Annotated in this window: 49 protein-coding genes and 1 pseudogene; 23 read left to right on the forward strand and 27 right to left on the reverse strand. The window is 62.7% G+C overall.

Features of this window, described 5'->3' with window-relative positions; translation table 11 throughout:
* Positions 1–104: 104 nt before the first annotated feature.
* The 3 genes from AC0L14_RS02090 to AC0L14_RS02100 all read right to left on the reverse strand — a co-directional run bounded on the left by AC0L14_RS02090 (position 105) and on the right by AC0L14_RS02100 (position 2,334).
* Entirely contained in the window at positions 105–851 is a 747-nt protein-coding gene (locus AC0L14_RS02090) for an enoyl-CoA hydratase-related protein (RefSeq protein WP_123146566.1), read from the reverse strand.
* A gap of 15 nt (positions 852–866) precedes the next feature.
* On the reverse strand, positions 867–1,505 hold the full coding sequence (locus tag AC0L14_RS02095) for an acyl-homoserine-lactone synthase (RefSeq protein ID WP_095493548.1): 639 nt from the start codon (positions 1,503–1,505) through the stop codon (positions 867–869).
* 97 nt (positions 1,506–1,602) lie between these two features.
* A complete protein-coding gene (locus AC0L14_RS02100) occupies positions 1,603–2,334 on the reverse strand; it encodes a helix-turn-helix transcriptional regulator (RefSeq protein WP_095493549.1) in 732 nt (243 codons plus the stop codon).
* 287 nt (positions 2,335–2,621) lie between these two features.
* Between AC0L14_RS02100 and AC0L14_RS02105 the strand changes: the two genes are divergently transcribed.
* Positions 2,622–3,440 (forward strand): transporter substrate-binding domain-containing protein, encoded by an 819-nt coding sequence (locus tag AC0L14_RS02105; protein ID WP_473484515.1) that lies wholly within the window; start codon positions 2,622–2,624, stop codon positions 3,438–3,440.
* Positions 3,441–3,480: 40 nt separating this feature from the next.
* Here AC0L14_RS02105 and AC0L14_RS02110 read toward each other — a convergent pair whose 3' ends face one another.
* Complete coding sequence (locus tag AC0L14_RS02110; protein WP_292399336.1) at positions 3,481–3,891, reverse strand: tellurite resistance TerB family protein; 411 nt, start codon at positions 3,889–3,891, stop codon at positions 3,481–3,483.
* A gap of 171 nt (positions 3,892–4,062) precedes the next feature.
* Here AC0L14_RS02110 and AC0L14_RS02115 point away from each other — a divergent pair, with 171 nt between their 5' ends.
* On the forward strand, positions 4,063–5,712 hold the full coding sequence (locus tag AC0L14_RS02115; RefSeq protein WP_473748531.1) for a lysine--tRNA ligase: 1,650 nt from the start codon (positions 4,063–4,065) through the stop codon (positions 5,710–5,712).
* Here AC0L14_RS02115 and AC0L14_RS02120 read toward each other — a convergent pair.
* The 7 genes from AC0L14_RS02120 to AC0L14_RS02150 form a co-directional block, all read right to left on the reverse strand.
* Positions 5,675–6,523 carry a thermonuclease family protein gene (locus AC0L14_RS02120; protein ID WP_473748532.1) on the reverse strand — a complete coding sequence of 283 codons (849 nt, stop codon included), beginning with the start codon at positions 6,521–6,523 and terminating at the stop codon, positions 5,675–5,677. The genes AC0L14_RS02115 and AC0L14_RS02120 overlap by 38 nt on opposite strands.
* A gap of 9 nt (positions 6,524–6,532) precedes the next feature.
* Positions 6,533–7,183 (reverse strand): S24 family peptidase, encoded by a 651-nt coding sequence (locus AC0L14_RS02125; protein WP_123146562.1) that lies wholly within the window; start codon positions 7,181–7,183, stop codon positions 6,533–6,535.
* Between the two features lie 81 nt (positions 7,184–7,264).
* A complete protein-coding gene (locus tag AC0L14_RS02130; protein WP_473748533.1) occupies positions 7,265–9,484 on the reverse strand; it encodes a 3-hydroxyacyl-CoA dehydrogenase NAD-binding domain-containing protein in 2,220 nt (739 codons plus the stop codon).
* Between the two features lie 14 nt (positions 9,485–9,498).
* Positions 9,499–10,707, reverse strand: coding sequence for an acetyl-CoA C-acetyltransferase (locus AC0L14_RS02135; RefSeq protein WP_258120557.1), 1,209 nt, complete (start codon positions 10,705–10,707; stop codon positions 9,499–9,501).
* A gap of 30 nt (positions 10,708–10,737) precedes the next feature.
* The gene (locus AC0L14_RS02140) at positions 10,738–11,907 is read right to left on the reverse strand and encodes an acyl-CoA dehydrogenase family protein (RefSeq protein ID WP_473483763.1); all 1,170 of its coding nucleotides are present in this window, start codon (positions 11,905–11,907) and stop codon (positions 10,738–10,740) included.
* Between the two features lie 56 nt (positions 11,908–11,963).
* Positions 11,964–13,760, reverse strand: a complete 1,797-nt coding sequence (locus AC0L14_RS02145) for an acyl-CoA dehydrogenase (RefSeq protein ID WP_473748534.1) — start codon at positions 13,758–13,760, stop codon at positions 11,964–11,966.
* A gap of 307 nt (positions 13,761–14,067) precedes the next feature.
* Positions 14,068–14,529, reverse strand: coding sequence for a MerR family transcriptional regulator (locus AC0L14_RS02150; RefSeq protein WP_473748692.1), 462 nt, complete (start codon positions 14,527–14,529; stop codon positions 14,068–14,070).
* 477 nt (positions 14,530–15,006) lie between these two features.
* On the opposite strand from AC0L14_RS02150, the gene AC0L14_RS02155 reads away from it, so the two are divergent.
* The 4 genes from AC0L14_RS02155 to AC0L14_RS02170 all read left to right on the forward strand — a co-directional run bounded on the left by AC0L14_RS02155 (position 15,007) and on the right by AC0L14_RS02170 (position 22,227).
* Positions 15,007–18,954 carry a peptidoglycan-binding protein gene (locus AC0L14_RS02155; protein WP_473748535.1) on the forward strand — a complete coding sequence of 1,316 codons (3,948 nt, stop codon included), beginning with the start codon at positions 15,007–15,009 and terminating at the stop codon, positions 18,952–18,954.
* Positions 18,955–19,146: 192 nt separating this feature from the next.
* A complete protein-coding gene (locus AC0L14_RS02160) occupies positions 19,147–20,070 on the forward strand; it encodes a sulfite exporter TauE/SafE family protein (RefSeq protein ID WP_123146557.1) in 924 nt (307 codons plus the stop codon).
* The gene (locus AC0L14_RS02165; protein ID WP_123146556.1) at positions 20,070–20,861 is read left to right on the forward strand and encodes a TIGR02186 family protein; all 792 of its coding nucleotides are present in this window, start codon (positions 20,070–20,072) and stop codon (positions 20,859–20,861) included. Before AC0L14_RS02160 ends, AC0L14_RS02165 begins: the two co-directional genes overlap by 1 nt.
* Positions 20,862–20,970: 109 nt before the next feature.
* The gene (locus AC0L14_RS02170) at positions 20,971–22,227 is read left to right on the forward strand and encodes an Hsp70 family protein (protein ID WP_473526057.1); all 1,257 of its coding nucleotides are present in this window, start codon (positions 20,971–20,973) and stop codon (positions 22,225–22,227) included.
* Between the two features lie 6 nt (positions 22,228–22,233).
* On the opposite strand, the gene AC0L14_RS02175 is transcribed toward AC0L14_RS02170, so the two are convergent.
* The gene (locus AC0L14_RS02175) at positions 22,234–23,136 is read right to left on the reverse strand and encodes a LysR substrate-binding domain-containing protein (protein WP_473483774.1); all 903 of its coding nucleotides are present in this window, start codon (positions 23,134–23,136) and stop codon (positions 22,234–22,236) included.
* A gap of 274 nt (positions 23,137–23,410) precedes the next feature.
* On the opposite strand from AC0L14_RS02175, the gene AC0L14_RS02180 reads away from it, so the two are divergent.
* The 3 genes from AC0L14_RS02180 to AC0L14_RS02190 are packed head-to-tail and all read left to right on the forward strand — an operon-like array spanning position 23,411 to position 28,022.
* The gene (locus AC0L14_RS02180; RefSeq protein WP_473748536.1) at positions 23,411–26,344 is read left to right on the forward strand and encodes a molybdopterin oxidoreductase family protein; all 2,934 of its coding nucleotides are present in this window, start codon (positions 23,411–23,413) and stop codon (positions 26,342–26,344) included.
* A complete protein-coding gene (locus AC0L14_RS02185) occupies positions 26,341–27,075 on the forward strand; it encodes a 4Fe-4S dicluster domain-containing protein (RefSeq protein ID WP_473526059.1) in 735 nt (244 codons plus the stop codon). The genes AC0L14_RS02180 and AC0L14_RS02185 overlap by 4 nt, the downstream gene beginning before the upstream one ends.
* 11 nt (positions 27,076–27,086) lie before the next feature.
* Positions 27,087–28,022 carry a dimethyl sulfoxide reductase anchor subunit family protein gene (locus AC0L14_RS02190; RefSeq protein WP_473526060.1) on the forward strand — a complete coding sequence of 312 codons (936 nt, stop codon included), beginning with the start codon at positions 27,087–27,089 and terminating at the stop codon, positions 28,020–28,022.
* 6 nt (positions 28,023–28,028) lie between these two features.
* On the opposite strand, the gene pdeM is transcribed toward AC0L14_RS02190, so the two are convergent.
* The 5 genes from pdeM to AC0L14_RS02215 form a co-directional block, all read right to left on the reverse strand.
* Entirely contained in the window at positions 28,029–28,742 is a 714-nt protein-coding gene (gene pdeM, locus AC0L14_RS02195) for a ligase-associated DNA damage response endonuclease PdeM (protein ID WP_473526061.1), read from the reverse strand.
* Position 28,743: 1 nt separating this feature from the next.
* Positions 28,744–31,275: a ligase-associated DNA damage response DEXH box helicase gene (locus AC0L14_RS02200; protein WP_473526062.1), complete on the reverse strand. Its 2,532-nt coding sequence runs from the start codon at positions 31,273–31,275 to the stop codon at positions 28,744–28,746.
* A 98-nt stretch (positions 31,276–31,373) separates the two neighbouring features.
* Positions 31,374–32,234 (reverse strand): C40 family peptidase, encoded by an 861-nt coding sequence (locus AC0L14_RS02205; RefSeq protein ID WP_473526063.1) that lies wholly within the window; start codon positions 32,232–32,234, stop codon positions 31,374–31,376.
* 30 nt (positions 32,235–32,264) lie between these two features.
* Positions 32,265–32,615 carry a MarR family winged helix-turn-helix transcriptional regulator gene (locus AC0L14_RS02210; RefSeq protein WP_095493569.1) on the reverse strand — a complete coding sequence of 117 codons (351 nt, stop codon included), beginning with the start codon at positions 32,613–32,615 and terminating at the stop codon, positions 32,265–32,267.
* 70 nt (positions 32,616–32,685) lie between these two features.
* Positions 32,686–34,050, reverse strand: coding sequence for a leucyl aminopeptidase family protein (locus AC0L14_RS02215; RefSeq protein ID WP_473526064.1), 1,365 nt, complete (start codon positions 34,048–34,050; stop codon positions 32,686–32,688).
* Between the two features lie 123 nt (positions 34,051–34,173).
* Between AC0L14_RS02215 and AC0L14_RS02220 the strand changes: the two genes are divergently transcribed.
* Positions 34,174–34,995, forward strand: coding sequence for a tetratricopeptide repeat protein (locus AC0L14_RS02220; RefSeq protein WP_123147396.1), 822 nt, complete (start codon positions 34,174–34,176; stop codon positions 34,993–34,995).
* 109 nt (positions 34,996–35,104) lie between these two features.
* Here AC0L14_RS02220 and AC0L14_RS02225 read toward each other — a convergent pair whose 3' ends face one another.
* The 9 genes from AC0L14_RS02225 to AC0L14_RS02265 form a co-directional block, all read right to left on the reverse strand.
* Positions 35,105–36,121 (reverse strand): type II secretion system F family protein, encoded by a 1,017-nt coding sequence (locus AC0L14_RS02225; protein WP_123146545.1) that lies wholly within the window; start codon positions 36,119–36,121, stop codon positions 35,105–35,107.
* Between the two features lie 12 nt (positions 36,122–36,133).
* On the reverse strand, positions 36,134–37,147 hold the full coding sequence (locus AC0L14_RS02230) for a type II secretion system F family protein (RefSeq protein WP_473483795.1): 1,014 nt from the start codon (positions 37,145–37,147) through the stop codon (positions 36,134–36,136).
* 29 nt (positions 37,148–37,176) lie between these two features.
* The gene (locus AC0L14_RS02235; RefSeq protein WP_123146543.1) at positions 37,177–38,682 is read right to left on the reverse strand and encodes a CpaF family protein; all 1,506 of its coding nucleotides are present in this window, start codon (positions 38,680–38,682) and stop codon (positions 37,177–37,179) included.
* A 29-nt stretch (positions 38,683–38,711) separates the two neighbouring features.
* The gene (locus AC0L14_RS02240) at positions 38,712–39,995 is read right to left on the reverse strand and encodes a CpaE/TadZ family protein (RefSeq protein ID WP_473483797.1); all 1,284 of its coding nucleotides are present in this window, start codon (positions 39,993–39,995) and stop codon (positions 38,712–38,714) included.
* A 26-nt stretch (positions 39,996–40,021) separates the two neighbouring features.
* Positions 40,022–40,756, reverse strand: a complete 735-nt coding sequence (locus AC0L14_RS02245) for a CpaD family pilus assembly protein (RefSeq protein WP_473483799.1) — start codon at positions 40,754–40,756, stop codon at positions 40,022–40,024.
* Positions 40,757–40,770: 14 nt separating this feature from the next.
* Positions 40,771–42,312, reverse strand: coding sequence for a type II and III secretion system protein family protein (locus AC0L14_RS02250; RefSeq protein WP_473526065.1), 1,542 nt, complete (start codon positions 42,310–42,312; stop codon positions 40,771–40,773).
* Entirely contained in the window at positions 42,309–43,121 is an 813-nt protein-coding gene (gene cpaB, locus AC0L14_RS02255) for a Flp pilus assembly protein CpaB (RefSeq protein ID WP_473526066.1), read from the reverse strand. Before cpaB ends, AC0L14_RS02250 begins: the two co-directional genes overlap by 4 nt.
* Before the next feature lie 241 nt (positions 43,122–43,362).
* A complete protein-coding gene (locus AC0L14_RS02260; protein WP_473748538.1) occupies positions 43,363–43,881 on the reverse strand; it encodes an A24 family peptidase in 519 nt (172 codons plus the stop codon).
* 153 nt (positions 43,882–44,034) lie between these two features.
* Complete coding sequence (locus AC0L14_RS02265; protein ID WP_473526068.1) at positions 44,035–44,205, reverse strand: Flp family type IVb pilin; 171 nt, start codon at positions 44,203–44,205, stop codon at positions 44,035–44,037.
* Between the two features lie 355 nt (positions 44,206–44,560).
* On the opposite strand from AC0L14_RS02265, the gene AC0L14_RS02270 reads away from it, so the two are divergent.
* The 13 genes and pseudogenes from AC0L14_RS02270 to AC0L14_RS02330 all read left to right on the forward strand — a co-directional run.
* Positions 44,561–44,983, forward strand: coding sequence for a pilus assembly protein N-terminal domain-containing protein (locus AC0L14_RS02270; RefSeq protein WP_192358289.1), 423 nt, complete (start codon positions 44,561–44,563; stop codon positions 44,981–44,983).
* A gap of 151 nt (positions 44,984–45,134) precedes the next feature.
* The gene (locus tag AC0L14_RS02275) at positions 45,135–45,695 is read left to right on the forward strand and encodes a TadE/TadG family type IV pilus assembly protein (RefSeq protein WP_473483809.1); all 561 of its coding nucleotides are present in this window, start codon (positions 45,135–45,137) and stop codon (positions 45,693–45,695) included.
* 36 nt (positions 45,696–45,731) lie between these two features.
* The gene (locus AC0L14_RS02280; RefSeq protein WP_473545221.1) at positions 45,732–46,352 is read left to right on the forward strand and encodes a TadE/TadG family type IV pilus assembly protein; all 621 of its coding nucleotides are present in this window, start codon (positions 45,732–45,734) and stop codon (positions 46,350–46,352) included.
* Between the two features lie 254 nt (positions 46,353–46,606).
* On the forward strand, positions 46,607–47,845 hold the full coding sequence (locus AC0L14_RS02285) for a phosphopentomutase (protein ID WP_473545219.1): 1,239 nt from the start codon (positions 46,607–46,609) through the stop codon (positions 47,843–47,845).
* Positions 47,838–48,746, forward strand: coding sequence for a bifunctional DNA-formamidopyrimidine glycosylase/DNA-(apurinic or apyrimidinic site) lyase (gene mutM / locus AC0L14_RS02290; protein WP_473545217.1), 909 nt, complete (start codon positions 47,838–47,840; stop codon positions 48,744–48,746). The genes AC0L14_RS02285 and mutM overlap by 8 nt, the downstream gene beginning before the upstream one ends.
* A 77-nt stretch (positions 48,747–48,823) precedes the next feature.
* Positions 48,824–49,597: an enoyl-CoA hydratase gene (locus AC0L14_RS02295; RefSeq protein ID WP_123146531.1), complete on the forward strand. Its 774-nt coding sequence runs from the start codon at positions 48,824–48,826 to the stop codon at positions 49,595–49,597.
* A gap of 181 nt (positions 49,598–49,778) precedes the next feature.
* Positions 49,779–50,045, forward strand: a complete 267-nt coding sequence (rpsT, locus tag AC0L14_RS02300; RefSeq protein ID WP_029356919.1) for a 30S ribosomal protein S20 — start codon at positions 49,779–49,781, stop codon at positions 50,043–50,045.
* Between the two features lie 915 nt (positions 50,046–50,960).
* Entirely contained in the window at positions 50,961–52,433 is a 1,473-nt protein-coding gene (gene dnaA / locus AC0L14_RS02305; protein ID WP_473483819.1) for a chromosomal replication initiator protein DnaA, read from the forward strand.
* A gap of 299 nt (positions 52,434–52,732) precedes the next feature.
* The gene (gene dnaN, locus AC0L14_RS02310; protein ID WP_123146529.1) at positions 52,733–53,851 is read left to right on the forward strand and encodes a DNA polymerase III subunit beta; all 1,119 of its coding nucleotides are present in this window, start codon (positions 52,733–52,735) and stop codon (positions 53,849–53,851) included.
* 25 nt (positions 53,852–53,876) lie between these two features.
* Positions 53,877–55,043 carry a DNA replication/repair protein RecF gene (gene recF, locus AC0L14_RS02315; RefSeq protein ID WP_473483822.1) on the forward strand — a complete coding sequence of 389 codons (1,167 nt, stop codon included), beginning with the start codon at positions 53,877–53,879 and terminating at the stop codon, positions 55,041–55,043.
* Between the two features lie 222 nt (positions 55,044–55,265).
* The gene (locus AC0L14_RS02320) at positions 55,266–56,021 is read left to right on the forward strand and encodes a molybdopterin-synthase adenylyltransferase MoeB (RefSeq protein ID WP_473526072.1); all 756 of its coding nucleotides are present in this window, start codon (positions 55,266–55,268) and stop codon (positions 56,019–56,021) included.
* A gap of 3 nt (positions 56,022–56,024) precedes the next feature.
* Positions 56,025–56,264 carry a hypothetical protein gene (locus AC0L14_RS02325; protein WP_473483826.1) on the forward strand — a complete coding sequence of 80 codons (240 nt, stop codon included), beginning with the start codon at positions 56,025–56,027 and terminating at the stop codon, positions 56,262–56,264.
* 101 nt (positions 56,265–56,365) lie between these two features.
* Positions 56,366–56,608: pseudogene (locus AC0L14_RS02330) on the forward strand (GNAT family N-acetyltransferase); the annotation flags it as partial.
* Between the two features lie 23 nt (positions 56,609–56,631).
* Here the strand turns inward: AC0L14_RS02330 and AC0L14_RS02335 are convergent.
* Positions 56,632–57,633 carry a 2-hydroxyacid dehydrogenase gene (locus AC0L14_RS02335; protein WP_123146526.1) on the reverse strand — a complete coding sequence of 334 codons (1,002 nt, stop codon included), beginning with the start codon at positions 57,631–57,633 and terminating at the stop codon, positions 56,632–56,634.
* Between the last annotated feature and the right edge of the window lie 38 nt (positions 57,634–57,671).

Genomic DNA, 57,671 nt, shown 5'->3' on the forward strand with positions numbered 1-57,671 from the left:
CCCCCCCCCCGCGCCCGCGGCCCCCCCCCCCCCCCCCGCGCCCCCCCCCCCCCCCCCCCCCCCCCACGATTCCAGATGTTCCTGTCATTCTGCCGAATGACTTCTCATGCCGCCAGCCGAGCAATCCGCTGCAGCCGCCGCAGCGTGGTATCGTCCTGCAAAGCCTGCTGAAACAGCGAAATCTCCTGGTCAATGCGATCGCAGAGCGCGCCCGTGTCGCCCTTGAGCAGGTCGCGCGTCTGCAGCAGTGCGGCGACCGGCTTCTTGGCGAGTTGCCTGGCTCTGCCAAGTGCGGCTTCCTCGACATCGCCCACCACGATCTCCGTGACCAGGCCAAGCAACCTGGCGTCCTCGGCACTGAGCGTGTCGCCCAGGCAGAAGAAGCGGAAAGCGCCGGCATAACCGAGTTTCTGCGGCGCCAGGATGCTGGTCGCCGCGTCCGGCACGAGGCCGAAATCGACGAACGGCACCCGGAACGTGCTTTCATCAGATGCGATCACCATGTCGCAATGGAACAGGATGGTGCAGCCGACGCCGACGGCGTCGCCATCGACACAGGCAAGGACCGGTTTCGGGAACGTCGCCAACGTGCGGAACATGTCGGTGACGGCGGCGATCAATCTTTGATGCTTGGTGGCGTCGAGGAATTCGGAAAAATCGCCGCCGAGGCAGAAGCAGCCGGCGAGGCCGCGCAGCACCACGACGCGCACATCATCGTCGATTGCGGCTTCGTGGAAGATCTTGGCCAGGCTTTCATAAGCTCGCCCGTCCAGCACCGGCCGGCCGTCTTCCGACGACACCGTGACAATCAGGGTATGATTCCGAAACTCTGTTTGCGGGTGGATGTTCATGGCTGTCTCCAATTCTCACGAGGCCTGCCTCATTCCGAGCCTGTCGGGATATCCCCTGGCCAGCACCGGCGCGAAATGACTGCGACGAGAACGCACCACCTCAAGCGTATGCTCGTTGAAGGTGAGCAGTGTGGCGACGACCTGCTGGTTGCCATAGGTGCGCTGGTAGCCAAGCGGCTTCGCCAGGAAGTGCAACTGCAGCGCCCGCAGGACCCACATCGGCTCGAACTCGATGATCACCTGGTTGACGTTCCGCTTCAGCCCCCATTCGACGAAGCCGGCAATGAGCTCGGTGCCGACCGTCGAGACGCCGCGCTTGCCGTCACGAAAGCCCGGCGCCACCGCGTAGCGGGTCAATTCCCAAACGTTCGGGCCGGACGGCGGCGTCCCTTCATAGAGGTCCGCCAGCACCTCGGTCAGAAGATGCGCCCGCGTTGTCGGCAACATCCGCTGATAACCGGCGAGTTCGCCATTGCGGACGACGAGTTGATGCACCGCCTCGTCATGGTCGAACTGATCGATCTCAAGGCCATCGGGGCGCTGCAGGTCGGTCCAGCCCATCTCCTCGACGAAAATCTTGTAGCGCAAACGATGAACGGCCTCCCAAAGGTCGGGACGTTCCATAAGTTCCTGTGTGGTAAGGGAAAAAAGCATCTGCCGTCTCCTAGGTTCAATAGGAAGATACGGCCGGGCTGTCCCGAGAAAATTACGCGATCACGTAGGCAAGAATTTCTAGGCCGGCACGGCCGAGCTAGCTAATATAGCCGCGCCTTATCGCTTCCGCGACCGCCTGCACCCGGTTGACGGCACCGAGTTTGCTTTTGGCGTTAAGAAGGTGTTTCTCTGACGTGTGTTCCGAAATGCCGAGAATCTGTGAAATCTCCCATTCGGACTTGCCGACGGCGGCCCATTGCATGCATTCGCGCTCACGCGGCGTCAGTTCGACGTGGTCGATGGTCTGGGCCGCCATCGTATGGAGTTGCATGGCACGGCCGATCGCATAGGTCGCGGCCAGCGACACCAGTCCGAAATCGGCGCCAGACAATTCGACGGCTTCGCCGCCGAGCGACACCATGACGATCTGGCCATCGAGCGTAACCAGCGGGAAGGCCAAACCGTCGCGCAGCTTGAATTCGCCGGCGTCGCCCATCACTTCGCCGCTGCTCTTGTCGATGCGGATGCTCTGGGACGCCTCCCGCCACTGGAACGGCGCCTGAAGCTGCTTCATGTGGCTGACGACGGGGTCGTGGTCGACATAGTTGCGCGCCACATAGCGCTCGAGCCATTCTCCCGGCCACTCGCAAAGCAGCACATGGTCCTTTTGCTGGCCTCTTGGCGTGCCCGGTTGCGGAACCGTTCCGGCCATCAGCGCCGTCAGGCCGAACTCCGAGGTTATGCCAAGCAGTTTTTCGCAGACCGCGGCCGCCGTGTTGGCGTGCTGCAGCTGATCTATGAATTCCAGTGTACGATCGAAGTGGCCCATCGCAACATCTACCCCATGTTGCCTTCCGCGTTAAGATCAACGGTCCAGTGCTACCTGCGCTTTGCCATCGACCCCGGATTACAAACCTGCTCCTCTCTGTTTGCAGCGCCTTGCAGCTACCCTCCAGCCGACGCCACACATGTTTGCAAGCTCGCTGAAGCATAACCCTAAATCGGCGTGATGAAATCAAAAACCGTTGTGCCTGTGTCATTTTCGTACCAAAAGCCACATTGGACAGGACAGGGCGGAGCTCGATCGTGGCAATTCGGTGGATACCCGTCGTCTTGATGCTGGCAATGACGGGGGCACAGTGGCTCACGGCAGCGCGTGCCGCGGAGCCGCAAGTGCCGGTGCTGTGGGATGCAAAGGAGCGGCTGCCGAAGCCTGACCTTTCCGCGCTGCCGCGTCTGAGATTCCTGACCACCACCGATTTCCCGCCGTTCAACTTCCTCGACGGGGCGGGCCGCCTGTCCGGCTTCCACGTCGATCTGGCGCGCGCCATCTGCGCCGAACTCGGCATCGCGGAAAAATGCCAGATCCAGGCACTGCCCTGGGCCGAGCTCGAAGGGGCGCTGCAGAAGGGCGAAGGCGAAGCGATCATTGCCGGCATCGCCGCCACGCCGGAGTCGCGGTCGAAATATGCCTTCTCGCGCTCCTACCTGCAGTTTCCGGCACGCTTCATCATGCCGAAGACAAAGGCGCTCGCGGAACCGATCTTCGACAGGCTGCGCGGCAGGCGCGTCGGCGTGGTGGCCGGCTCCGCGCATGAGCGCATGCTGCGCGATTATTTCAGCACCGTTCAGGTCGTACCCTTCGGCCGGCCGGAAGAACTCTATGATGATCTTAAGGCCGGCAAGGTCGACGCCGCCTTCGGCGACGGCATGCGCTTCGCCTTCTGGCTGGGCGGTTCGGATGCCGCAGCATGCTGCCGCTTCGCCGGCGGCCCCTATCTGGCGCCAGAATATCTGGGCTCGGGAATGGCCATCGCCACCAGGGCCAACGATCCGGCGCTGGCCGCGGCATTCAACTACGCGCTGCAGCAGATCTCAGTGAAGGGCATCTTCGCCGAATTTTATTTGCGCTATTTCCCGGTCAGTTTTTTCTGATCCGGTCCGGTCAGCTTCTTCTGACCCTTCAGGGCCCGGATCAAGTCAGCGTGCGAAGGCGGGCTTTGGCGGCGCGGGCGATGGCTGCGACGGTGAGCGTGTCGAGATCGAGCTGGCGACGGATAAGCTGCAGCACCCTCACCTCCTCCAAGCGCATTTCGAGGTCGACGGCCGCAACCTCGAAGGCTGCGGCATAGGCGGTATCAAGCAGGCGTTCGGGCAGTGCTTCAGCGACGCGCGCCAAAACGCCTTCCAGCCCGTCCTTTTCGTGCAGCATCTTTTGGCAGTCCTGGGCGACGCCGACCAGCCGGTCATGGTCGAAGTCCTCGAACACCGGCCATGAGCGGACGACGTCGCCGATCCGCGCCAGTTCGACATCGGTCATGTCGCGATCGGACGCGGAGGTGATGACCATCAGATAGATCAGGGCTTCATGCGGCGGCAACGACATTTAAAAACTCCTCAAACGGGCTCCGAAGTTAGGAACGCGGCACCGACGCTGCAAGGAAAAAGAGCCGCGATCGTTGACGCCTACGGCAGGCACGCCTAGAGACCGGTTGAAAAAACCTCTTCCGGCCCCCTATTTGCGGCGATGCCGGCGAACAATTTGGAAAACAGTGAAATGGCGGGATCAAACATCATCGATCTCAATCCCGAGGTGCTTGCGGCAGCGGCTGAAAGCAAGGCGTGGCCGTTCGAGGAAGCCAGGAAGATCGTCGAGCGCTACAAAGACACTGACTTTCCCGAGACCGTACTGTTTGAGACCGGCTACGGTCCGTCGGGGCTGCCGCATATCGGTACTTTCGGCGAGGTCGCACGCACCTCGATGGTGCGCCACGCCTTCCGCGTCCTTACCCGGGACACGGTCAAGACCAAGATCTTGTGCTTTTCCGACGACATGGACGGTATGCGCAAGATTCCGGACAACGTCCCCGATCGCGCCGCACTCGAGCCGCACCTGCACAAGCCGCTCTCGTCCGTCCCCAATCCTTTCGGCGGCGACTATGCGAGCTTCGCAGACCACAACAACGCAATGCTTTGCCGTTTCCTGGACACGTTCGGCTTCGACTACGAGTTCGCCAGCGCGACGGAATACTACAAGGCTGGCCGTTTCGACGACGTTCTGCTGCTCGCTGCCGAACGTTTCGATAAGATTATGGACGTGATGCTGCCGACGCTCGGAGAGGAGCGTCAGGCGACCTACAGTCCGTTCTTGCCGATTTCCCCCAAAAGTGGCCGCGTGCTTTACGTCCCCATGAAGCATGTCGACGCCAAGGCCGGCACTATCACCTTCGATGATGACGGCACCGAAACCACGCTGCCCATAACCGGCGGCATGGTGAAGCTGCAGTGGAAGCCGGATTTCGGCATGCGCTGGGCGGCGCTCGGCGTCGACTTCGAAATGTTCGGCAAAGACCACCAGACGAATGCGGTGATCTACGACCGTATCTGCAATATCCTGGGCGGGCGCGCGCCCGAGCATTTCGTCTATGAGCTGTTCCTGGACGAGAACGGCCAGAAGATTTCGAAGTCGAAGGGCAACGGACTGACCATAGACGAGTGGCTGACCTACGCGCCGACCGAAAGCCTCGAGCTCTACATGTACCAGCGGCCGCGGCAGGCCAAGAAGCTCTATTTCGACGTCATTCCGAAGGCGGTGGACGAGTATTACGCCTTTCTGTCCGCCTATCGCCGGCAGGAGTGGAAGGAGCGGCTGGGAAATCCCGTCTGGCACATGCATGACGGTAACCCGCCTGTCGTCGACCTGCCGGTGTCGTTCGCGCTGCTGCTTAATCTGGTCAGTGCCTCGAACGCCCAGAACAAGGACGTGCTGTGGGGGTTCATTTCGCGCCACACATCAGGCGTGACGCCGAAGACCCATCCCGAGCTCGACCGGCTGGCCGAGTATGCGATCCGCTATTTCGACGATTTCGTGAAGCCGGCCAAGGTGTACCGGGCCGCCGACGCGGTCGAGCGCGAGGCGCTGACGAAACTCTCTGACGCGCTCGCCGCTTTGCCGCCAGACGCCGATGGCGAGGTGATCCAGAATGCCGCCCTCAACGTTGCGCGAAAGATCGAACGCTATCAGGACCATTCGAAGCAGAGCCCGGAGGGCGGGCCGGGCGTCTCCGTCGCCTTCTTCCAGATGATCTACCAGGTTTTAATCGGACAGGAGCGCGGCCCGCGCTTCGGTTCCTTCGCCGCCCTTTACGGCATCGCAGAAACCCGCGCGCTCATTCAGAAGGCGCTGGCTGGTCAGCTGGCGGCGTAGCCGTCGTCTCGGTTGGCGACGTAGTCGTCGCAGACGGATCGAGAATCAGCTGCGTCGGCTGCGTTGCCGCGACAGGGGCTGGTGCTGGAGGCAGGCCAGAGAGACTGGGCGCCGGCCCGAAAATGCCCTTCCTCGCCGTACGCGCCTTCTCGCCGGCCTCGACGTAAGGGCCACCTTTGGCTGCGCGCGCCCAGCCGTTTTCGATCAACCACTGACCGACATCCTGGTTGCCAACGCGGCATTCGGCGGCGATCAGGTCGCGGCCGCCTTCGGGCGGCACCGCGCAAACCACCGCCCGGCCGCGCAGGAAAGCACGGAACGCTGTTCGCGCCCGGCTGCCGCACGTCCAGGACTTGCCGCCGTCGGCGCAAGTCTCGTCCTGCGTGACGATGTCGATACCCGAAACCGCGACCGAGTAGCCCTTGGCCTCGATCACACCGGCGGCAGTTGCAATCGGCTGGAACAGTTTTGTCCCGTTCCAGTCGTCGGGCATTTTCGATTTGGGCGGTCTGGCCAGCGCCAGATCACTCAGCGGCGCGCGCGGCTCGACCCGTTCAAGCTCTTCGGGTTGAAGCTGCGGCGGCGCGACGACCTCGGGATCGATGGCCCTGGAATGCGCCTCCGGCCTCGCCGCCTTGGGTCGCGGGATCGCTGATATAGCAGGCGCTTCGGATTGCGCCGCCATGCCGGCCTGCGCTCGAGCTGCGACACGGCTGTTTTCGTCATGCAGAACGGCGCGGCCGCCGGCGGCGATGGCGGCCCCCATCACCAGGATCGTCGACACCGCAGCGGCTGCATGAAGCGGGCGCACCGGCGGCCCTTACTGGCTTGCCCAGACAATCCGCGCCACCCATTCGACATCGCGCATGGGGATGTCGCGGTCCGGGTGATCGGGATTGAGCGAGACCAGCATGATCGACTTCGCCGTCTGACGGTCCAGCACCTTGGCCATCACCTCGCCGGCATTGGTCTTGACGACGACCCGGTCGCCCTTGCGGGTGGCAGCGCCCGGCTCGACAATCAGCACGTCGCCGTTGCGGTAGAGCGGCAGCATGGAATCGCCCTGGACCTGCAGCGCATAGGAGGTTCCGGTCGCCTGTGCCGGAAGCTCGATCAGGTCCCAGCCCTGCCCCGCCGGAAAGCCGGCATCATCGAAGAAACCGCCGGCGCCGGCCTGGGCGAAGCCGAGCAGCGGCACCGAAGACCGCCGTGCGGGCAGGGGTCCGGGGCCGGGCTTGCCCCGGCCTTCGACCAGTCCCGTGAATTCGTCGAGCGAGGCGCCCGTCGCCTCAATGATCTTGGCCAGCGATTCGGTCGACGGCCAGCGCGGCCGCCCGTCCGAGGACAGCCGCTTCGACTTGTTGAAGGCTGTCGAATCGAGGCCCGCACGCTTCGCCAGCCCCGAGGCCGAGAGCGAATAGCGCTCGGCGAGAGCATCGATTGCGGCCCATACGCGGTCATGCGAGAGCACTTTTGCTCTCCTTCAGAACAGGAAAAAATACCTTCTCTGTTCTAACCGGTGGCCGCGATCTTGTCCACCAAGAAGGCGGCGTCACGCCGCCTTCTTGGCCTCACTCCTGGCATAGGGATCGAAGCGTTCGTAGAAAGTCTCGCCCTTTTCCGCCATATCGAGCAGGAGCTTCGGCGCCTTGAACTCGGCGCCGTACTTCTTCTGCAGACCCTTGGCGATCTTGACGAATTTCTTTGCGCCGATGCCGTCGATGTAAGACAGCACACCGCCGGTAAAGGGCGCGAAGCCGAAGGCGAGGATCGAGCCGACATCGGCTTCGCGCGGATCGGTGACGATGCCCTCCTCCATCACCCGGGCCGCCTCCAATGCAATGGTGGCCAGGAGCCGCTGCTTCAGTTCCTCATAGTCGACCTTTTCAGGCGCCAACTGCGGATAAAGATCCTTCAGGCCCGGCCACAACTTCTTCTTGGCAGGCTTTTGCGGATAGTCGTAAAAACCCTTGCCGTTCTTGCGGCCAAAGCGGCCATGAGTATCGACCAGCGTGTTGATCAGCGCCATCTGCTTCGGGTCGACCGCGTTTTCGCCGAGATCGCGCATGGTCTGCTTCATGATCTTCTGCGCGAGGTCGATCGCTGTTTCGTCCGTGAGCGCCAAAGGACCGACCGGCATGCCGGCGGCCTTCGCCGCATTCTCGATCATCGGCGCCGGAATGCCCTCGATGAGCATCTTGTAGGCTTCCGACATGTAGCGCAGCACGCAGCGGTTGACGTAGAAGCCGCGCGTGTCGTTGACGACGATCGGCGTCTTCTTGATGGCGCGGACGAAGTCGATCGCTGTGGCCAGCGCCTTGTCGCCCGTCTTCTTGCCCAAAATGATCTCGACCAGCATCATCTTGTCGACCGGCGAGAAGAAATGGATGCCGATGAAATTCTTCGGCCGCGCCGAATTCTTCGCCAGCGACGTGATCGGGATGGTGGACGTATTCGACGCGAAGACCGCCGCCGGCTTCAGCATGGCCTCCGCCTTTTCGGTGGCGTCCTTCTTGACGCCCGAATCCTCGAACACCGCCTCGACCACCAGGTCGCAGCCTGCGAGGTCGGCATAGTCGGCCGTCGGCGTGATAAGCGACAGCAGCCTGTCCTTGTCCTCCGGCTTGGCGCGGCCCTTCCTGACCTGATCCGAGATCAAGCTGTCCGAATGCGCCTTGCCATTGGCGGCAGCTTCCATGTCGCGGTCGAGCAGCACCACCGGAAAGCCGGCCTTGGCCGTAACATAGGCGATGCCGGCGCCCATGAAACCGGCGCCGAGCACGCCGATCTTCTTGAACTTGGTTTCCGGCACGCCGGCCGGGCGGCGCGCACCCTTGTTCAGTTCCTGCAGCGACACGAACAGCGAGCGGATCATCGCCGCCGCTTCTCTTGTCTGCATGATCTCGGTGAAATAGCGCTGCTCGATGCGCAAAGCGGTGTCGAACGGCACCAGCAGGCCTTCATAGACGCATTTCAGGATGGCGGCGGCAGCAGGATAGTTGCCATAGGTCTCGCGACGCAGGATGGCGATTGCCGGTGGCCACAGATTGGCGCCGGCCACCGAATAGATCGGGCCGCCGGGCAGCTTGAAGCCCTTCTCGTCCCACGGCGCCACCGGCTTCAAGCCATTTTTGATCATGGCCTTGGCGGTTTCGACCAGCTTTTGCGGCTCGGCGATCTCGTGGATCAGGCCCATCGACCTGGCCTTCTGCGGCGACAGCGTCTGGCCGGAGGTCAGCATCTGCAGCGCCTGCTGCTGGTCGGTCAGCCGCGGCACGCGCTGGGTGCCGCCGGCGCCTGGGAAGATGCCGATCTTCACTTCGGGGAGCGCCATCCTGACCTTGTCGGAATCGGCCGCGACACGACCATGGCAAGCAAGCGACAGCTCGAACGCGCCGCCCATGCAGGTGCCGTTGATCGCCGACACCCATGGCTTGCCTGAGGTTTCCAGCTTGCGAAACAGGCCGGTCATATAACCGGCATTGTCGAACAGCGCCTTGGTCGCGTTGTCCAGGTCCTTGGCTTTGTCGGCTGCGAACTTCGACAGCATCTTCTGCAGCATGGTGATGTCTGCACCGCCGGAAAACGTATCCTTACCGGAGGTGATGACCGCGCCTTTGATTGCTGCATCGCTCGCCACCTTGTCGACGATGGAATTCAGCTCCAGCATCGCCTCTTCGGTGAAAACGTTCATCGACCGGTCGGGCATGTCCCAGGTGACCAGCGCGATGCCGTCGGCGTCGATGTCCAGCGTGAAATTGGTATAGCTCATCGGTCTCTCTCCCGTCAGACGCGTTCGATGATCGTTGCGGTGCCCATGCCGGCGCCGATGCAGAGCGTCACCAGCGCGGTATCGAGGTCGCGACGCTCAAGTTCGTCCAGCACCGTTCCGAAGATCATCGCACCTGTGGCGCCGAGCGGATGGCCCATGGCGATGGCACCGCCATTGACGTTGATCCTGTCGTGCGAAATATCGAAAGCCTGCATGTAGCGCAGCACCACCGAGGCGAAAGCCTCGTTGAGCTCGAACAGATCGATGTCCGACAGCTTCATCCTGGCGCGCTTCAGCAGCTTCTCGGTCACGTCTACCGGACCGGTCAGCATCAGCACCGGTTCCGAACCGATATTGGCGAATGCACGGATGCGCGCGCGCGGCTTCAGGCCGATCGTCTTTCCAGCCTTTTTCGAGCCGAGCAGAACGGCCGCCGCGCCGTCGACGATACCGGACGAATTGCCGGCGTGATGGACGTGGTTGACCTCTTCCACCTCGGGATGCTTCTGCACCGCGACGGCATCGAAGCCGCCCATTTCGCCGGGCATGACGAAAGACGGGTTGAGTGCCGCCAGCGACTGCATATCGGTCGCCGGCCGCATGTGCTCATCGTGGTCGAGGATGGTCAGGCCGTTCTGGTCCTTGATCGAGATCACCGATTTCTTGAAGCGGCCCTCGCCCCAGGCTTTGGCAGCACGCTTCTGGCTCTCGACCGCATAGGCGTCGACGTCGTCGCGCGAAAAGCCGTATTTCGTGGCGATCAGGTCGGCCGAGATGCCTTGCGGCACGAACCAGCCCGGCAGGCCAACGGAGGGGTCCATGAACCAGGCGCCACCGGATGCGCCCATGCCGACGCGCGACATCGATTCGACGCCGCCGGCGATGACAATCTCGTCGGCGCCTTGCGCAATTTTGGCTGCGCCGAAATTGATGGCGTCCAGGCCAGAGGCGCAGAAGCGCGAGATCTGCATGCCGGGCGCTTTCGTGTCGTAGCCCGCCTCGAAGGCGGCGGCGCGCGGAATAACAGACCCCGCCTCGCCGACCGGGTCGACGCAACCGAAAATGATGTCGTCGACGGTGCCGGTATCCAGCCCATTGCGGTCGCGGATCGCCTCGAGCACCTTGGCGCCGAGCCGCACCGCCGGCACCTCGTGCAGCGAGCCATCCTTCTTGCCCCTGCCGCGCGGCGTGCGCACGGCATCATAGACATAAGCTTCGGCCATTTTCTTGCTCCTTGGTTTGCTGAAAGTCTCTCAGAGAGAGCGTCCAATCAGCAATTTCATGATCTCGTTGGTGCCGCCGTAAATGCGCTGGACGCGGGCGTCGCGGAACATGCGGGCGATCGGATACTCATTCATGTAGCCATAGCCGCCATGCAATTGAAGGCATTCGTCGACGACTTTTCCCTGCAGGTCGGACAGCCAGTATTTGGCCATCGAGGCCGTCACCGGGTCGAGGCCTCCATCGATATGGCGGGCAACGCAGTCATTGTAGAAGACCCGGCCGATGGTCGCTTCGGTCTTCAGTTCGGCCAGCTTGAACTGGGTATTTTGGAATTCGATAATCGCTTTGCCGAAGGCTTTGCGCTCCTTGACGTAGTCGATGGTCTGCGCCAGCGCCCGCTCGATCATGGCGATGGCGCCGGTGCCGATCTGCAGCCGCTCCTGCGGCAATTGCTGCATCAGTTGGACGAAGCCCTGGCCTTCCTCGTGGCCGAGCAGATTGGAGGTCGGCACGCGCATATCGTTGAAGAACAGTTCCGACGTGTCGTTGGCCTTGAGCCCGATCTTGTCGAGGTTGCGGCCGCGCTCGAACCCTTCCACCTCGTCGGTCTCGATGACGATCAGCGAAGTGCCCTTGGCGCCCTTCTCCGGATCGGTCTTGGTGACGATTATGATGAAGTTGGCGAGCTGGCCGTTGGTGATGAAGGTCTTCGAGCCGTTGACCTTGTATTGGTTGCCATCCTTCTCGGCTCGCGTCTTGACGCCCTGCAGGTCGGAGCCGGCGCCGGGCTCGGTCATGGCGATGGCGCCGATCAACTCGCCGGTCGCCAGTTTCGGCAGCCATTTCTTCTTCTGCTCCTCCGAGCCGTAGTGGAGGATGTAAGGGGCGACGATCGAATTGTGCAAGCCGATGCCGAAACCGTCGACGCCGACATGGCCGATCGCCTCGATGATGGCGCTCTCATGCGCGAATGTCCCGCCCGAACCGCCATATTCCTCCGGCATCGAGGCACAAAGCAGACCGGCCGCACCTGCCTTCAGCCAGCTCTCGCGGTCGACCATCTCGTTCTTCTCGAACTCTTCATAGCGCGGCGCGATCTCTTCCGACATGAAGCGGTGCGCCATGTCGTAGAGCATGCCCACCTCGTCCGCCGCCCAGGCGGGTTTGGGGAGGCCGAGGATTTCGGCGGGGTTGGTCATGCTATTTCTCCCGCGCCAACGCTCCCCTCCCCTCAAGGGGGAGGGGAACGTCGAGCTTAGAACTCTTCCGCCGGCAGCGCCATTAGCGTGTCCGCGCCGCTGGAGATGCGGGCGAGGTGCGCCGACGTTTCCGGCATGATCCGCTCCATGAAGAAGCGCGCCGTCACCAGCTTGCTGTCGTAGAAGGCCGAAGATCCGTTGGCGCCATTCGCCAATTTCGCCCCGGCTGCCTTGGCCATCTGCGCCCACATATAGCCCAGCGCCACCAGGCCGAAGAGATGCATGTAGTCGGTCGAGGCGGCACCGGCGTTGTCGGGCTTGGCCATGCCGTTCTGCATCAGCCACATCGTCGCCGCCTGCAGATCGTTGAGGCCCTTCTTCAGCGCCTTGGTGAAGGGCGCCATCTTCTCGTCAGTGCGGTTCTCCTCGCAGAACTCGCCGACCTCCTTGAAGAAGGCCTGCACGGCGCGGCCGCCATTCAAGGCCAGCTTGCGGCCGACGAGGTCGAGCGCCTGGATGCCGTTGGCGCCCTCGTAGATCATGGCGATGCGGGCATCGCGTACGAACTGGCTCATGCCGTGCTCTTCGATATAGCCGTGGCCGCCGAACACTTGCTGCGCCATCACCGCGTGGTCGAAGCCCTTGTCGGTGAGCACGCCCTTGACCACCGGCGTCATCAGGCCGGTGTAGTCGTCGGCGGCCTGGCGGTCCTTGTCGTCACTGGCACGGTGCGCGATGTCCGACTTGATCGCCGTCCACAGCGCCAGCGCGCGGCCGGCCTCGTTGAAGGCCTTCATAGTCATCAGGCTGCGGCGGATGTCGGGATGGACGATGATCGGATCGGCCTTCTTGTCCGGCGCCTTCGGCCCGGACAGCGAGCGGCCCTGCAGGCGATCCTTGGCATAGGACACAGCGTTCTGGTAGGCGACTTCCGACAGAGAAAGCCCTTGCAGGCCGACTCCGAGCCGGGCCTCGTTCATCATCGTGAACATGGCCTTCAGCCCGCCATTGGCGTCGCCGAGCAGCATGCCTTGCGCCTCGTCATAGTTCATGACGCAGGTCGAATTGCCATGGATGCCCATCTTCTCCTCGATCGAGCCGCAGGAGACGGTGTTCTTCTCGCCCGGATTGCCGGACGCATCGAGCTTGAGCTTCGGCACGATGAACAGCGAAATGCCCTTCACGCCTTCCGGTGCGCCCTCGATGCGGGCCAGCACGAGGTGGACGATGTTGTCCGACATGTCGTGCTCGCCGGCCGAGATGAAGATCTTCTGGCCTGAAATCCTGTAGGTGCCGTCGCCATTGGGAACCGCCTTGGTGCGCAGCAGGCCGAGATCGGTGCCGCAATGCGGCTCAGTCAGGTTCATGGTGCCGGTCCAGATGCCCTCGACCAGCTTCGGCAGCCATGTCGCCTTCTGCTCGTCGGTGCCATGGGTAATGATCGCCGCGATCGCGCCCTGCGTCAGGCCGGGATACATCATCAGCGACATGTTGGCCGAAACCATATATTCGGAAACAGCGGTATGCACCGCGTAAGGCAGACCCTGGCCGCCAAATTCGACGGGTGCGGCCAGCCCCATCCAGCCGCCATCGCGATACTGGTCGAAGGCCTCCTTGAAGCCTTTCGGCGTCGTCACCGAACCGTCGTCATGGCGCACGCAGCCTTGCATATCGCCGACGCGGTTCAGCGGCTGCATGACGTTTTCGGCGAGCTTGGCGCCTTCGGCGAGGATGGCCTCGACCACATCCGGCGTCGCGTCGGAAAATCCGGGAAGATTGGAATAGCGCCGGTAGCCCAGCACCTCATTCAGCACGAACAGCGTGTCCTGGACCGGCGCCCTGTAGATCGGCATGCGTTTCCTCCACCATGCGGCCTTGGCTCCGAAATCAAGCCCAAAAAAAGAATCAGGGACAGCATGCGGACCAATGTTCAGGTCGGGATAGCAAAAGTTGACGTTTGCGTAAACGTCAACTTTTCGGTGTGGCAATTTTTTCCGGGCCTTGCCCGCGAGCGTAGCGGCGCTACACCAATGAAGCCAGTGCGGAACGATTGAAATGTATTCATCCCGACGCAGCCGGAAGGCAGAAAGAGCCGCGCGGCCAGCGCCACGCGGCTCTCGTTCGTCAGAAAGCCGTTCACCGGAAGCCGGCGAGGCCGAATTATCCGGTGGCGCTGGCCTGCGGCGCCGAACGTTCGATCAACATCTGACGCACCGCCGCCATCGAGTTGCTCAACTCGTTGATGGCATCGTCGATCAGCGCCCGCTGCTTCTGCAGACGGGCAAGCTGCTTCTCCGACTTGTCGAGCGCCAGTCGCAACTGCTTGGTGTTGGAGCCAGTCGGGTCATACAGATCCATCATCTGCTTGACGTCGCGCAGCGAGAATCCGACCTTGCGGCCGAGCAGGATCAGCTTCAGCCGAACCTTGTCGCGTCGCGTGTAGAGACGGGTCGAGCCGTCGCGCTGCGGAGTGAGAAGACCCTTGTCCTCGTAGAAACGCAGCGTGCGCAGCGTTACTCCGTATTTCTTGGCCATCTCGCCGATGCGGACAAGATCCTCGCCGGCTTTGTCAGACATGTCATTGGTATTGGCCGCGGCTTCGCCGGGCGAAACAAGTTTCATGGTCACTGGCTTTCCCCAACTGGTGGCGCCGCGGTCCCGGACCTTGCGTCGCCTGAGCGGAAGCGGGGGCGTGCTTCCACTCGTGGTTTCAACAAACAAATCACAAACGGCACAGTCTGTGCACCTTTACGTTTACGTCAATTCTATACCGATAGCCGCCTCACGAAGCAAGGGCGTTGTGGGGGAGGAACTTTTTGCCGCATCCGCCAGCTCATGGCCCGGCGGCGCTTAGGCAGCCCGCCAACAACGTTGCAACTTCTTAAGCTTGGTTAACGCGTTGTTTACCACGTTGGGCGAAATGTGCGCATGTCGGTTACCCGTGTTTATCCTGTAGCGAATTTTTCACGGTTTTTCGGAGCGTGGGTGAAACCCGGGAAGCTCGTCTTCCACCGCAGCAAGCCGCGCGGCCGCCTTCGTTTCCGGCAGGACTTTGGGAAACTGGTCATAAGCCAGCAGTAATTCTGAACGGGCGCATCGATGAACAGCAAGCGGTCCTATCTCGATACACTCAACGTCGGCAGGCAGCGCAGGCCGCACACCACGCTTGAACAGCTCAACCGTTCCCTGGAAACGCTGGAGCAGCGGCTGGAGCGGACGCGCGAGGACCTGAGCGAGCGTCCCGATTCGCGCCGGCCGAGCGCGGAGCCGCGCTATGCCAGCGCCCGGCCCTATGAGGATCCGCGCCCGGCGCAGCCGCCGAAAAGCCCGGAGCCGGCTGCCTTTGACCAGACTTACCAGGCGATCGCCCGCGATATCGACCGTGTGCGCGGCCAAGAAGACGGCGTCGCCGTGGTCGGCAAGATCGCCGGCGAATTGCGCGGCCTGCGCGAGGAACTGCGCCACCAGATGACCGCCGGCCTGCAGCGCGAATTCGAAGCGCTGCGCAAGGACATCGAGCGGGCTTTCCAGGCAAGCGCCGAGCCGGGTGGTCAATCGGGAGGCGGCAAAGGCAGCGCCGAACTCGGCGTCGAGTTTGAGCGGCTTTCCGGCGCCATCCAGACTCTGGCCGAAAGGAGCGACGACAGAAGCGTCAACATGCTCCGGCTCGAACTGGAGCAGGTCAAGGCCGCGCTCGACACGCTGGCGCGCGAGGAGAGCGTGCAGGCGGTTGGCCGCCGCTGGGACGATTTCGACCGCCGCTGGACCGCGTTCGAGGATCGTGTCGATGCCGATCACCGCAAGCGGTCGGACGCACCCGGTCTTTCGATTCTGACCGACCGGCTCGAGCAGATCAGCAACGCCGTCAACAATTTGCCGGAGTCGCTGTCGCTGCGGTCGATCGAAGAGAAGGTCCGCACGCTTGCCAGCGCCGTCGATCATTTCGCCAGGCAGCAGGACAATCGCGGCAGCAGCACATTCGGTATGATCGATGAGCGGCTGGACGAGATTTCCCGCGCTATCGTCGCATCCACCGTCGCCGCGCAGGCCAATTCATTCGACCCCGAACCCTTCGAACGCATCGAGAAGCGGATCGCCTCGCTTGCCCAGCAGATCGAGGAAGTCACGCAAGTTCACCCCAGCGGCGAGGTCATCGACCGCCTCAACATGCTGTCCAGCCGGGTCGACGATCTTGCCGGCCGGGCCAATTTGCCGGAGCAGGCGATGGAGCGTCTCGACAAGCAGATCGCGCTCATTGCCGACAAGATCGACAGGGCGCCTGCAATGCCGGATGCCGACTATATCTTCCAGGGGCTGGAGCAACGTTTCGACGTGCTGTCCGGCATGATGGAGCGCCGCCAAGGCGACGCGATCGAACAAGGCAACTTGCTGTTTCGTGATCTCGAGCGCCGGCTGGACGAAGTCGTCGACAGGCTGGACCAGCGCATGCCGCAGATCGACGGCGCCGGCATCATGGATGCCATCGACGCCCGCTTCAGCGCGCTGGCCCAGCGCATGGAAACGCGCGTTCCCGATTCCGCAAGCGAAGCGGCGATCCGTGGCCTGGAAGGCCGCCTCGAAGATATTTCAAGCCGGCTGGATTCATCGGCGGCACAAGTCGCCGGCATCGACCCGGCCCTGATCCGCAGCCTGGAGACGCAAGTCGCGGCTCTGTCGGCGCATCTTTCGAAGCCCGGCACGCCATTGCCGGAATTCGAGGACATCAGCCCTCGTCTCGACGAAATCGAGAAGTCGCTGGCTGGCACCCGCGATTCCATCCTCAGCGCTGCGCGCGAGGCAGCCGAGAGCGCCGTCCGCTCACTGGCCGACTCCAGTGCCAACACGGCGGCCGTTTCTGGCCTCGCCCAGGATCTGAAGACGCTCGAATCACTGACGCGCCGTTCCGACGAGCGCAATTCGAGGACCTTCGAGGCCATCCACGACACCCTGCTCAAGATCGTCGACCGGCTGGGCTCACTGGAAACCGGCGAGCCGACCGACGCGGTGAGCGAACTTCTTAATACGCAATCGGCCGAGCCGGACAGCTGGCGCGGCGCGCGATCGTCAAAGATGGCCGTACGTGACGCGCCGTCCATGGACATCGACCAGCCATTGCCGCTGACGGGTGACATGGCCGACCTCGACAGCCATGCCACGGCCATCATGCGCAATGAACCAGGTTCGCGTAGCGAACCGGGCCCGCGTACGCCGGCCGAAGCCGCTGCGGCCGCGGCCATGGCGGCGCTTGGTTCGGATACTGTGACGGAGAAAAGTGAGCAGCCCGGCGGCCGGAAGTCGATGCTCGGCGGACTGGCGCGCGTCTTCAAGGGTAAGAAGGAGGCAGACGTTCCACCGCTTGCCGGCTCGGCGCCTGATGTCGAGATACCGAGCGTCGATCTCGACGAGCCGCTGGATCCGAAGGTTGCCAACCGGCCGCTGGAGCCCGGCTCCGGCCCACCCGACCTCAACGCCATCATGAAACGCGTGCGCGACGAACGCGGACCGCCGGTCAGGCCCGGCAGTGCCGATGCATCGAAAGCCGACTTCATCGCCGCAGCCAGACGCGCGGCGCAAGCGGCGGCCGCCGAGGCCGACGCTCTCAAGCGGCAATCGAAGATGAGCGGCCCGGTGAAGGCGCTCAGGATCGGCGACCTGCTCAAGGCGCGGCGCAAGCCGATCCTGATGGCGGCCGCCGCAGTCATGCTGGCGCTCGCCGGCCTGCAACTGGGCGCGGCCTTTTTCTCCGACCCCGTCGAAATGGCGAGCAACGATGCGGCGCCGATCGCGGCCGCGCAGCCAGCGAAAACCGCGTCGGCCGGTACCGCCAGCGAGCCGAAGACGGACGCGCAAACTGCAGCGCAGGACAGCGCGCCGGCCCGCGTCGTCCGGCAGGCAGAGCCGTCCGAATCGGTAACCGAAGACGACATGCCGGCGCAGACCGCCCTCGCCGCGCCGTCGGACGCCGAAACGCCGATGGAAATCGGACCCGAGGCCGAACCTGTTCCTGCGCCCATCACTCCAACGGCGTCGCCCGATCAGGCGGCGGCGAACGTGACAGCCTCGGCACATGCGGGCCCGACGGCTGCGGACACCGAGCCAATGGCCACAGCGCCGGCCGCCACGCCCGCGACCCCGGACATGACCGGCACGGTCACGCCCGCGGATGCTTCGACGACGGCGGCCGCTGCCAAGATCGACATCCCAGCCGATGCCGGCCCGGCTGCCTTGCGTGACGCAGCGGCCGGCGGCGACGCCAAGGCGTTGTTCGAGATCGGCTCGCGTTACGCCGAATCGCGCGGCGTCAAGCAAGACATGGCAGCGGCCGCCAAATGGTATGAAAAGGCCGCCGAGCTCGGCTTCGCGCCGGCGGAATACCGCATCGGCAACTTCTATGAGAAGGGCACCGGCGTCGCGCGCGACGTCAAGAAGGCGAAGACGTGGTACCAGCTCGCCGCGGAGCAAGGCAACGCCAGCGCCATGCACAATCTCGCCGTGCTCTTTGCCATGGCTGCGGACGGCGTGACCGACAATGAATCGGCCGCGCACTGGTTCCAGGCGGCCGCCGATCTCGGTGTCAAGGACAGCCAATTCAATCTCGGCATCCTGGCGGCGAAGGGCGTCGGCATGAAGCAGAATCTCGAAGATTCCTACAAATGGTTCGCGCTCGTTGCCAAGACCGGCGACAAGGATGCGGCGGCAAAGCGCGACGAGATCGCCAGGGCGCTCAAGCCCGAGCAGCTCGAACGCGCCCGTACCGCCGCCGAACTGTGGAAGGCGAAGCCGCTCGATCCTGCGGCCAATTCGGCCGACATTCCCGAATCGTGGCAGGACGGCACGCCGCAGACAACCGCCAGCGTCGACATGAAGAAGGTCGTTCAGAACATCCAGCGCATTCTCAACAAGAACGGCTATGAGGCCGGCAATGCCGACGGCGTGATGGGCCAGAAAACCGAGGATGCCATCATGGCTTTCCAGACCGACAACGACTTGAAGCCGACGGGCGCGGTCGACGAAAAACTGGTCAAGGCGCTGCTTGCGCGCAAATAACGTCAGATGCGTCGTTTCCGCGACGCCTTTGCCACACATTTGCCTGTTAACTGATTGAGTTGTTTTTTGTTTCGGCGGCGTGGCGAGGTTTGACTTCGCCGCCCGGCCGGCGCAAGAACGAGATAGGCTTTTAGGCGCGAAATGCCCGCAACGGTTGCATTCGTCGAGAGGCAAACTGATCGAGACTGACGGGTGGGCATCTATCTCCCGATCGCGGAAATTTCCGTCAACATTTTCGTGCTGCTGGCCATGGGCGCGGCGGTGGGTTTCCTTTCGGGCATGTTCGGAGTGGGCGGCGGCTTCCTCATCACGCCGCTGCTGATCTTCTACAACATTCCGCCGGCGATCGCGGTCGCTACCGGCGCCAACCAGGTCATCGCCTCCTCCTTCTCCGGCGCATTGTCGCACGTGAAGCGCGGCACGCTCGACTTCAAGCTCGGCGGTGTGCTTTTGGCAGGCGGCATCGTCGGCTCGACCGGCGGCATCTTTGTCTTTGGCTTCTTGCGCCGGCTCGGCCAACTCGACCTGTTCATCTCGCTGCTCTATGTCGTGCTGCTCGGCACCGTCGGCGGGCTGATGCTGGTCGAGAGCGTCAATGCGCTGCGCGCCACGCGCAGCGGCGCGGCGCCGGTGCTGAAGAAATCCGGCCAGCACAATTGGATCCACCGCTTGCCGCTAAAAATGCGGTTCAGGGCCTCGAAGCTTTTCGTCAGCGTCATCCCGGTGCTCGGCCTTGGCGCCGGCATCGGTTTCCTGTCGTCGATCATGGGCGTCGGCGGCGGCTTCATCATGGTGCCGGCGCTGATCTATCTCTTGAAAGTGCCGACCAACGTCGTCATCGGCACCTCGCTGTTCCAGATCATCTTCACCTCGGCCTACACCACGCTGGTCCATGCCACCACCAACCAGACGGTCGACGTCATGCTCGCCTTTCTGTTGATGGCGGGCGGCGTCGCCGGCGCGCAATACGGCGCCAAGGCCGGCCAAAGGCTGCGTGGCGAGCAACTCAGGGCGCTGCTGGCACTGCTGGTGCTGGCGGTCGCCATTCGGCTCGCAATCGACCTGTTCGTGACGCCTCCCAGCCTCTATTCGCTGTCCGGCGTGGACCCGACCTGATGGCGGGCTTGAGGGCGTTCCTGGCCGTTGCCTCGCTGTCGCTGTTCGCCGCCTCGTCACCGGCGAGAGCGCAGACGCCGGTTACCGAGAACATCCAGATCGGCCTGTCCACCGACTATGTCTCAATCACCGCCGGCTTTTCCGGTGCCGACCTTACCATCTTTGGCTCATTGGAAAATGCCGACCCGCTTGTCGCCCGCCAAGGGCGCTACGACATCGTCGTCGTGCTTGAGGGTCCGGCCCGGAAGGTCGTCGTGCGCCGCAAGGACCGGGTGCTCGGCATCTGGATCAATCTGGAGTCCGAGACCTTCAAGAATGTGCCGGTGTCCTATTCGGTGGCGACGACGCGGCCGCTGCAGGACGTCACCGACCCCAACAGCTACAAGCAACTGTCGCTCGGCGCTGCCAACATCTACATGCAGCCGGCCGACGATGACGACAGTCCGGCGACCATCCAGGAATTCACCGCAGCGCTGCGCGAGCGTAAAACGGCGACCGGCCTCTACAGCGTGAATGTCGGCGGCGTGCAGTTCCTGTCGCAGAACCTGTTCCGCGCCACCGTCAGGCTCGCCCCCAATGTTCCGGTCGGCACCCATAAGGCCCGCGCGTTCCTGTTCAAGAGCGGCCTGTTCGTCAAGGAAAGCTCCGCCCAGCTCGAAATTCGCAAATCCGGTTTCGAACAGTCGATCTTCCGGGTCGCCCACGATTATTCTTTCCTGTATGGCGTCTTCGCGGTGTCGTTGGCCATGCTGACAGGCTGGCTCGGAAGGCTCGTCTTCCGGAAGGATTAAACTCTCTTCAAAAGGCGGTTCCCCTTTTTACGCGCGTGGGTTAGACCGCGACCCCGGCCCGACCGGACACGAGCCGTCGCTCCCCAAATCAAAAACACAGGACTTTGCGATGCGTCCAGCATTCGGCGGTATCGACTTCGGCACTTCGAATTCCACCGTCGGCGTGATCAGGAACGGGCAGCCGCGATTGGTGGCGCTGGAAGACGGCGAGGTGACGCTGCCGAGCGCGGTGTTCTTCAATTTCGAGGACAACCGCACCTATTTTGGGCGCCGCGCCATCGCCAACTATACCGACAGCATCGATGGTCGTCTGATGCGCTCGCTGAAGAGCGTACTCGGCGGTACGCTTGTCCATGAAAAGACGCGCATCAAGTCCCGATCGATCGCCTTCACCGAGATCATTGGTCTGTTCGTCGGCCATCTCAGGAAAAGGCTGGAAGGGGATGCGGACGACACGGTTGAAAGCGTGGTGCTCGGTCGTCCCGTGCAGTTCGTCGACGACGATGCCGAGGCCGATGCCAAGGCCGAAGGTGAACTCGAAAACGCGGCCCGCACCCAGGGCTTCAAGCATATCGCCTTCCAGTTCGAGCCGATCGCGGCGGCGCTCGACTACGAGCAGAAGGTCACGCGGGAAGAACTGGCGCTGATCGTCGACATGGGCGGCGGCACGTCCGACTTCTCGATCGTGCGGGTCTCGCCGCAGCGCGCCCGCTCCCTCGATCGCAAGGACGACATCCTGGCGAGCCGAGGCATCCACATCGGCGGCACCGACTTCGATCGGCTGTTGAGCATCACCCATGTGATGCCGCAGCTCGGCTACCTCTCGCCGACCAAGGACGGCAAGCGCAACTTGCCGGCCAGCTACTTCATCGACCTGGCGACATGGCAACGCATCAATCTGGTCTACACCGCCAGGGCGATGACGCATCTGCGCCAGATCCGCTACGAGGCGGAACGCGCCGACCTGGTCGACCGTTTCATCCACATCGTCGAGCATCGTTACGGTCACGCACTGGCCGCTTTGGTCGAGAGGGCCAAGATCGCGCTGACGCAGCAACTTTCTGGTGATGTCGTAGTCGCGCTGCCCGGAGCGAGTTTCGCGGCAGAAATTTCCCGTGCCGGGCTCGAGGCCACGATTGCCAGGGATATCGAACGGGTGGCCGCGACGGTTGGCGAGACGATCCGCGATGCGCAGGTGAAACCATCCGCCATCACCGCGGTGTTCCTAACCGGCGGATCGACCGCCATCCCGCTGGCAAGGCAGCAGATATTAGCCTTGGTGCCGCAGGCGTCCGTCATCGAAGGGGATATGTTCGGCTCGGTCGGGCTTGGGCTGGCGCTCGATGCGCAGCGGAAATTCGGCTGACCCGGCTTACCCGCGGACGGTCTCGCCGGCCTTCGCGCCCAGATGCGCCTTGAGCGCCATCTGGGCCAGACTTGCCTGCCGGTCACGGTGCGTGATCATGGCGAAATCACGTTTCGGCAGATCGATCTGCACGGAACGCAAGCTGCCTTCGGCAACGGCGCGTTCGACAACGAGTTCCGAAATGATGGTGGCGCCGGCGCCAGCCTCGACCGCCTGACGGACCGCCTCGTTGCTCGGCAGCACCAGGAATATTCGCAGTTCCGCGAACGAGATCCCTTCGCGGCGGGCAAGATCTTCCAGCACCTCGCGGGTGCCCGACCCGCCCTCCCTGATGATCCAGCGGAGCTCGCTGATATCGGGATGCCCGCGCGAGACTTCAGCGATCTCGGGATGCGAAGGCGCCACAACCAGCATCAGGCGATCCACATCGACCTTGGCGCGCCGCAATATGTCCGAATCAGTGCGCCCCTCGACCAGGCCAAAATCAGCCGTACCGTCCAGTACGGTGGTCTCAACCTGCCTGGTGTTGCCGATGGTCACGCTCAGCCTGACGGCGGGATAGGCCTCGTGGAAGGAGGCCAGCCGGCGCGGCAGCCAGTAGCTGGCGATGGTTTGGCTGGCGGCGATGGAAAGGCTGCCGGTGATCGTCTGCGAGACGTGCTCCAGCACGTCGTGGGCGGCAGTCGCCCGTTCAAGCACGGCCTTGGCCTCGGGCAGGAACCGGCGCCCGGTCTGCGCCAGCTCGATGTTGCGACCGACCCGGTTGAACAGCTGGACGCCATGCTGCCGTTCGAGCGAGCGGATGGCGGCCGAGGCGGCCGATTGGGAAATACCCAGCAGCTCGGCTGCCTTGGTCATGTGTCCTCGTTCGGCGACAGCAACGAAGATCCGCAATTGGTCCAGGGTCATGAGAGAATTAAGAAAGAAATTCGATTGGAATTACAAGAGCAACTTGTTAGACAGATCGATCGTTTTGTTCTAAGTTTTTACAGGAAATTGGAAAAATATCGCGGCCAGTCCGCAAAAGGCAGAAAGTGATCGGGCGGTTCAAATCCCTGTTTGCCCATTGGACGCGCAGCTTGCGGCGGCGGCTCACCGGCAACGGCTATCATCCGGAAGAGCATTACATGCGCGGCCCCGGGCCGAAAACGCGAGCCAAATACTCGGACCACAAAAGCAGATCATGAGCCACGGACCGCTGCGCGGCGCCAATTCCGCACCGTCCCAACGGTCGCTTGCCGACACGCGCGCGCCCGACGAGGGCGATGGCGTCGATACTTCGCCCGATATCTCCGACAGCATCGCCAAGACCACCTGCTACATGTGCGCCTGCCGGTGCGGCATCGACGTCCACATCAAGGACGGCAAGGTCCGCTACATCAACGGCAACAAGGACCATCCGGTCAATCGCGGCGTGCTGTGCGGCAAGGGCAGTGCCGGCATCATGCAGCACTACAGTCCGGCCCGGTTGAAGAAACCATTGCTGCGCACAGGTCCGCGCGGCTCGGGAGAATTTCGTGAGATCGAGTGGGAGGAGGCTTTCTCAATCGCGACGGAACGACTTTCGAAAATCCGCCGGACCGATCCGAAGAAACTCGCCTTCTTCACCGGGCGCGATCAGTCGCAATCGTTGACCGGCTGGTGGGCGAGCCAGTTCGGCACGCCGAATTTCGCCGCCCATGGCGGCTTCTGCTCGGTCAACATGGCGGCCGGCGGGCTCTATACGATCGGCGGTTCGTTCTGGGAGTTCGGCGAACCCGACTGGGACAACACGAGGTACTTCATGCTGTTCGGCGTTGCCGAGGACCATGATTCCAATCCGATCAAGATCGGTCTCGGCAAGCTCAAGGCGCGCGGCGCCAAGGTGGTCTCGATCAATCCGTGCCGCACCGGCTACAACGCCATTGCCGATGACTGGATCGGCATCCGGCCCGGTACCGACGGACTGTTCGTGTTAGCCCTCATCCATGAACTGCTGAAGGCCGGCCGCGTCGATCTCGATTATTTGCTGCGCTACACCAATGCTCATGTCCTCGTCATCCAGGAGCCGAATGCTGCCGACGATGGGCTGTTCGCACGCGACGGTAACGGCAATCCGCTGGCCTGGGACAGGGTGGCGAAAGTGCCCGTCAGCGTCACCGATACCGACGCAAAGCCGGCGCTGACCGGCAACTTCCAGGTCGATGGCCGCCGCTGCGTTCCGGTCTTCCAGCTCGTTGCCGACCGCTATCTGCAGGAGAGCTATTCTCCCGATGCGGTCGCCGAACGCTGCGGCGTCCCCGCCGACACCATCCGCCGGACCGCCGCCGAACTGGCGCATGTCGCCTTCGAACAGGCGATCGAACTGCCGGTGGAGTGGACCGACTGGGCCGGCCGCCGGCATGAGACGATCAAGGGCCGGCCGGTGTCGATGCACGCGATGCGCGGCATCTCGGCCCATTCGAACGGGTTTCAAAGCTGCCGCGCCATCCACCTGCTCCAAGTACTCCTGGGTACGGTGGACGTGCCCGGCGGATTTCGCTTCAAGCCGCCCTATCCGCGGTCGGCGCCGCCGGGGCCGAAGCCGGCGGGCAAGGACGTCAGGCCGATGACGCCGCTCGAAGGCATGCCGCTTGGATTCGTCTGCGGTCCGGACGATCTGCTGGTCGACGACGTCGGCACGCCGATCCGTATCGACAAGGCCTATTCCTGGGATGCGCCGCTGGCAGCACACGGGCTCATGCACACGGTCATCCGTAATGCCTGGGCCGGCGATCCTTACAGGATCGATACGCTAATGATGTACATGTCCAACATGGCCTGGAACTCGTCGATGAACACCGTCGAGACGATGGCGATGCTGACCGACAGCGACGAGGCCGGAAACTACAAGATCCCCTTCATCATCTATTCCGACGCCTATTATTCCGAGACCGTGCCGTTCGCCGATCTCGTGCTTCCCGACACCACCTATCTCGAGCGTCACGACTGCATCAGCCTGCTCGATCGGCCGATCAGCCACGCCGACGGCCCGGGCGACGCCATCCGCCATCCCGTCGTCGAGCCGGATCGTGATGTCAGGCCGTTCCAGACGGTGCTGATCGAGCTCGGCGCGCGCCTCGGCCTGCCCGGCTTCGTCGACGACGACGGCTCGGCCAAATACCGCGACTATGCCGATTACATCGTCAATCATGAGCGCACGCCGGGCATCGGCCCGCTCGCCGGCTGGCGCGGCAAGGACGGAACCTCGATCGGCAAAGGCGAGGCCAATCCTGATCAGCTTCAGCGCTACATCGACAATGGCGGCTTCTGGCACCATGATTTTGCGGACGACCAGCGCTACTACAAAATGGCCAACCGCTCCTATCTCGACTTCGCCGAGAACATGGGCTTCATCCCGAAAGCCGAGCCGATCGTCTTCCAGCTCTATTCGGAACCGATTCAGCGGTTTCGCCTCGCCGCGCGCGGCCATGGGCGGGTGCTGCCGCCGGAGGCGGAGCGCAGCCGCATCGAGACCTATATGGACCCGCTGCCGTTCTGGTACACGCCCTTCGAGGAGGCGGCTGTCGACCTCGAGAAATACCCGCTGCACGCACTGACGCAGCGGCCGATGCACATGTATCATTCCTGGGGCTCGCAGAACGCCTGGCTCAGGCAGATCACCAGCCAGAACCGGCTGTTCGTGCACAACCGGACCGCCGCCGGCCTCGGCCTTGTCGACGATGACTGGGTGTGGATCGAGAGCATCAACGGCAAGGTCAAGGGACAGATCAAGCTGGTCGACGGCGTTAACGCGGATACGGTTTGGACCTGGAACGCCATCGGCAAACGGCGCGGCAGCTGGGGGCTGAAGGACGACGCCGCCGAATCCAACCGCGGTTTCCTGCTCAATCACATTATCGGCGACCAGACCTCTGCCGATGCCAATGGCAAACGCTACTCGAATTCCGACCCGGTCACCGGCCAGGCGGCATGGTTCGACCTGCGTGTCCGCATCGTCAAATGCGCGGCTGAAGAAGCCGGCTTCACCGAACCGCAGTTCGAGCGCTTCCGGCAGCCGCCGCATTTCGAACCCTCGCCCGACAAGCTCAGTTTCGGCGCCGAGTTTCGCCGGGAAAGAGAAGCCGCCAGACCATGACCTGTCTCCCCGCCCATGCCGACAAAAAGCTCGGCCTCGTCATCGACCTTGACACCTGCGTCGGTTGCCAGGCCTGCGTTACCGCCTGCAAGGAATGGAACACCGGTGGCCACATGGCGCCGCTGACCGACATCGATCCCTACGGCGGCGATGCCGACGGGGTCTGGTTCAACCGCGTGCACAGCTATGAGCACATCACGGAGATGGGCGGGCGCACGGTCAATTTCCCACGCTCCTGCCTGCATTGCGAGACGCCGGCCTGCGTCACCGTCTGCCCGACCGGAGCCTCCTACAAACGAGCCTCGGACGGCATCGTGCTGGTCGACGAGGACAAGTGCATCGGCTGCAAATTGTGCAGCTGGGCCTGCCCCTATGGCGCCCGCGAATTCGACACCGATGTCGGCGTGATGAAGAAATGTACGTTGTGCGTCGACCGCATCTATAACGACAATCTGGCTGAAGAAGATCGGGTGCCGGCCTGCGTCGCCGCCTGTCCAACCAGCGCGCGGCATTTTGGCGATCTCGGCGACCCGGCGTCGGCGATCTCGCAACTGGTGGCCGAGCGCGGCGGTGTCGACCTGATGCCCGAACTCGGCTATCACCCGACCAACAAATATTTGCCGCCGCGCGCCCACACGCAGCGTGCGGCATCGGTGCCGGCGCTGGCGCTCGAACCGGTGCGGGCCGAAGGCGGTTTCCTCGGCTGGGTCGACCGCATGCTTTCGCACTGACCAGCGCCTCCATGCATCCAGCCTTCTCCGTCGTCTTTTTCACCACCGCCACCGGCGCCGGCTACGGCCTGCTCGCGCTGCTCGGCGTGCTGGCCGGACAAGGTTTTGTCCCGCCCGATTTCTGGCTCGGCCTCGTCGGCATGGGCCTGGCGCTCGGCCTGATCTCGGCCGGCCTGTTGTCGTCGGCCGGCCATCTCGGCCGGCCCGAACGCGCCTGGAGGGCATTCTCGCAATGGCGCAGCTCATGGCTTTCGCGCGAAGGCATTGCGTCGGTCGCGACCTTCGTGCCGGCGGGACTGTTCGCCATCGGCTGGGTGTTCCTCGGCCGCACAAACGGCTGGGTGGCCGTCGCCGGGCTGCTGGCTGCGGTCGGCGCGGTCGCCACCGTCTGCACCACCGGCATGATCTATGCATCGCTGAAGCCCATCGCCCAGTGGCACAGCCGCTTCACTCTGCCCGGCTATCTGATCTTTTCAGCGATGAGCGGCAGCGTGCTTCTCAACGCGCTGCTGCAGGGTTTCGCCCTCGGCTCGACCATCCTTCTGGCAGCTTGCGTGCTGCTGACATTGCTCGGCTGGGGCTGGAAGCTGGCAACCTGGCGATACAATGACGGGCTGGAAATTCCGACCAACGCCAACACCGCCACCGGGCTTGCCGGCGGTACGGTGCGATCGCTGGAATGGCCGCACACCGAGGAAAACTATCTGCTCAAGGAGATGGGCTTTCGCGTCGCGCGCAAGCACAAGGCGCGGCTGCGCCAGATCACGCAAGTGCTGTCCTTCGCTCTGCCCGTCTTGCTGCTGATTGCCGCGTTCCCCTTGCCATGGCCCTATGCGGCGGTGCTGTCGGCAATAGCAGCAATCGTCCAATTCGCCGGCATGCTGGTCGAACGCTGGCTGTTCTTCGCCGAAGCCAAGCACACCGTCACTCTCTACTACGGCAGGTAGACCAGCTCAGCCTGGCCGCAGCATCGAGCGGGAAATGGCGAAGATGCGCTCAGCGCCGAGCATATAGGCCATCAGCGTTTCGCGGCGGAACAGCCCGGCATAGGCGCGGTCGAGCACATTAAGCGAGCCGGTATAGGCGCCGAAGGCCGGCATGATCATGCGGCCGCCGTCGCCGGCAAAGCAGCGCCGCCGCACCGAGCGGCCGCGCTGCACGATGCGGGCGCAAGGGTGCAGATGGCCGGCGACCTCGCCCTCCACCCTCACCGCCGAAGGCTCGTGCCGGAATACGAGAGAGCCTACGGCCAGCTCGCGCACCGTCTCGCCGGGCAGGTCGGCTGGCGCATCCGGGTCGTGATTGCCGGCAACCCAAAACCAGTCGCGGCCGGCCATCAGCGCTTCCAGGCGTTCGCGAAAGCTTGAGTGCATGCGCGCCGCGCCGCCGCCGTCATGAAAGCTGTCGCCCAGGCTGATGACGATCGCAGGCTGGTAGTCGGCGATCACCGCCTGCAGCCGGAGCAATGTCGCACCCGTGTCATAAGGCGGGATCAACGTACCGCGCCGGGCCAGGGACGAGCCCTTTTCCAGATGCAGGTCCGACACCGCCAGAAGCCGAAGCTCCGGGAAATAGAGCACGCCGCGCGGATCACAGACCGCGCGCTCATCAGCGATGCCGACCCGGTCGGCCTCCGCGAATGCCGATGCCCTCGCCGCGAAATTCATATCAAACCAAGCTCATTCCTGGACCCATGGCCTCCTCGACCAGATCCGCCGCCTCCATCAGCAGCGTCTCGTTGGCGCCGCCATTCACCGATTCCTTGCCGATCTCCAGCATGATCGGCACGGCCAACGGCGAAATCTGCTCAAGATGCTTATGCACGATTCGACCGCGGACACGCGAGAGCATCTCGGCAAGTCTGCTGACATCGAGCAGGCCGGCCGACGCATCCGTCCGCGTCGCCTGCAGCAGTATATGGTCCGGTTCGTGACTGCGCAGCACGTCGTAGATCAGGTCGGCCGACACCGTCACTTGCCGCCCGCTCTTCTCCTGCCCTGGGAAACGCTTCTCGATCAGTCCGGCGATTACAGCGCAGGTGCGGAAGGTGCGCTTCAGCATCCAGCTGTCGTTCAGCCAGGCTTCGAGATCGTCGCCCAGCATGTCTTCATCGAGCAGGGCAGTCAGAGAAGGCTTCTTTGCCTTGAATAGCGAGGCCATGTCATCCAGCGCCCAGACGGCCAGCGAATAGTCGGTGGCGACAAAGCCGAGCGGCCGCGCACCTGCCCGCTCCAGCCGCCGCGTCAGCAGCATGCCGAGCGTCTGGTGCGCGAGCCGGCCTTCGAACGGATAGGCGATCATGTAGTGCCGGTTGCCGCGCGGAAAGGTCTCGACCAGCAGGTCACCGCGCTTCGGCAGCACCGATTTTTCCTTCTGCAACCTCAGCCAGTCGGCGACCTGTTCGGGCAGCGCCTGCCAGCGATTGGAATCGGCCAGCATGCCGCGCACCTGGTCGGCGAGATAGGTCGACAGCGGGAACTTTCCGCCGGCATAGGACGGTACGATGATGCGGGCGCCGGCGCCATTGGAGACGATGCACTCGTTCTCACGAATGCCCTCGAAGCGCAGCACCTTGCCGCCGAACATGAAATTGTCGCCGGGGCGCAGCGTCTCGGCGAAATACTCCTCGATCTTGCCGAGCACCGGCCCGCCGCGGCCGGCAAGGCCACGCCCTTGCCTGACATAGCGCACATTCAGCTCCGGCATCTCGACGATGGTGCCGACATTCAGCCGGTACTGCTGGGCGATGCGCGGATGCGAGACGCGCCACAGCCCACCGCTTGTCTTTCGGATGCGAGTGTAGCGATCGTAACTCTTGAGCGCGTAGCCCCCGGTGGCGACGAAATCGATGACACGGTCGAAGGTTGCGCGCTCCAGCTCGGCATAGGGCGCGGCACCGCGCACCTCCTCGAATAAAAAGTCGGCGTCAAAGGGTGCCGCGCAGGCGCTGCCCAGCACGTGCTGCGACAGCACGTCGAGCGCGCCATTGACAAGCGGCGGCGTGTCCTGGGCGCCGAGATAGTTGGCGTCGAGCGCCGCCCGGCATTCCAGCACCTCGAAGCGGTTGGCCGGGATCAGGATCGCCTTGGACGGCTCGTCCATGCGGTGGTTGGCGCGGCCGATGCGCTGCGCCAGCCGGCTCGCGCCCTTCGGCGCGCCGACATGCACGACCAGATCGACGTCGCCCCAGTCGATACCGAGATCAAGCGTAGAAGTGGCGACGATGGCGCGCAGTGCATTCTCGCCCATCGCCTTTTCGACCCGCCGGCGCTGACCGACATCGAGCGAGCCGTGATGCAGGGCGATCGGCAGCGAGTCCTCGTTTGCCCGCCACAGCTCCTGGAACAGCAGCTCTGCCTGGCTGCGTGTGTTGACGAACAGGAGCGTCGTGCGATGGCGCTGGATCGCCTCGTAGATTTCGGGAATGGCGTAGCGGGCCGAGTGTCCGGACCACGGCACGTGCTGTTCTGAATCGAGGATGGAGATGTCGGGCTTGGCGCCGCCGGCAACGGTGATCAGACCTGCCATCGCGCTGGGTGGATTCTGGCTTACCAGCCAACGGCGCAAGTCGTCGGGCTCGGCGACCGTTGCCGACAGGCCGATCGTCTGCAGGCCGGGTACGAAGCTGCGCAGCCGCGCCAGCCCGAGCGCCAGAAGATGCCCGCGTTTCGACGTCACCAGTGAATGCAGTTCATCGAGCACGACATAGTGCAGGTCCTCGAAGAAGCGCCTGGCGTCGGGCGCCGCAATCAGCAGCGCCAGCTGCTCGGGCGTGGTCAGGAGAATGTCGGGCGGCACCAGCTTTTGCCGCTGGCGCTTGTGCGCCGGCGTGTCGCCGGTGCGAGTCTCGATGGTAACCGACAGGCCGATTTCTTCCACCGGCCTGCCGAGATTGCGCTCGATATCGACGGCCAGCGCCTTCAGCGGCGAGATATAGAGCGTATGGATGCCGCGATGAGCCTGTCCCGGCCTTCTCCTTGGCCGGCCTGCCAGCTCGGTCAACGAGGGCAAGAATCCGGCCAGCGTCTTGCCGGCGCCGGTCGGCGCGATCAGCAAAACCGACTGCCCGGCCCGGGCCCTTGCCAGCAGCTCGATCTGATGGGCGCGCGGCGACCAACCTTTTTCCGCGAACCATTTGAGGAATGGCTCGGGCAAGTGCACGGCGGCATTCTGATCGGCAAGGCGCGGCTGCTCTGTCACCTGCCAGAGGTAGCGCGGCGGCGCGCAATCGCCAAGAAGAATCAGAACAAAAGGTGATCGAAGCGCCTCCCCCTCGCTTGAGAAGGGCCGCTGTGGCGCTACGGCCGGCGAAACCCTGTCAGGCCGCCATAGAGGTAGCCGATGCGGGCGACGGCTTCCTTGAACCCTTCACGCGAGACCAGCATGGTGTGGCCGTTGGCGTGGATCATGGTTTTCGGGTCGGTCATGACAGCGACATGGCCTTTCCAGAACACCAGGTCGCCGCGCCGCAACCCGGCAAAGTCCGGACCCGGGTCGAGCGGCTCACCGATGGTCGCCGCCTGCATGTCGGAATCGCGCAGCACTTGCCTGCCGGCCATGTGCATCGCCAGTTGCACGAGGCCGGAGCAATCGATGCCGAAGCCGGAGGCGCCGCCCCACAGATAGGGCGTGCCGAGAAAAGCCTCCGCGACCGCGACATAGTCGGCAGCCGGCTCTCCTAGAGGCCTGAGATGGCCTGATATGACAGCCTCGCCGGACGGCAGCAGCGCATAATGCGTGCCGCGGGTTTCGGCCGCGCCCTCCACCGTCACCGCCGATCCCATCGACAGCTGCCCGCTCAGCGGAAGCCGCAAATCCGGTCCGGGATAGAGGAAGGTGCGCGGCACGGAGACGACATGGGTTGGCGCATGGTCCCGCGCGCTTAGCACGGTGTCGGCGACATAGCCGACATAGCCGTCGCGTTCGGCTTGGATCCAGGCCCAGCCCTCAGCGTCTTCGAAGACGAGGACATCGTCGCCGAACAGGGCTTGCGTGTTGACGCCGGCATCCGGCCGCGGCGCCTTGCGGATATCGGCCACTGCGGCTGAAACCCGCGCTGGCCGCCCGGCGACGAAGCGATCGGCGGCGACCTCGCCCTCCAGCCTGGCATCGGCGAGATCGGAACGGAAGGCGTGAAGGCGAGCATCCCTGGCGGTCAAATCGGCAACTCGTTCAGAATGGCGTTTCGGTCAGATGGGCAATTCCTGGGCTCTGGCGATGATAACATCGCCGAAGCGCTCGACAAAGAGAGCACCTTCTACGGTTCGCTTGACCAGCACGTTGCGCTTGTCGAGTTCATCGCGATGGCGCGACACCAGCTTCATCGCGCCCATTGTGTCGAGCGCGCGGGTGATCACCGGCTTGGTGACATTGAGGCGGGCGGCGAGCCCGCGCACCGTGTGCGGCGGCGGATCGAGATAGATGGTGAACAGGATCGCTGTCTGGCGCATGGTGAGGTCCGGTGCGTCGTCGCGCACCTGAGACAGCATCACCTGCTGCCACAGTCGCAAGGCCTGGCTCGGGCGCATCGAAATCGACATCCGGCCAGCATGGCGGAAAATTGTTTCGGTTCCGTTTCAGTCTCGATACCTTCCTGTCGGACCGCTAGCGTCAAGCGTAGCGTTTCGATATGACCCTTTCGAGCGCGCGGATGCCTTGCGCCTCGCCGCCGACGAGACCGTACGGACGATCGGACGGATTCCAGGCGAAGATGTCAAAATGCGCCCAAGCGGCGGCCCTCTCAACGAAGCGCTTCAGGAATAGCGCCGCAGTGATCGAGCCGGCGAAACCGTCTGACGTGACATTGTTGATGTCGGCGATCTTCGACGACAACTTTGCGTCATAGGGTTTCCACAGCGGCATGCGCCACAGAGGATCCTCGACTGCGACAGAGGCCGCCGTCAGGTCGGACGCCAGCGCTTCATCGCCGGTGTAGAAAGGCGGCAGATCGGGACCGAGCGCAACGCGAGCAGCCCCCGTCAAGGTCGCCATGTCGATCAGCAGCTGCGGCTCGTCGTCGTCTGCCAGTGCCAAGGCGTCCGCCAGCACCAGCCGTCCCTCGGCGTCGGTGTTGCCGATCTCGACGGTGATGCCCTTGCGGCTCACCAGCACGTCGCCGGGCCGGAAGGCGTTGCCGGCGATCGAATTCTCGACCGCCGGGATCAGCACACGCAGCCGGACCTTCAGCCCGGCGGCCATGATCATCGAAGCGAGGCCCAATACGTTGGCCGCGCCACCCATGTCCTTCTTCATCAGGAGCATGCCCGAGGACGGCTTGATGTCGAGGCCACCGGTGTCGAAGCAGACGCCCTTGCCGACCAGCGTCACCTTCGGGGCGTTCTTCGGTCCCCAAATCATGTCGATCAGCCGCGGCGCACCGACGGAAGCGCGGCCGACGGCATGGATCATCGGAAAGTTGTTCTTGAGCAGATCGTCGCCCTTGGTCGCCGACACTTCGGCCTTGTACGTCCTGGCCAGCGTCCGCACCGCTTTCTCCAGTTCGTCAGGTCCCATGTCGCTGGTCGGCGTGTTGACCAGATCGCGCGTCAGGAAGACACCATCGGCAGTTCGTCGAACACGCGCCGCATCGGCGCCGGACGGCAGCGAAAAACGCAGCGCCTTGCTGGGTTTTTTGCCGTAGCGGGTGAAGACATAGCCGCCGAGCGCCAGTGCGACGGCCACCAATTCCGGTTCGGCGGGTGCCGAGGCGAAATGCCAGTCGCCTTCGGGCAAGGCTCTCGCCAGCGCACCGATGGCAAGCGCGCCTTCGCCATCGCCCGTGCCGAACAGGGCGCCGGCAAGCGCGCCGTTTTCGTCGGGTAGGATCAGCGTCCTGCCGGCCTCACCGGAAAAGCCGTTGGCCTTGGCCCAGGCGAGCGAGGACGAGGCAAGGCCCGCTGCATCCAGTCTATCCTTCGCCACCAGGTGAACCGGCAGCGTGGTCTTCAGTTTTCCCTCGATGAGTTCGACTGGCATTCGATGGCCTCCGGGTTCCGAGTCGGCGCTTTTTTAACTGTCCGTTAGGGTTAACAGAATATTTCTGCGGGAGGGAAGATGGCCATGCAATGGCCACGTACACGAATGGAGGCCCTGGTGCAGATGCCGACCAACCGCATGACGAACGCCACGGGGAAGCGGCTGATCACCACGGCGCTCATAATAGCGCTCGCTGCAAGCGTTGCAGGCTGCGGGACCAGCAAGTTGATAACCGGCTCGATCGGACGTACCAGCGGCAAACCCTTGGAAACCATGTCGGCCGGCGAGTTGCACAAGGCGACGATCGCGCTCGGTCAGTCCTACGCCAAGAACCCCAACGACAAGCGGATCGCGACGAATTATGCCGCGGCGCTGCAAATGGACGGCGATGCCGACCAATCGCTCGCCGTGATGCGCAAACTGGCGATCGCCCTGCCGAAGGACCGCGACGTGCTCGCCGCCTATGGTAAGGCACTGGCCGCCAATGGGCAGTTCGAGCCGGCGCTCGATGCGGTGCGCCGCGCGCAGACACCGGAATATCCCGACTGGAAGCTGGTGTCGGCGGAAGCCGCGATTCTCGACCAGCTTGGCCAGAGAGACGAGGCGCGCCAGAATTACCGCAAGGCGCTTGACCTCAAGCCGAACGAACCTTCGATCCTTTCAAATCTCGGCATGTCCTATGTGCTGGAAGGTGATCTGCGCACGGCCGAAACCTATATGCGCTCGGCCGCCCAGCAGCCGAACGCCGACAGCCGCGTCCGCCAGAACCTGGCGTTGGTCGTCGGCCTGCAGGGCCGCTTCGACGAGGCCGAGAAGATCGCCTCGCAGGAGCTCTCGCCCGACCAGGCGCAGGCGAACGTGGCTTACCTTCGCCAGATGCTCGCCCAGCAGAACGCCTGGAGCCAGCTCAAGGACCAGGACAAGGCAAAGCCTGCCACCAACTAACTACGCCGGCCTTGCTTCGAACCGGCCAGTTCCCTCAATTCATCACATGCCGGAAATACAAAGCCGCGTTGCATCAGCATCGCGGCTTTCGCATGTATTGTCGCCTTGGCTATTGGCTGCTCGATGTCGGCTGGTCGCCGAAGATGCCGCGCTGGCTCACCTGGATGCCGGCGGGGCCCAGGATGATGGCGAACAGCACCGGCAGGAAGAACAGAATCATTGGCACGGTGAGCTTCGGCGGCAAGGCCGCGGCCTTCTTCTCGGCAGCGTTCATGCGCATGTCGCGGCTTTCGCCGGCAAGCACGCGCAGCGCGTGCGCCACCGGCGTGCCGTAGCGCTCGGCCTGCACCAGCGCCTGCGACACCGACTTAACCGATTCCAGGCCGGTGCGGCTTGCAAGGTTTTCGTAAGCCTGCTTGCGTTCCTGCAAGTAGGAAAGCTCGGCATTGGTCAGGATGAACTCTTCGGCAAGTGCCACCGATTGCGTGCCGATCTCGTCCGCGACCTTGCGAAACGCCGCCTCCACCGACATGCCGGATTCGACGCAGATCAGCATCAGATCGAGCGCGTCCGGCCACGCCATCTGGATCGACTGCTTGCGCTTGGTGGCGCGGTTGTTGACATAGAGCACCGGCGCGTAAAAACCGGCATAGGCGACGACGATACACACGAACAATTTGATGAGAGGCGGCTGCTCCGGCAAACCCCCGAGCACGAACAGATACATCGCAGCCAGGGCAAAGCCGACAAAGGGCAGGACCAGACGGAAGAAAAGGAAACGCGTCAGCGGATTCTGCCCGCGAAAGCCCGCCACCTTGAGTTTCTGCAAGGTGCCTTCATCGGCCAGGGCGCGCCTCAGGTCCAGCCGATCGACAATATTGCGCATGCCTATCGACTGTTCCTCGCGCAGGCCCTTGCGGCGGCGATCGGCCTCGACGGCAAGCCGCGCACGCTGCTTGGCGCGCAATTCGTCGCGCTCCAGCGCCACGGATTTCATGCGCGCCTTGAGCTGGTTTCCGCCAAAAGCAGGCAGCAGCGTGAAGACGGTCGCAAATACCGCGATGCCGACCAGCAAGGCAATCAGGAACGCCGGGTCGGTAAGGGTCTTGACGACGTTCTCAGTCATACGCTCGAAATCCTAAACTTCGAAGTTCATCATCTTGCGCATCACCAGGATGCCGATCGACATCCAGGCCGCCGAGCAGCCGAGGATCAGATTGCCGACGCTGGTGGTGAACAGAGGCATGATGTAGTTCGGGCTTGTCAGGTAGACGAGAAAGGCGACAACGAACGGCAACGCGCCGATGATCACGGCGGACGCCTTCGCTTCCATGGACAGCGCCTGGACCTTGGCCTTCATTTTCTTGCGGTCGCGAAGCACGCGCGAAAGATTGCCCAGCGCCTCGGAAAGATTGCCGCCGGCCTGGGACTGGATCTGGATGACAATGCCGAAGAAGCTCGCTTCCGTGCACGGCATCGTTTCGGCCATACGCATGCTGGCGTCGGGGATCGACAGCCCCATCTGCTGCGAATCGACGATGCGGCGGAACTCGGTCTTGACCGGTTCAGGGGCTTCGTTGGCGATCAGGCGGACGGCGTCGTTCAGCGGCAGGCCGGATTTGACTGCACGCACGATGATGTCGAGCGCGTTCGGAAATTCGTTGAGGAACGCCTTCACCCGGCGGGCGCGGCAAAACGAGACGAACCAGCGTGGCAGGCCGAGGACGCCGACCAGCAGCGCACCGGGCAAGACATAAAGCGGCGCGCCGGTAAAATAGGCAAGAAACGTCAGGACGACGCCGCAAACCGCCGAGTAGAGATAGAAGCGCTCAAGCGACATCTTCATGCCCGCCTGGCGAATCTGGGCCTTCAGTGGCGGCTTTTTGACGACACTCTGGTTGGTTTTTTGCTTCTGTTCGAGGTCCTTCAGTGAATCCTGAACCGATTTGCGCCGCTTGGTTGCTTCCGCCGTACGGTCGCGCGCGGCTTTGACGACTGCATGATCAGTCTCGGCGGTCTTGATCGTTTCAAGCCGCCTGCCGACTTGCTTCTCGGTGCTGATCTGCTTGAACAGAAAAGCATAGGCCACCGCGCCGGCGCTGAAGCCGGCGAGCACGATGAATGCCAATACGGTGCCGTCAATCCCGAACATCGACCTTGGCCCCTACGCCTCCAAATGCATCAGTCAGCGCGTTTCTCCATCGCCTCGAGCGCGTTGGCGAGGCGCTGTTCCTCGCCATAGTAGCGGGCGCGGTCCCAGAAATGCGGGCGCCCAATACCTGTCGACACGTGCTCACCCAGCAGCCTGCCATTCACGTCCTCGCCCTTTATGTTGTAGAGGACGATGTCCTGCGTGATGATGACGTCGCCTTCCATTCCGATCACCTCGGTGATGTGGGTGATGCGCCGCGATCCGTCGCGCAGGCGTGCGGCCTGGATGATCACGTCCACGGAACCGACGACGATTTCACGGACGGTTTTCTGCGGCAGCGTAAAGCCGCCCATCGCGATCATCGATTCGATACGGTTCAGGCATTCGCGCGGGCTGTTCGAGTGGATCGTGCCCATCGAGCCGTCGTGACCGGTGTTCATCGCCTGCAGAAGATCGAACACCTCCGGTCCGCGCACTTCGCCGACGATGATGCGCTCGGGCCGCATGCGCAGGCAGTTCTTGACCAGGTCGCGCATGGTCACCTCGCCCTCACCCTCCAGGTTGGGCGGGCGGGTTTCCAGACGTACGACATGCGGCTGCTGCAGTTGCAGCTCGGCCGAGTCCTCGCAGGTGATGACGCGCTCCTCGCGGTCGATATAATTGGTCAGGCAGTTGAGCAGCGTGGTCTTGCCGGAACCGGTACCGCCCGAAATGACGATGTTGCAGCGGACGCGTCCAATGATCTTGAGAATTTCGGCGCCGTGCGGCGAAATGGCGCCGAACTTGACCAGCTGGTCGAGTGTCAGCTTGTCCTTCTTGAACTTGCGGATGGTGAGCGCGGTGCCGTCGATGGCGAGCGGCGGCGCGATGACGTTGACGCGGGAGCCATCGGGAAGGCGTGCGTCGCAGATCGGGCTCGATTCATCGACGCGGCGGCCAACCTGGCTGACGATGCGCTGACAGATGTTGAGGAGCTGCTGGTTGTCGCGGAAACGGATGCCGGTCTGCTCGACCTTGCCGTTGACCTCGATGTAGACGTTCTTGGAACCGTTGACCATGATGTCGGCGATCTCGTCGCGGGCGAGCAATGGTTCCAGCGGCCCGTAACCCAGCACGTCATTGCAGATGTCCTCGAGCAGTTCTTCCTGCTCGGCGATCGACATCGCGAAATTCTTGATCGCGATGATGTCGTTGACGATGTCGCGGATTTCCTCGCGTGCGCTTTCGGGATCGAGCTTGGCGAGTTGCGACAGGTCGATCGTATCAATGAGCGCGGAAAAGACCTGGCTCTTGGTATCGTAGTAGGTTTCGCTCTTTTGGCGCTGGACCTTTTTCGGCTCCGGCGCCAATGGCGGCGCCTCGACCGCACGGCGCACGGGCGGCGCAGCAGACGCGCCAAGCGACGGCGGCGGTGCGGGCTTGGCAAGAACCGACGTTTCTGCAGGGTTTGCCGCCGGCGCGGCAGGCGCAGGTGCCGGCTGACGGAATTCCGGGGTGAACCGGCTGCCGTCGTCGCTGCCTCTTTTACCAAACATGATCGACTACCAATCCCGCTCCGAAAGCATCACTTCTTGCTGCGCGAGAGCTTGCCAAGGAGATTGCCGAGGCCCGCTTTCTTTCTTGCCTTGATTTCGCTGCGCCCGGTCAGCACATGCGCAATCTCGTTGATCGTGCCGACAACCGGGTTCTTGGCATCCATTTCGCCGAGCATGCGCCCGTTGTTGGCGGCGTTTCCGAACAGCAGCGGCTCGAAGGGAATAACCGACATCGGCGACAGGCCGAGCGAGTCGGCGAAGTCGGATGACGCAATCTCCGGACGCTTTGGCACGCCGGCCTGATTGATGATCAGCTTCGGCGGTGGATCGTTCGGGCGAAGCCGCTTGAACATGTCGACCAGATTCTTGGTGTTGCGCAGATTGGCCAGTTCCGGCGTCGCCGTGATCACAATCTCGTCGGCCTTGACCAGTATGCTCTTGGTCCAGCCTGTCCAGACGTGCGGAACATCGAGCACCAGAAGCGGCACGCTGCGCTGCGCCGTGTCGATAAGCTGCGTGAAAGCGTCGGGATCGAAATCGTAGACCCGCTCGAGCGTTGAAGGCGCTGCAAGCAGCGACAGATGCTGGGCGCACTGGGCAAGCAGCCGATCGAGATAGACCTCGTCGATGCGTTCCGGTGAGAAAACGGCTTCGGCAATGCCTTGCGCCGGATCCTGATCGAAATTGATGTTGGCCGTTCCGAAAGCCAGGTCCAGATCGGCGACAACCACTTCGGACTTGAACAGCGACGACATCGCCCAAGCCACATTGTGGGCAATGGTCGAGGAGCCGACGCCACCCTTGGCGCCGATGAAGGCGATCGAGCGGCCGATCGGCTCGGCTTCCGGATCAACGAAAATCGACGATATCACGCTGACGATATCGGCCATCGACACCGGCGCGATGACATATTCGGAAATGCCGGAGCGGATGAGCTCGCGATAAAGCCCGACATCATTGTAGTGGCCGATGACCACGACCTTCGAGGCCGGATCGCAATATTCGGAGAGCTGCGTGAGCTGCTCCAGCAATTGCGTCGGCTCGCTGCGCGATTCCAGCAGGATCAGGTTCGGCGTCGGCGCCGATTGATAGAATTCGATGGCGGTGGCGACGCCGCCCATATGAACCTTCAGATGGGCCTTCGCCATGCGACGATCCTCGCCGGCGCGCTCGACCGGATTGGCAACGCCCTCGGTCTCGCAAAATGCCTGAATCGAGATGCGCGGAATCGGCCGCAACGCCTGCATGGCGGCGACATCCTGCTGCGAGGTTTCGCCGCCATCTACCGCCGTGTCGTAGGCTAGATTGCTCATGTCCGCGTGCTCCAACCTGCGATCGATCAGTAGTCGACTTCTGTTGCCGGGATCGGCGAATAGAACGGGGCGTTTTGATAGCCATCAATGACGACGTCACGCCTTTCGGCATCGATGGGTGTCTGTTTACGCGGCCCGAGCAGATCGGTCGGATTGGCCATCTGGGCGGCAAGATTGTTCTGATACGAACAGCCGAAATCGGCATAGTGCTTGTTTTCCGAGGTCTGCAGCAGGTCTTCGGGCCAGCGCCCGCATCTGTCGGTCTGCGCCTTCACCGAGACATAGGCGACGCGGATCGGCGCGGACGCTTCGGCCGAAACCGACTGGTAGGTGGTGATGACGATCCGGTTCCGGCTGATGCCGCTGGCAATCGCAAGTCTGGCGAAATCGCGACCGGCCGCGGTCGCGGCGATCTCGTTGGCCGAACCGCTCGGGATCGAGATCGTCAGGGTCGGAGCGGCGCTCTTGTCGTAGCCGTCCAGAAAGCCCAGAAGCGTGTCGCGCTGTGACCCGGTCATGCCGCGATCGCCGGCGCCGACCGGAAGGTCGATCTTCAGGTTCTTCTCGGCAATGACGATCGGATGGTTGGTGCGATAGTCGTCCGGAACAGCGCCGACCGTGATGCTGTCCCGGTTGGCGCAGCCCGCCAGCAATGCCGCGACCGCAACCGCCAGGATCGGAATGGCCGGCCGGCAGATCCGCGAACGGCCGGACCGCACCGCTACGGTGACCGTCCTGGGCTTCAACGCTGACTGAGACATGTCCGCTTCCCCGCTTACTTGTAGATGAAGCCGACAACGCCGTGATAACGGCCGTTGGGCTTGTCGGTCTGCATGGTGCCGTAGACGCGATTGACACGGCCTAGGAACATGCCGGCGCCATCGCTGGCGGCGTTGAAATTGTCATCCGGCTTGGCAAGAGCGTTGCGCGTCACCGGTTTCACCAAATAAGGCGTGATGATGATGACCAGCTCGGTCTCGTTGCGGACGAAGTCCCGGCTGCGGAACAGCGTGCCAAGCACTGGGATCTTGGTCAGCCCGGGCAGCCCGGCGACCGCCTGCCTGATGTCGTCCCGAACCAGGCCGGCGATCATCATCGAACCGCCGGAAGGCAGTTCAACGGTGGTGTCTGCCAGTCGCTTTCGGATCGACAGCAAAGTGGTGCCGGGCAAGTCACCGGCCGCTTCGAGCACTGTGGCGCCTTCCGTCGTAGGCTCCGAAACCGACGTCCTCACCTTAAGGCTGATGCGGCCCGCCGAGAGCACGACAGGCTGGAATTCGAGGCCAATTCCATATTCGAGCTTTTCATTGCTGTAAGTAACCTGGCCCGTTATGTTGTCTTCTGAAACGTTGCTCGTCCGGCTTGTGATGAGATTGAATTCGCCGCCGACTTTGAATGTCGCTTTTTCGCCCGAAACCGCGGTCAGCGTCGGCTCGGCGAGTGTCTTCATGACGCCGCTCTGCTCCATGGCATTGATATACGCCTGAAGTCCGTTTCCGAGCGCGTCACCCAACTGTAAGTTGGAGTACTGCGAAATCGGCTTGCCCAGGCCATAAGCAGGAGAACTCATCGCGCCGAAGGAGAAGCCGTTGCTGCTGCCGTTGCCGATCAGGTTAACGCTGAGCTGCTTCATCACCGAGCGGCTGACTTCGGCCACCGTCACCTTGAGCGTCACCTGGTCGTCGCCGATGATCTGCAAGAGGTTGACGATCTGGCTGACGCGACGCTCGGAATCCGGATTGTCGATGTCGACACCGGATTCGGCCGAGCCGCCGGAGGCGGTCTGCGAATATTGTCCGGTGGTCGCTTCACCGCCGGACACGAAGATGGTGGCCAGATCGACCGCGCGCTTGGCATCCAGGGGAGTGTCCACGGTTCCGGTCAGGACGACGTTGTCGTTCAGCAATTCGACAGTGATGGCCGATGATGGGATGAAGCGTCTGATATAGTCTTCCAGTCCGGCGACGTCGCGTTCGACTGCCAGATCCAGGCTGACGATCTGTTCGCCATTGGGGCCGAAGACGAAGATGTTGGTGTCGCCCACCGCCTTTCCGAAGAGATAGATGCGCCTGGCGGTGCGGGTCACCGCATCGGCGACCGCCGGGTTGGCGACCAGTATATCATAGGCATCGCTCGGCAGGTCGATGACCACCGATTTGTTGAGACCGAGCTTGACGCGCTGGGTGGCGGTCGAAGCCGACACCTCGGCGTTCCTGCTTGCCGCATTCGCCTCGAGGAGGCCATGTGCATTCGATCCAAGCAGGAACAGGCCGATTGCCGCAGCCAGTGTGACCGGCAGTCCAGCGTTTAGCCTCATTGCCTTGCTCCCACTTCGGAAACTTCGCCCGACTTGATCAGGCGCACTGTTCCGCGCCGGCCATTGCCGGAAACGAGATAGTCGGCCTCGCCCAGATTCTTCTCCTGGGTGTCGGTGATCGACCGCAGCGCCAATGTCAGGCGATCCGCCATCTGCTGGGCGACGGTGATGATTTCCGCCTGCTGCGGTGTCAGTTCCAGGGTGGCGGTCTGGCCGACCCTGGTCCGCTTGCCTTCCTCGTCCTCCTGGATGGTCTGGTCGATTGCCAGGACGCGAATGTTCTTGAGGATGGTCTCGGTCGTAAAGCCGCTGCCGCCGCCCGCGGCATCGGCTCTGCGGGTCATGATGACGTCGACGAAATCGTTGGGAAGAATAAAGCCGCCGGCCGAAGTGTCGGCCGATACGGCTGTGGCGACTGCCCGCATCCCGGAGGGCAGGATCGACGACATGAAGCTTTGTCCCTCGCCGATCAGCTTGGAGCGCCGCAACGGCTCACCGGCATACATCGCTACACGGGCGACGCCGCCTTTCAGCTTCTCAAGCGCATCGGGCTCCGCGGCGCGGGTTATGAAATTCGCGTTGATGCCGTCGGCCGGCCAGGACTGCCAGCTGATGTTGTTCTCGAGCGGGCTGCCCATCGGAACATCGCCGGACAGGACAAGCACGTCCTGCAGTGCGATTGCCGGCGCCTTGGGGCCGGAATCGACGATTTGAGGCGGCGGAGCCGTGGCCATGTTTTTTGCGACATATCCTGCGCCACCTGCCGCGGCCACCGCCACGCCCAGAATGATCAGTCGGGATGCTGGCATCTGTCCGAACCTTGTCTTGGCAAATCCACGTAGCCAAGCCGGACCTTGCATCGGCAATCGTCAAAACAAGGTTAATTTAATACTTACGATCGTGATTAATTTAAGGTTTACATAAATTTGAGGCATCCGGTCCGGCCCGCAAAAAGGCGGCCGAGCCGCCTGCTCAAACGCCGAATCGAAGAAGGGAAGGCTGGCCTGACGAGGGAAGGATGGCCTGACGAGGGAAGGATGGTGGCGAGAATTAAGCCGCCAGCCTTGCCAGCGCCCACGCCATCAACGGCGAGTTCGGAAAGGTGAGCAGCCCGCCAATGCCAAGCGCGATGCCATAGGGAACGCCTGATGTCTCGTCGGCGAAGTGGCGTAGAAACGGATTGTGGCTTGTGACGGCCGCAAGCGGCGATTTCCGATAGACGAGGATGGCGAGCGTCAGCAGGCCACCGATGAATGTCGAGGTTACGAGATATTCGACGAGATGGATGTTCAGTCCCATCCAGATGGCGGTGGCGGCCAGCAGCTTGGCGTCGCCGCCTCCCATGCCGCCGAGCGCGAACAGACCGAAGGTTACGGCGAGAACCAGGCCGCCGGCGGCGAAATGCCAGCCATAGGTTGCCCAGTCCATGCCCGTCAGCGGCGCGACCAGGGCGAAGACGACCACAAGCAGCACCGGCACGCGATTGGCGATCGTCATCGACAGCATGTCGGAGATCGCGGCAAAGAGCATGCAGAACGGAAAGACGACGAAGATCAGGGCTTCAAGCATCGGCGCGGGCCTATGGTCAACTATGCCTAGCCCAGCCTAGACATGTTCGATTAACGATTGATGAGGTTGCGAGCTGAAAAACTGCCGGTACGACGAAACAGGGCCGCCAGTGAGGCGGCCCTGTTCTGGAAAACGACCGGACTTCGTGATCTGTTACGAATTGTTGATCGAAGTGGCGATCCCGTTGAACTTCGCGTTCAGCGCGTCGCCCAGCGAGCCGGCGCCGACCATGATGGCGAGCGCGATGAGAGCGGCGATCAGACCGTATTCGATAGCGGTCGCGCCGGATTCGTCCTTCACAAAACGTGCAATGAGATTAGACATTCGAGAGCTCCTACTCCAGGTGTTACAGCAATTCCGTCAACTTCTCTTGGCGGCTGATCGGATGCTGCTAATCTATGGAGAAGCTCTTTCGATCGGCTTAATAAACAGCCTTACCGATTCCTTTCCGGCTTCGATGACATGGCGTGGTTAACCGTAAACTAAGTGACGCCTAATGGACCCGACCGGCACGTCAAAGGGCGCGAAAGCCGCAATTCACCGATTGGGAAAGGGGCGATCCGCTTCAGGCGATCACGATGCCAATCCCGACATCATCACGCCTCCCCATCCGCTTAACCGTTGGTTCACCAATCTCGTTCATGTTCCGTTGAGCAGTTTGCCGCCGTGGAGCACTTCAATGACCGGGCCGAGATCGTCCTTTCCGATTGTCGCGCTTCTTGCCGCCACGGCCTTTGTCGTGCCGGCCAAGGCTGGTGCCGGCATCGAGGTCACGATGAACCAGGCGAAGATCGTCAAACTGTCGCGCGCCGCCGATACGATCGTCGTCGGCAACCCGGCGATCGCCGACGCCGCCGTGCAGGATGCTTCGACGATCGTGCTGACGGGCAAGGGCTTCGGCGTCACCAACCTCGTTGTCCTAGATCAAGAGGGCCGTCCGATCGTCGACGAGCAGATCACCGTGGTGCGACAGGACGCGTCGTCGGTGCGCATCTATCGGCGTGCCGAAATACAGACCATGTCCTGCACGCCGTATTGCGAGAGCTCGTATAAAAGCGATGCGGAGAAGGCCTCGGAAGCCGAGATGAGCGCCGGCCGGTAGCGACCTGACCGTCTCGTCTCGCTGAAATGCCGCTTCGGTTGTCGGCCCGTTAAAACCTTTCCCTCGAATTTAACGATCATCCAAACCGCACCTCAATGGGTTTGCGCTAATGCTCCCTCCGACACCCCTTCAGGATCGGCAGGCCCGGGACATGAGCAAAGCAGGACCAGCAGGCTTTTCAGCGCGCTTCCTTGGCGACCGGCGCGGCAGCACGGCTTTGGAATTCGCGATGCTTGCGGTGCCATTTGCGCTCCTCGTCTTTGCCATACTGGAGAGCTGCATTTCATTTGCCGGGCAAGAGGTGATGGCCAATATTGCCGACGATGTCGCGCGCCAGCTACGGACGGGCCAGATAAGGCAGGCCAATGTAACGGAGGCCACGCTGAAGACCATGATCTGCAGCCGGCTGGAAATCATGGTCGCCAAGGACTGCCCCGGATTGCTGGTGGATCTGCGCGAATATCCGACCTTCGCCGATGCGGCCTCCGCACGCTTCAAGATCCAAGACGGTGAGATCGTGCTGACGCAAGGCACGAGTGCAAAGACCTTCTCGGTGGCCCCGGGCTTGGCTGAATCGATAAACATGCTGCGGGTTTTTTACAAATGGCCCGTCATGACCGATTTCATGGCCAAGTCGATGGCCAATCTGAAAGACGGCAACACGCTGCATTTCGCATCGGTGACCTGGCAGAACGAGCCGTTCGACAACTGAAAACGCACCGTCGCGTGGGTGAAAAAGGACGAGGGCATGGGGCGTGCGGAGGCACATAAGGGGATCGCTGGAATCTGCACGAAAGCCATCCGGTTCTGCTGCGATCGCCGCGGTGTCGCGGCGGTTGAGTTTGCCTTCATCGTGCCCGTCCTGCTGATCATGTACTTCATGACCATGGAAGCCTCGCAAGCCATCGAAACCAGCAAGAAGGTCAGTCGCATCGGCAGCATGGTGGCGGATCTCGTTACCCAGCAGCAGACCATCACGGCAGCCGATCTCGATGCGATCATGCAGATCGGCAACTCCACCCTTCAGCCGTACAACCGATCGACCCCGGAAATCATCATCACCGCAATCCAGGTCACGGACGAAGCGACGCCGAAGGTGGTGGTCGTTTGGTCACGCAAGATGGTCGGTGGCGCCTTCAGCGCCGCCGCCGCCAAGAACTCCATCACCACGGTTGCACCGACGCTCGAGATCAAGGGCACCTTTCTCATTCGCGTCGAAAGCAATCTCGCATACCAGCCGATCATTACCTGGTCGGCGGACAGTGAGAAACGGCTTGGATTGAGTTCGGCTTTCGACTCGATATCGATGGGCGAAACCTATTATCTCAGGCCCCGCAGAAGCCCAACGATTCCCTGCAGCACCTGCTGAAACGACCGCGCCCGATTCCGATCGCCTGCTATCGGCCGTTACCTGACGCCAGGCGCACGATGGCTGCAGCCATCGTGGCTCTGCTGGGTGCGGCCTGGTCGAACCCACTACGCGCCGACGGGCGGGGATGACATCGGCACGGTTCGTGGCCACATCTCAACTATCGCGCCAAGCCGTCTGCTTCCGAATTGCCAATGGCGGCGCGGCCCCCTATGTCTGGGCGGACAGACAAACGATAATAATGAACCCCTGCAATGGCGCGCGCCTTTCTTTTTGTTCTCGATTCCTTCGGCATCGGCGGCGCGGCTGACGCCGGGCGCTATGGCGACGCCGGTTCCAACACGTTCGGACACATCGCCAGAGCCTGCGCGGAGGGCCGGGCGGATCGCGAGGGGCTGCGCAAAGGCCCGCTTTTGGTACCCAACATGCTCTCGCTCGGCCTGGGTCACGCGGCGAAAACAGCGACGGGATTCAGCATCGACATCGGCAGCAAGGTCCAGCTCGCCTCCGCCTTCCATGGCGCGGCGCAGGAGATTTCGAGCGGCAAGGACACGCCATCGGGCCATTGGGAAATCGCCGCCTTGCCGGTCCGCTTCGACTGGGGCTATTTCCCGGACACGGTTCCCGCCTTTCCAGCCGATCTGACCGAAGCGATCATCCGCGAAGGAGAGGTGCCGGGCATTCTCGGCAATTGCCATGCCCCGGGCACCGAGATCATCGAGCGTTTCGGCGAGAAGCATATCCGCACCGGCAAGCCGATCTGCTACACTTCGGTCGACTCCGTCCTGCAGATCGCCGCTCATGAAGTTCACTTCGGCCTGGAACGGCTCTACGAATTCTGCAAGGTGGTGCGCAGGCTGGTCGATCCGCTGAACATCGGACGGGTGATCGCGCGGCCTTTCATTGGCGAAACCGCCGCCAGCTTTGAACGGACGCACAACCGCCGGGACTATTCGGTGCCGCCGCCCGAACCGACCCTGCTCGACCGGCTGACGGCGCGCGGCAGCCGGGTCATCGCGGTCGGCAAGATCGGCGACATCTTCGCCCATCGCGGCATATCGGAAGTGCGCAAGGCCGCCGGCAACATGGCGATGTTCGACAAGGCGCTCGGCGCGATGGATGACGCGGGCGACGGCGATCTCGTCTTCGCCAATTTCGTCGATTTCGACACAGAGTTCGGCCATCGGCGCGACGTTGCCGGCTACGCCGCCGCGCTCGAGGCCTTCGACCGGCGGCTGCCGGAGGCGCTTGCACGGCTGAGGCACGGCGACCTTCTCATCCTCACGGCCGATCATGGCAACGATCCGACCTGGCAGGGCACCGATCATACACGCGAACGCATTCCGGTGATCGGCACGGGACCAGGTTTTGGCGGCGACATTGGGCTCAGAACGACCTTCGCCGACATCGGTGAAACCGTCGCCGAGCATCTTGGGCTGGCACGCGGCCGTCACGGCACCTCCTTCTATACAACGATAGGCGGCCATGCCTGAGTTGCCTGAGGTCGAAACGGTGCGGCGGGGCCTGCAGCCGGTTCTGGAAGGCGCCCGCATCGCCCGCGTCGAGGCACGCCGGCCCGACCTGCGCTTTCCGTTTCCCGAAAAATTCTTGGAGAGGCTGACCGGCAAGACGATTACGGCGCTCGGCCGCCGGGCCAAATACCTGACGATGCATCTCGAAGGCGGTCCGGTGCTGATCTGCCATCTCGGCATGTCGGGTTCGTTCCGCATTGAAACGTCCGATGACGGCGAAATGCCCGATAGCCGCAAAATGTTGGGCGCGTTTTATCTCGAGCGCTCGAAAAGTGCGGTGCACGACCATGTCGTCTTCCATATCGTCTCTCCCGAAGGCGCCCGGTCCCGCGTGACCTTCAACGATCCGCGCCGTTTCGGCTTCATGCTGTTTTCCGAAGGGGCGCCCGACACGCATCCGATGCTGGCGGGGCTGGGCGTCGAGCCGACAGGCAATGCTTTGGACGGCGAGCTGCTCGCCTCGCTGCTGAAAGGCCGGAAGTCGCCGCTGAAGGCAGCACTTCTCGATCAGCGGTTGATCGCCGGGCTCGGCAATATCTATGTGTCGGAGGCCCTGTGGCGCGCCGGTCTGTCGCCGTTGCGCGAGGCAGGCACCATCGCAAAGCCTGGAAAGAGGGCCAAACAGCAGCGCGACGCCCTTGCCGAAGCAATCCGCGCGGTGATTGCCGATGCGATCGCCGCCGGCGGATCGTCGCTGCGCGACTATGTGCAGACCGACGGGTCTTTGGGCTATTTCCAGCATTCGTTCGCGGTCTATGATCGCGAGGGCGAACCCTGCTCCAAGCACGGCTGCGGCGGCCACATAGAGCGCATCGTGCAAAGCGGGCGTTCCACCTTCTACTGCCGGACTTGTCAGTTGTGAGCTAGGTGCCGGGTGTGACCTAGATGCCGAGCTGGACGCCAGATGTAAGCCAGATGACCGAGTGAGGAGATACAGTCATGGCCCATGAAACGATTATCGTCGAAATCCGCGGCAAGGTCGGGCTGATCACGCTGAACCGGCCGAAGGCGCTCAATGCGCTGAACTCTCAGGTCCTGACGGAAGTGGTCGCGGCCGTGAACGGCTTTTGCGCGAATGCCGACATCGGCGCGATGGTCATCACTGGCTCCGAAAAAGCCTTCGCGGCAGGTGCGGACATCAAGGAAATGCAGGCGATCTCCTTTGTCGACGCCTATGTGCAGGATTTCTTTGTCGGCTGGGAAGAGTTCACCCGGGCGCGCAAGCCTGTTATCGCGGCGGTGGCCGGCTATGCGCTTGGCGGCGGCTGCGAACTGGCGATGATGTGCGATTTCATCATCGCCGCCGACAACGCCAAATTCGGCCAACCCGAGATCACGCTCGGCGTCATGCCGGGCATGGGCGGATCACAGCGCCTCACCCGCTTCGTCGGCAAATCGAAGGCGATGGACATGTGCCTGACCGGACGGATGATGGATGCGGCGGAAGCCGAGCGTTGCGGCCTGGTGTCACGTGTCGTGCCCGCCGTCGAGCTGCTCGAGGAGGCGTTGAAGGCGGCAGCCAAGATAGCCGATTTTTCGCTGCCGTCGGTGATGATGGCGAAAGAGGCCGTCAACCGCGCCTATGAAACGACACTGGCCGAAGGGCTGCGGTTCGAGCGCCGGCTGTTTCACTCGCTGTTTGCCCTCGATGACCAGAAGGAAGGCATGGCGGCCTTTGCCGAGAAGCGGAAGCCAAATTTCACGAACCGATAGATCGTGACGACAGCGGCCAGAAGCGAGCGACAGCAGCGGCCAAAAAGAAGGCGAAGCAGCGTTGACGCGCCGGAAAAGCTGAACTATAAGCCGCACCAACCGAGGCGGCCCTGTGGCTGCCCGTTTGTTTTTGCGCCCTGCGACATCCCGCATGCGCCCACCAGATCAGAAGAGAGGCATCATGGCCAATACCTCCTCGGCCAAAAAGGCAACGCGCAAGATCGCCCGTCGCACGGCGATTAACAAGAACCGCCGCTCGCGCGTGCGGACCTACATCCGCCAGGTCGAAGAGGCGCTCGCCTCGGGCGACAAGGCTGCCGCGCAGGCTGCTTTCAAGGTGGCGGAACCGGAATTGATGCGCGCCGCGACCAAGGGCGTGGTGCACAAGAATACGGCATCGCGCAAGGTGTCGCGCCTGGCCCAGCGACTCAAGGTGCTGTCGGCCTAATATACCTTTACTGATCTTGCCTTCTTCAAGCCCGGCCGCTCGTGCCGGGTTTTTCGTTTGCCGGCAAGTACTTAAAAGAAATCTCCCAAACAGACACTCCGCACGATTTCAATGTTCGAAATGCTTTGCCGGCATATACATGCCTGCTGATAGGCGCAGCCGCTGAAAGCGTTCACGGCAAAAATATCAGCTGTCAAAAATAAGCTTTATTTTTCAATAAGTTATTGACGGTCATCCACAGCTTGTTCACATCTGGCGCGAGGGACGGGGAACATTTGCCTGTCAAGAAAATTATTTCAGAAAATTTCGCGCGAGGCGGCCTTTTTCATATTCGCCGGAAAAGGGTTTGAATCACAATGGCTTTGTCAAAACATGCCAGTGCAACGCAGGCTCCGAACCCCTCTGCGCTAACCACATTCCTTAAAAATCCGTTAGTCGTGGCCTTGCCCTATCCACAGCGATTTCGTTAATGTCGGTCTATCGAGAGGGATGGGCCGTTGGCCCTTAACCCAGCCTGAATCGGCCAGCAAAAATGGCAGAATTCGTGACGTGGATCATTTCCGCGTACGGGCTTGGTTTGTCTTTTCGATACGGTAGGGGATTGGCGTAATTGTACATGGCAGATCAATAACGCGCCGGCGTTTTCGCCGGACGGAATTGTATTGCCCTGACATGACCAAAGCGGGCTGGCTCTGATGAGGCGGCGCCGGTTCCCTGACAATGAGGCGACATCATCTGCCGGCGGCGGCGATGGTGTCGCAGCAAAGACACGGTCGCCGGAAACATGGATGCAGGAGGCGCATTCCCGGCGGAAAAAGGTACAAAAGGACAAGGAACTCGATCATGCAGAGCGGCATCGAAAGGGAGCTTACGGGCGACCTCCCATTCCCTGGAACCTTAACCGAAGGGGACGATATGTCGGCTTCCATCGACGCGGAACAAAAGTTCGACCGGGTCAAGGCCCAGTTGAAGGCGCGTCTGGGAACCGAAGTCTATTCGAGCTGGTTCGGACGCATGAAGGTCGCCGAGGCGTCCCGGGGCATTGTCCGCATCTCGGTTCCCACCGCCTTCCTGCGCTCGTGGATCAACGGCCACTATCTCGACCTCATCGCCGAGCTGTGGAAACACGAGGATCCTGAAATCCTCAAGATCGAGATCGTGGTGCGCACCGCTACCCGCCCGGGGCGCAACGGCGTCGAGCCCGAAGTGGCCCCGGCGCGCAAGATGACCAGGCAAGCGCAAACGGCGCTGGCCGCGGGAACAGCAAGCCCCGGCAGGCTGGAGCGGGTACCGGCACCTCGTTCGGGAACGCCTGCAGAGACCGAGTTCCGGCACAATGTGCTCGGTTCGCCGCTAGACCCGCGCTACACGTTCGGCTCCTTCATCGAGGGACCGTCAAACCGGGTGGCCTTCGCCGCCGCCAAAGCGGTGGCGGAATCGCAGTCGAGCGCGGTGCGCTTCAATCCGCTGTTTCTTCACGCGACGGTGGGACTGGGCAAGACTCACCTGCTGCAGGCGATCGCGGCGGAATCGCTGAAGCAGAATCCGAAGTCGCGTGTCGTCTATCTCACCGCCGAATATTTCATGTGGCGGTTTGCCACCGCGATCCGCGACAACAACGCACTGACGCTGAAGGAACAGCTGCGCGACATCGATCTTCTCATCATCGACGACATGCAGTTCCTGCAAGGCAAGTCGATCCAGCATGAATTCTGCCATCTGATCAACATGCTGCTCGACAGCGCCAAGCAGGTGGTGGTCGCAGCCGACCGGCCGCCGTCGGAACTGGAATCGCTGGAGCCTCGCGTCCGCTCGCGCCTCAACGGCGGCGTCGCGCTCGAAATGTCGGCGCCGGATTTCGCCATGCGGATCGGCATGCTCAAGCTGCGCCTTGCCACCGCCAAGGCCGATGATGCGTCGCTCGACATCTCGGAGGAGATCCTCAACCATGTCGCCCGCACGGTGACCGGCAGCGGGCGCGAACTCGAAGGTGCGTTCAACCAGCTCCTGTTCCGCCAGTCGTTCGAACCGCAGATCACCATCGACCGCATCGACGAGATCCTCGGCCACATCTATCGTTCGGGCGAGCCGAAGCGGGTGCGCATCGAGGACATCCAGCGCATCGTAGCGCGCCACTACAATGTGTCGAAGACAGAACTTCTGTCTAACCGGCGCACGCGCACGATCGTCAAGCCGCGGCAGGTCGCCATGTACCTGTCGAAAGTGATGACACCGCGCTCCTTGCCGGAGATCGGACGGCGTTTCGGTGGCCGCGACCACACGACGGTGCTGCATGCCGTGCGCAAGATCGAGGATCTTTCAGGCGTCGACAACACGCTGGCGCAGGAGCTCGAATTGCTGAGAAGACTCATCAACGATCAGGCCTGACCGGCCCGAAAAACAAAAGCGCGTCGCATTTGGATGGCTGCGACGCGCTTGAAATCTTTGTTTTTTATGCATGTCGTTGCCCCACAACCGCTGCGCACTTTTGGGCGACAAGCATTGGCTTGCGGACTTCGCCAGTTTTATCCCCAGAAAGCCCGCGTAACCGGCCCGAACCGGTAGCACGGGCTTGCGCTTACGGGTTTTTTCCTGTCAGTTTGTGCAGATTCTGAGCCAGTTCAGAGCGTTCGCGGGTTGCCGCTTGCCGGAGACCCGCTCATTCATTCAAGCGAGCCTGTTTCGTCATGCGTGTTATCCTGGAACGGTCAAATCTCCTGAAGTCGCTCAACCACGTTCATCGCGTGGTCGAGCGGCGCAACACCATACCGATCCTTTCGAACGTGCTGCTGAGCGCCGAAGGCGCCACCCTCGAAATGAAGGCTACCGACCTCGATCTGGAGGTGACCGAAGCCACGCCCGCCAAGGTTGAGCGCGGCGGGGCGACGACGGTTCCGGCGCATCTGCTCTACGACATCGTGCGCAAGCTCGCCGACGGCGCGGAAGTCATGCTGAAGACCGACGAGGACGGCAACGCCATGACGGTGACCTCGGGCCGCTCGAGCTTCCGTCTCCAGTGTCTGCCGCAATCCGATTTCCCGGAGCTTTCGGCCGGATCGTTCTCGCATATCTTTCGGCTCGATTCGGTCGCTCTCAAGGGCCTGATCGAGAAGACCCAATTCGCCATCTCCACCGAAGAGACGCGCTACTACCTGAACGGCATCTATCTGCACACGCATGACGCCGACGGCAAGCTGAAGCTGCGCTCGGTAGCGACCGACGGCCATCGGCTGGCACGCGCCGAGATCGACGCGCCGGCAGGATCCGAAGGCATGCCGGGCATCATCATTCCGCGCAAGACGGTCAGCGAGCTGCAAAAGCTTGTCGACGACCCGGACGTCGCCGTGACCACCGAATTGTCCGACACCAAGATCCGTTTCACCATCGGCAGTGTCGTTTTGACCTCGAAGCTGATCGACGGCACCTTCCCGGACTATCAGCGGGTCATCCCCACCGGCAACGACAAGAAGCTGATCATCGACCGCCAGAGTTTCGCCGCTGCCGTCGACCGCGTCTCGACCATTTCGTCCGAACGCGGCCGGGCGGTGAAGCTCTCGATTGGAGAAGGCCAGGTCACGCTTGCGGTCAACAATCCGGATTCGGGCAGCGCCACCGAGGAACTGGCCGCGGACTATTCGTCCGACGCGATCGAAATCGGCTTCAACGCCAAATATCTGCTCGACGTCGCCGCCCAGTTGACCGGCACTGAGGCAAAATTCATGCTGGCGGACGCCGGTTCGCCAACGCTGATCCACGATATGGCCGACGAAACCACACTCTACGTGCTGATGCCGATGCGGGTATAGGCCAGAACGAGGCCATCTTGCTGTCATGACCGGAGTTGCGAAGCAGCCTGAGCACGATCAGCAGACTCATATAAGTAAGCTGTCACTTACGAATTTCCGCAATTACGCAACGCTGTCGATCGGCCTCGACCCCGGCGCCGTGGTTTTTTCCGGCGACAATGGCGCCGGCAAAACCAACCTGCTGGAAGCGATTTCCCTGCTGACACCGGGTCGCGGCCTGCGCCGTGCACCTTATGCCGACGTGGCGCGTGAAGGCGGCGACGGCGGCTTTGCCATCCATGCCCGGCTCGATGGGCCGGACGGACCGGTCGAGATCGGCACCGGCGTTGCAGGCGGCGATGCCGCCGGCGAGAGCGGCCGGCGGGTGCGGATCAATGGCGCGGCAGCGCGCTCGGCGGAGGACATGCTGGAATGGCTGCGCGTCGTCTGGCTCACACCGGCGATGGATGCATTGTTCACCGGGCCGGCCGCTGACCGCCGGCGCTTTCTCGACCGGCAGGTCCTGGCGATCGATCCCGGCCACGGCCAGCGCGCGCTCGACTACGAAAAAGCGATGCGCGGCCGCAATCGGCTGCTCGCCGAAGGCTCGCGTGACGGCGCCTGGTTCGATGCGATCGAGACGCAAATGGCCGAAACCGGTGTGGCGATTGCCGCGGCGCGTGCCGAACTGGTGCGCCTGCTCGCCGCCATGATCGACAGGCTGCCAAGTGCCGGTTCGTTTCCGCAAGCCGACATCGGCCTGTCCGGCGCGCTGGAAAGCGAAGTCGGCACCTCCGCGGCTGTCGATGTCGAGGAGCGGTTCCGCCAAGCGCTTGCCGAAGGCCGCGATCGCGACCGCGCCGCCGGGCGCACGCTCGACGGCCCGCACCGTTCGGACCTCGTGGTGCGGCACCGGCCCAAGGCGATGCCGGCCGAACTCTGTTCGACCGGCGAGCAGAAGGCGTTGCTGGTCGGCATGGTCTTGTCGCATGCCCGGCTCACCGGCGAGATGTCGGGCATGACGCCGATCCTGCTGCTCGACGAGATCGCTGCCCATCTCGACAGCGGCCGGCGCGCCGCGCTGTTCTCGATCCTGGAAGAGCTGAATTGCCAGGCTTTCATGACCGGGACCGATGCGGCGCTGTTTTCCAGTCTCAAGGGACGCGCGCAGTTCCTGACCGTCGATCACGGCACGGTCGGGCCAACCATTTGACTTCCTTGATATCGTTATCCCAAAACTGCTTCGCACCCCGATGGCCGAGCCCGAGGGCAGGCTTTTTGGCGCCCTGCATTGGCGCCTGACAAGGTTTTTCTCCCGCTAAAGCGCGTCGCGTTCGACCGGCCTCATGCGACGCGCTTTAGGTTGTTGTTTTATGCATGTCGTCATCGCAAAACCGCTGCACACTTTTGCGCGACATGCATATATGGTCGGGCGATGATCACCACCGCGCTCACTAACGAAGAACTCGAACGCTACGCCCGCCACATCGTGCTACCCGAGATCGGCGGCGCCGGCCAGCAGCGACTGAAGCGGGCTCGAGTCCTGGTCATCGGCGCCGGCGGCCTGGGAGCGCCGGTGCTTGAATATCTTGCCGCAGCCGGCGTCGGCACACTCGGCATCGTCGACGACGACAGCGTCTCGCTGTCGAACCTGCAAAGACAGGTGATCCACGGCACCGACACTGTCGGCATGGCGAAAACCGACAGTGCCAAAGCGGCCATCGCCCGCATCAATCCCAACGTCGCCGTGGAACTGCACAATCTCAGGCTGAAGGCGGACAACGCGCCTGCCCTCGTCGCCCGTTATGACATCGTCGTCGACGGTTCCGACAATTTCGAAACACGTTATGCCGCGGCCGACGCCTGCGCCGCGGAAAAGCGGCCGCTGGTACATGCCGCCGTCGGCCGCTTCGACGGCTCGGTGACCGTGCTGAAACCGTTCGAAGCCGGCGCGGACGGCAGGCCGAATCCAAGCTATCGCGATCTTTTTCCGGAACCGCCGCCACCCGGCCTGGTGCCATCCTGCGCTGTGGCCGGCGTACTCGGCGTGCTGACCGGTGTCGTCGGCACGCTGCAGGCTATGGAGGCGATCAAGCTGATCGCCGGCATTGGCGAGCCGCTGGTCGGCCGGCTGCTGCTTTACGATGCGTTGACAGCGCGCTTCGACACGATCCGCTACAAGAGAAACTAGACCTTGAGCCTGGTTTCCGTCGAGCAGCTTCCGGCCGATTTCGACCGTTGGGACGAGGTGCTGGCGCTGATCATGCGCGCCTTCGCCGCCATGGACGGTGTCATCGCTCCGCCATCCTCGGCGCATCGGCTCACGGTCGAAAATCTCCGGGACAAGGCCCGGCAAGAGACGGGCTTTGCGGCGCTGAAGGACGGCAGGACCGTCGGCTGCGTTTTTGTTCTGGAGCGGGCCAACGATTTCTAAAGCGCGTCGCGTTTGACCGGGCCTCATGCGACGCGCTTTAGGTTGTTGTTTTATGCATGTCGTTATCGCAAAACCGCTGCACACTTTTGCGCGACATGCATTATATCGGAAAGCTCGCGATCGAACCGGACTTTCAGGGACAGGGCATTGCCAGGCAGCTGATGCAAGCTGTCGAGGATCTCGCCCGCAACCGCGGCAAGCCTGCGATCGAGCTTCAGACGCGGATCGAACTGACCGGGAATCACGCGGCCTTTGCCCGGCTCGGCTTTCGCGAAACGGAACGGACAGCGCACAAGGGCTATGACCGTCCGACCTCGATTACCATGCGCAAGGTGATTTCGTAAGCCTGCGCTAACTTAAGATGGCATCACGTCCGCAGTGGCAGTACGCGATCCGGTGGACGGTGGCCATCGAAGAAGGCGCGGATGTTGATGATCACCTTCTCGCCCATGTCGATCCGGCCTTCGAGCGTCGCCGACCCCATGTGCGGCAACAACACGACCTTGCCCTTGGCGGCGAGCTTCAGCAATTTGCTGTTCAGCGCCGGCTCATGCTCGTAGACATCGAGGCCGGCGCCGGCGATCTTGCCGTCCTGGATCAGCTTGACCAGAGAGTCCTCGTCGATGATGTCGCCGCGCGCTGTGTTGACGATGTAAGCGGACGGTTGCAGAAGCGCCAGCCGCCGCGCCGAAAGCAGGTGGAAGGTCGCCGGCGTCGACGGACAATTGACCGATATGATGTCCATGCGGGCAAGCATCTGGTCGAGGCTCTCCCAGTAGGTCGCCTCCAGCTCGTCCTCGACTGCCGGCAGCACGCGATGGCGGTTGTGATAGTGGATCGACAGGCCAAAGGCCTTGGCCCGTCGGGCGACAGCGGTGCCGATGCGGCCCATGCCGACAATGCCGAGGCGTTTGCCCCAGATACGCCGGCCGAGCATCCAGGTTGGCGACCAGCCGGCCCATTTCTTGTCGCCGGTCAGCACATTGGCGCCTTCCGCAAGCCGCCGCGGCACCGCCAGCATCAGCGCCATGGTCATGTCGGCCGTATCTTCGGTCAGCACGTTCGGCGTATTGGTGACAGTAATGCCCTTCTTCGCTGCTGCTGACACGTCGATCTTGTCGACGCCGTTACCGAAATTGGCGATCAGCTTGAGATTGTCGCCAGCCTGAGCGATCAGCGCCGCGTCGATTTGATCGGTTATGGTCGGCACCAGCACGTCGGCTTCCTTGACCGCCGCGACCAGTTCCGGCTGCGTCATAGGCCTGTCTTCGACATTCAGCCGGGCGTCGAACAGCTCACGCATGCGGGTCTCGACCGGGTCGGGGAGCTTGCGCGTGATGACGACGAGGGGCCTTTTTCTGCCTACCATTGTTTCCTCGAACCCGACCTCGTTGAGACCTCTTTAAC

The sequence above is a fragment of the Mesorhizobium sp. WSM4841 genome, assembly GCF_055811515.1.

Coding starts and splice junctions, on each gene's coding strand:
- AC0L14_RS02090 (WP_123146566.1), bottom strand. CDS start 851: ATGAACATCCACCCGCAAACAGAGTTTCGGAATCATACCCTGATTGTC.
- AC0L14_RS02095 (WP_095493548.1), bottom strand. CDS start 1,505: ATGCTTTTTTCCCTTACCACACAGGAACTTATGGAACGTCCCGACCTT.
- AC0L14_RS02100 (WP_095493549.1), bottom strand. CDS start 2,334: ATGGGCCACTTCGATCGTACACTGGAATTCATAGATCAGCTGCAGCAC.
- AC0L14_RS02105 (WP_473484515.1), top strand. CDS start 2,622: ATGCTGGCAATGACGGGGGCACAGTGGCTCACGGCAGCGCGTGCCGCG.
- AC0L14_RS02110 (WP_292399336.1), bottom strand. CDS start 3,891: ATGTCGTTGCCGCCGCATGAAGCCCTGATCTATCTGATGGTCATCACC.
- AC0L14_RS02115 (WP_473748531.1), top strand. CDS start 4,063: ATGGCGGGATCAAACATCATCGATCTCAATCCCGAGGTGCTTGCGGCA.
- AC0L14_RS02130 (WP_473748533.1), bottom strand. CDS start 9,484: ATGAGCTATACCAATTTCACGCTGGACATCGACGCCGACGGCATCGCG.
- AC0L14_RS02135 (WP_258120557.1), bottom strand. CDS start 10,707: ATGGCCGAAGCTTATGTCTATGATGCCGTGCGCACGCCGCGCGGCAGG.
- AC0L14_RS02140 (WP_473483763.1), bottom strand. CDS start 11,907: ATGACCAACCCCGCCGAAATCCTCGGCCTCCCCAAACCCGCCTGGGCG.
- AC0L14_RS02145 (WP_473748534.1), bottom strand. CDS start 13,760: ATGCCGATCTACAGGGCGCCGGTCCAGGACACGCTGTTCGTGCTGAAT.
- AC0L14_RS02150 (WP_473748692.1), bottom strand. CDS start 14,529: ATGAAACTTGTTTCGCCCGGCGAAGCCGCGGCCAATACCAATGACATG.
- AC0L14_RS02155 (WP_473748535.1), top strand. CDS start 15,007: ATGAACAGCAAGCGGTCCTATCTCGATACACTCAACGTCGGCAGGCAG.
- AC0L14_RS02165 (WP_123146556.1), top strand. CDS start 20,070: ATGGCGGGCTTGAGGGCGTTCCTGGCCGTTGCCTCGCTGTCGCTGTTC.
- AC0L14_RS02170 (WP_473526057.1), top strand. CDS start 20,971: ATGCGTCCAGCATTCGGCGGTATCGACTTCGGCACTTCGAATTCCACC.
- AC0L14_RS02175 (WP_473483774.1), bottom strand. CDS start 23,136: ATGACCCTGGACCAATTGCGGATCTTCGTTGCTGTCGCCGAACGAGGA.
- AC0L14_RS02180 (WP_473748536.1), top strand. CDS start 23,411: ATGAGCCACGGACCGCTGCGCGGCGCCAATTCCGCACCGTCCCAACGG.
- AC0L14_RS02185 (WP_473526059.1), top strand. CDS start 26,341: ATGACCTGTCTCCCCGCCCATGCCGACAAAAAGCTCGGCCTCGTCATC.
- AC0L14_RS02190 (WP_473526060.1), top strand. CDS start 27,087: ATGCATCCAGCCTTCTCCGTCGTCTTTTTCACCACCGCCACCGGCGCC.
- pdeM (WP_473526061.1), bottom strand. CDS start 28,742: ATGAATTTCGCGGCGAGGGCATCGGCATTCGCGGAGGCCGACCGGGTC.
- AC0L14_RS02210 (WP_095493569.1), bottom strand. CDS start 32,615: ATGTCGATTTCGATGCGCCCGAGCCAGGCCTTGCGACTGTGGCAGCAG.
- AC0L14_RS02215 (WP_473526064.1), bottom strand. CDS start 34,050: ATGCCAGTCGAACTCATCGAGGGAAAACTGAAGACCACGCTGCCGGTT.
- AC0L14_RS02220 (WP_123147396.1), top strand. CDS start 34,174: ATGCCGACCAACCGCATGACGAACGCCACGGGGAAGCGGCTGATCACC.
- AC0L14_RS02225 (WP_123146545.1), bottom strand. CDS start 36,121: ATGACTGAGAACGTCGTCAAGACCCTTACCGACCCGGCGTTCCTGATT.
- AC0L14_RS02230 (WP_473483795.1), bottom strand. CDS start 37,147: ATGTTCGGGATTGACGGCACCGTATTGGCATTCATCGTGCTCGCCGGC.
- AC0L14_RS02235 (WP_123146543.1), bottom strand. CDS start 38,682: ATGTTTGGTAAAAGAGGCAGCGACGACGGCAGCCGGTTCACCCCGGAA.
- AC0L14_RS02240 (WP_473483797.1), bottom strand. CDS start 39,995: ATGAGCAATCTAGCCTACGACACGGCGGTAGATGGCGGCGAAACCTCG.
- AC0L14_RS02245 (WP_473483799.1), bottom strand. CDS start 40,756: ATGTCTCAGTCAGCGTTGAAGCCCAGGACGGTCACCGTAGCGGTGCGG.
- AC0L14_RS02250 (WP_473526065.1), bottom strand. CDS start 42,312: ATGAGGCTAAACGCTGGACTGCCGGTCACACTGGCTGCGGCAATCGGC.
- cpaB (WP_473526066.1), bottom strand. CDS start 43,121: ATGCCAGCATCCCGACTGATCATTCTGGGCGTGGCGGTGGCCGCGGCA.
- AC0L14_RS02260 (WP_473748538.1), bottom strand. CDS start 43,881: ATGCTTGAAGCCCTGATCTTCGTCGTCTTTCCGTTCTGCATGCTCTTT.
- AC0L14_RS02265 (WP_473526068.1), bottom strand. CDS start 44,205: ATGTCTAATCTCATTGCACGTTTTGTGAAGGACGAATCCGGCGCGACC.
- AC0L14_RS02270 (WP_192358289.1), top strand. CDS start 44,561: ATGACCGGGCCGAGATCGTCCTTTCCGATTGTCGCGCTTCTTGCCGCC.
- AC0L14_RS02275 (WP_473483809.1), top strand. CDS start 45,135: ATGAGCAAAGCAGGACCAGCAGGCTTTTCAGCGCGCTTCCTTGGCGAC.
- AC0L14_RS02280 (WP_473545221.1), top strand. CDS start 45,732: ATGGGGCGTGCGGAGGCACATAAGGGGATCGCTGGAATCTGCACGAAA.
- AC0L14_RS02285 (WP_473545219.1), top strand. CDS start 46,607: ATGGCGCGCGCCTTTCTTTTTGTTCTCGATTCCTTCGGCATCGGCGGC.
- mutM (WP_473545217.1), top strand. CDS start 47,838: ATGCCTGAGTTGCCTGAGGTCGAAACGGTGCGGCGGGGCCTGCAGCCG.
- AC0L14_RS02295 (WP_123146531.1), top strand. CDS start 48,824: ATGGCCCATGAAACGATTATCGTCGAAATCCGCGGCAAGGTCGGGCTG.
- rpsT (WP_029356919.1), top strand. CDS start 49,779: ATGGCCAATACCTCCTCGGCCAAAAAGGCAACGCGCAAGATCGCCCGT.
- dnaA (WP_473483819.1), top strand. CDS start 50,961: ATGTCGGCTTCCATCGACGCGGAACAAAAGTTCGACCGGGTCAAGGCC.
- dnaN (WP_123146529.1), top strand. CDS start 52,733: ATGCGTGTTATCCTGGAACGGTCAAATCTCCTGAAGTCGCTCAACCAC.
- recF (WP_473483822.1), top strand. CDS start 53,877: ATGACCGGAGTTGCGAAGCAGCCTGAGCACGATCAGCAGACTCATATA.
- AC0L14_RS02320 (WP_473526072.1), top strand. CDS start 55,266: ATGATCACCACCGCGCTCACTAACGAAGAACTCGAACGCTACGCCCGC.
- AC0L14_RS02335 (WP_123146526.1), bottom strand. CDS start 57,633: ATGGTAGGCAGAAAAAGGCCCCTCGTCGTCATCACGCGCAAGCTCCCC.